Source organism: Streptomyces sp. NPDC026092 (assembly GCF_040638605.1).
GTDB lineage: Bacteria > Actinomycetota > Actinomycetes > Streptomycetales > Streptomycetaceae > Streptomyces.
Window position 1 is genome coordinate 56,620 of the sequence record NZ_JBEZYN010000021.1, and the last position, 55,700, is coordinate 112,319.

Below are 55,700 nucleotides of genomic sequence, written 5' to 3' on the forward strand. Positions count from 1 at the left end.
GTCGACCCGGCGGCCCCGAAGAAGGCCATCGGCGCGATGCGTGCCCAGGCGAACGGGCTTTCCGCCTCGGGCGGCACGGCGATCTACTCCAGCCTGGAGGAGGCGTACGAACACCTCGGAAAGGGCACGGGCGGCGACACCTTCACCTCCATCGTGCTGATGACGGACGGCGAGAACACCGACGGCGCACCGGCCGCCGCGTTCGACTCCTTCTACCGGGACCTCCCGCCCGCGCAGAAGCGGACGCCGGTCTTCCCGATCGTCTTCGGGGACTCCGACCGGGCCGCTCTCGACCACATCGCGAGCCTCACCGGCGGCCGGCTCTTCGACGCCACCAAGGGTTCGCTGGACGGCGCCTTCGAGGAGATCCGTGGCTACCAGTAATCCGGTCGTGCGGTACCTGGAGTCCCGCAAGAACCTCACCGGCTGCGCCTGCGGCATCGCGGGCCTCGCCCTCTCCTTCACCGGGGCGGCGGGCTCGCTCTGGCCGCTGATCGTGGTGGCGCTGTATGCGGCGGGGGCGCTGATCGCCCCGCCCGAGCGGACGCCGCCCCCGCCGTTCCCGGACGCGGAGGAACAACTCGACTCCCTGCGCTCGGACTTCGCGACCCTGCGCGCCTACCTGGCCGAGGTCGAGCTGCCGCAGGCCGCGGCCGGCCGTCTCGCCGACCTGGACACCCTCTTCGAGGCGCTCCTCGAACCGGGCTGGGTCAGCGACCCGGAGCACCTGCACATGCTGGCGCGCGCGGTGCGCCAGGACATCCCGGAGGCGGTGGACACCTTCGTACGGACGCGCTGGTGGCACCGGGTCACGCCGGGTTCCGAGCCGCCCGAGTCCCACCTCGAACGGCAGCTGGACGCGCTCCACGAGGAGGCGGGCCGGATCGCGGCGGCCCTCCAGGACGCGGAGGCGATCCGGCAGGAGGCGCACACCCGCTACCTGGAGGAACGCGGCAAGTCCTGACCTGACAGGACAGGGTGTGCGGTCGGGGAAAGATCCACACCGGACCTTCACGATGAGTTACGTTTTGGCCATGACCACGGATCACCCTTCCGCCCCTCGCTCCGCCTCCCGCCGCACGGTGCTCACCGCGTTCGCCGCCGCGGCCACGGCGGGCACCCCGCTCCTGGCCCAACTGACCGCCGCCGCGCCCGCACACGCGGCGACGGCAGCGGCAGCGGCGGAGATCGAGTACCCCTCGAACACCGCCCTGTACCGCGAGTTCGCCGGCCAGGAAGGCACCATCTTCAGCCGCCGCTACCGCCGCCACGAGCAGTTCGACACCTCGATGACCACCGTCGCCCCGGTCCGGCGCACCGCGATCCTCGCGCTGCACGGCGGTGGCATCGAGATCGGCACGAGCGAACTCTGCCTGGGCATCGCCGGATACAGCCCCGGCGCCCCGGCCGGCGCCGCGGTCCTGCCGACCGTGCACGACTACTGGATGTTCGAGGGCCTGCTCTCCTCCGGCAACAAGGACCTGCACGTCACCTCGAAGAACTGCGACGACCACGTCGCCCTCGCCACAGCGGCGAGCCACCTCAACGTCCTCAGCCTGCACGGCTGTACGTTCGACCAGCTGGGGCTGCCCACCGGCACCTACCCGCCGACCGGCGACCGCCGCGTCGCCGTCGTCGGCGGCCTGAACAAGGCCTTCCGTACCGAGCTGGTGAAGGAGCTGAACGCGGCGGGCTTCCCGGCGATCGACTCCCTCGCCCCCACGTGGGCGCCGCTGCTCACGGAGTTCAACGGCGACCACACGGCGAACCCCTGCAACAAGACGATGCTCGGCATGGGCGCACAGCTGGAGCTGACGACCGAGCTGCGCAAGAGCCTGTTCGACGACCCGGACAGCCGGGGCGGCCGCGGGTCGTCCTGGAACGGCGAGTTCGTGAAGTTCCGCGACGCCTGCCGCCGCGCGATCGCGACGGTCGAGGCCGGCCAGCCCGTCCTGTAGCGGGACATGCACCGGCCCCCGGAGCCGTGAGGGGGCTCCGGGGGCCGGTGTGCATCGTGACGAGCCGTTCGTGACCCCACTGGTCAGGGCGGCGTTTCGGGGCGACCCGTCACGAGTCTCTGGTCGTACCTCAGCGGGTACGGGGCTCAGCCCAGGCGCTCGACCAGCGCGCGGTACTCGTCCCACAGCTCCTTCGGCGTGTGGTCGCCGAAGGTGTTCAGGTGCTCGGGGACCAGAGCGGCCTCCTCGCGCCAGACGTCACGGTCGACCTTGAGCAGGAACTCCAGGTCCTCCGCCGGCAGGTCCAGGCCCTCGGTGTCGAGCGCCTCGGCGGTCGGCAGGATGCCGATCGGGGTCTCGACGCCCTCGGCCTTGCCCTCCAGGCGCTCCACGATCCACTTCAGGACGCGGCTGTTCTCGCCGAAGCCGGGCCAGACGAACTTGCCGGCCTCGTTCTTGCGGAACCAGTTGACGTAGTAGATCTTCGGGAGCTTCGCGGCGTCCGCATTCGCGCCGACCTTGATCCAGTGCGCCATGTAGTCGCCCATGTTGTAGCCGCAGAACGGCAGCATGGCGAACGGGTCGCGGCGCAGCTCGCCGACCTTGCCCTCGGCGGCGGCGGTCTTCTCGGAGGCGACGTTCGCGCCGAGGAAGACACCGTGCTGCCAGTTGAAGGACTCGGTGACCAGCGGGACCGCGGAGGCGCGGCGGCCGCCGAACAGGATCGCCGAGATCGGCACGCCCTTCGGGTCCTCCCACTCCGGCGCGATGGTCGGGCACTGGCCGGCCGGGACGGTGAAGCGGGCGTTCGGGTGGGCGGCCGGGGTCTCGGACTCCGGCGTCCAGTCGTTGCCCTTCCAGTCGGTGAGGTGCTTGGGCAGCTCCTCGGTCATGCCCTCCCACCAGACGTCGCCGTCGTCGGTCAGCGCGACGTTGGTGAAGACGGAGTTGCCCCACAGGGTCTTCATGGCGTTGGCGTTGGTGTGCTCGCCGGTGCCGGGCGCGACGCCGAAGAAGCCGGCCTCGGGGTTGATCGCGTAGAGGCGGCCGTCCTCGCCGAAGCGCATCCAGGCGATGTCGTCGCCGATGGTCTCGACCGTCCAGCCGGAGATCGTGGGCTCCAGCATGGCGAGGTTGGTCTTGCCACAGGCGGACGGGAAGGCGGCGGCGACGTACTTGGCCTCGCCCTGCGGCGGGGTCAGCTTCAGGACGAGCATGTGCTCGGCGAGCCAGCCCTCGTCACGCGCCATGACGGAGGCGATGCGCAGCGCGTAGCACTTCTTTCCGAGCAGGGCGTTGCCGCCGTAGCCGGAGCCGTACGACCAGATCTCGCGGGTCTCGGGGAAGTGCGAGATGTACTTGGTGGAGTTGCAGGGCCACGGCACGTCCTCCTGGCCCTCTTCCAGGGGGGCGCCGAGGGTGTGGACGGCCTTGACGAAGAAGCCGTCGGTGCCGAGCTCGTCCAGGACGGCCTGTCCCATGCGGGTCATGGTGCGCATGGAGGCGGCGACGTACGCGGAGTCGGTGATCTCGACGCCGATCGCGGAGAGCGGCGAGCCGACGGGGCCCATGCAGAAGGGCACGACGTACATGGTGCGGCCCTTCATCGAGCCGCGGAAGATCCCCTCCTCGCCCGCGAAGATCTCCTTCATCTCCGCCGGGGCCTTCCAGTGATTGGTCGGGCCCGCGTCCTCTTCCTTCTCGGAGCAGATGAAGGTCCGGTCCTCGACGCGCGCGACGTCGGACGGGTCGGAGGCGGCGTAGTACGAGTTCGGGCGGAGCGTCGGGTCGAGCTTCTTGAAGGTGCCCTTGGCGACGAGCTCCTCGCACAGGCGCTCGTACTCGGCCTCGGATCCGTCGCACCAGACGATGCTGTCCGGCTGCGTGATCCCGGCGATCTCGTTCACCCAGGCGACCAGTTCCTGGTGCCGGGTGGGGACTGCGGTGGTGGGAGCCGCGTTGTCGCGCGCCACGATTGCTCCTTGATGAGGGGTTTTAGTTGTCTGCCCCGTGGGGGCTGCGACCCGGATGCGTCGTAGCTGCTCATCCGGTGCCGACCACACTCATTTGATCATCCGACGCATACGCCCATATGTCCAGAGGGCCGCACACGTGAGCATCGCCACTCATATTTGGGACCTACGGGAGCGTAGGTAGCATCGCCTCATGACTTCTGCCGCGCCGGACGTGCCGGACGTGACCCGTATCGATTCCACCCCGTCCCACCCGGCGCACGCGCTGAAGCCACGGCTGAGGGGCTGGCTGCACGCCGGCATGTTCCCGGCGGTGATCATCGCGGGCCTCACCCTCGTCGCCCTCTCCGACTCGCCCCGCGCCCGGATCGCCTGCGGTGTGTACGTCCTCACCGCCTGCCTGCTCTTCGGCATCAGCGCGCTCTACCACCGGGGCAACTGGGGCCCGCGCGGCGAGGCCGTCCTGCGGCGCCTCGACCACGCCAACATCTTCCTGATCATCGCGGGCACCTACACCCCACTGACCCTGCTGCTCCTGCCCGACTCGACCGGCCGCCCCCTGATGTGGGCGGTCTGGGGCGCCGCGGCGGCGGGCATCGCCTTCCGGGTCTTCTGGGTCGGCGCCCCTCGCTGGCTGTACACGCCCTGCTACATCGCCATGGGCTGGGCGGCCGTCTTCTTCCTGCCCGACTTCATGCGGGCCGGCGGCATCGCGGTCCTCGTCCTGGTCATCGTCGGCGGACTGCTCTACAGCGCGGGCGGGGTCATCTACGGCATCAAGCGCCCGAACCCGTCCCCGCGCTGGTTCGGCTTCCACGAGGTCTTCCACACCCTGACCCTGGCGGCCTTCATCGTCCACTACGTGGGCATCTCCCTGGTCGCCTACAACGCCTAGGGGGTGCCCTCACCCCACCCCAACGCGCCCCTGACGACCTCCCCCGACTCCGGATTGTCCGCGCACCCCCACACTCCGTGGGGGCAGTAGTCCGTGAACGTCTGGTAGACGGGCCGGTGCCGGGCGAACCAGTCGAGCATCCCGCGCACGTACGCCGGGTTGTCCCCATTACGGAACAGCCCCCACTCCGGATACGAGACGGGCTTGCCGTGCGCCGCCGCGAACCGCACATGGTGCGCGAGCCCGAACTCCTCCGTCACCTGCTCCTCGAAGCCGAGCCCCTCGGGCTGGTCGTAGGCGTCGAGCCCGATGATGTCGACGTACGCGTCCCCGGGGTAGCAGCGCGGCCACTCCACCGCGTCCCGCCCCCGGCTCGCTGTGAAGTCGAAGCGGAACCGCTGCCCCGGCACCGCCCGCAGCACCCCCACGACCCGCTTCCAGTACGCCTTCCAGGCCTCGGGGTCAGGACCGCAGCGATGGCTGTAGGTGGTGCCGTTCATCTCCCAGCCGAGCACCAGGACCGCGTCGGGAAGCCGGTGCGCGACGAGCCGCTCCCCCAGCGTCCGGAAGTGGGCGTCGTACGCGCCCGCCGCCCCGCGCCGCAGACCCGCCCGGACCTCCGCGTCCGGCAGCCCCGCCTCGCTGCGGTCGAGCAGCGGCACGTTCAGGACGAAGAGCCGCCCCGGCCCCTCCTCCTTCCACCGCGCCCACGGTTCGAAGAGCTCCGCGTGGCCCTCGATGTTGGACCACCGGTCGCCCGGGAGGTACGTGTGCCCGACGGTCAGCGACCCGCCGCCGAGCCAGCGCTGCACCTCGGCGATCCGCGCGACCCCGTCCGCGTCAGAGCCGGTGAAGAACCCGGAGGGAACCTTCAACCGCTCCGGTACGACCCCGGGCTCGGCACCCGGCCCGGCCTCCGGCACCGGCCCGGGCGGCGCGATCCGCCCGGAGGGCAGGACGACGAGCGCGAGAACGGCCGCGAGCAGCACGGTCAGTGCGGCCCGCGGCCAGGAGAAGAGGGTCACGTCAGCTGGTCCAGAAGTCCCACCAGCGCGTCAGGATCAACATGCCGATGATCCCGATGTGCAGCACCGGCAGGGCGAAGGTGAACTCCTCGAAGAACCCCTTCACGGCCGCCGGCGCCGGCAGCACGCCCGTACGGACGTTGTGCGAGGTCACGTACCAGAACATGACGAGGGTGGCGACCCAGGCGAGACAGCACCAGAGGCAGAGCGCGTTGATCTCGTACAGCGACTGGTACATCAGCCAGGTGCAGAACCCGACGCCGAACAGCATCCCGGCGTTGAGCCCGAGCCAGAACCAGCCGCGGTAGCGCGCCCCGGCGAGCACCCCGGCCCCGATCGCGACGACCATCGCGTACGTCACGAGACCGAGCATCGGGTTCGGGAAGCCGAAGACCGCCGCCTGCTCGCTCTTCATGATGTTGCCGCAGGACACGACCGGGTTGAGGCTGCAGCCCGGCTGGAAGTTCGGGTCCTCCAGGAGCTTGAACTTGTCGAGCGTGATCACCCAGCCGGCCAGCACCCCGGCCGCCCCGGTGATCATCAGGAGCACACCGAGCGCCCGGCTCGCGCCGACCGTCCCGTCCGTCTCCGGCGAGACGTCCTGACGCTGACCCGGCACTCCGCCCCGTACGTTCACCGTAGCCATGCCGCCACCCCCTTCTCCTAGGTTCTCGGCTCAGCCCTGCAGGCTCCGCACCGGCAGCAGGACGTGCGCGGCGGCCGCCACGACCTGGTCGTCGGTGACGAAGGACTTCAGCTTCTCCTCGGTGATGGCCTCACCGGGCACGGCCTCCGGCCAGGGGCGCACGGAGACGATCAGGTAGGCGTGCCCGTTCTCCTTGACGGCCGCCTCCCACTCCGCGGGCACCGGGCACTGCGCCTTCATGAACGGCAGCGTGAGCACGGCCCGCCGCGCCTCGACGAGCAGATGGGCACCGGTCCCGCGCTCCTGCGAGGCATCGACGACCCGGTCCCCGACCGGGAGGCCCATGTCCTTCAGGGCGGCCCGCATCGCGTCCTGGCCGGCCTCGGGGCCGTCACTGCCGTCCCCGAGCGAATACACCATCAGAAAGGGGGTGACGGGCGTGTCGGCGGTGGGACCGATGGTCCACGGAACGACGGTGAGCGTCCCCAGCGGATTGTCGGTGCGCGCCACGGAAACGACATGAGGAGTGGTCATGCAACGGGATGCTAGTGGCCCAACGCCCACCATCCCGCGCCGAATTCACTCGATCGGCCGACATTCCACCCGCCGGCATTTCGCTCGGAACAAAGTCGGGATTCCATCGTTGTGCCCTGAGGGCATTCTCCGACCACTTGGAGATCATTCATGATCGTCCCGCGCCGTGTCGCACTGCGGTCCCTCTTCACCGTGGCCGTGGCCGCCTTCACCGGCGGCACCCTGGCCCGCATCGCCACGACCCCGAACGAGCGCCGGTCCCGCGCAGCGTCGAAGGACTCGTTCGACTCGTTCGACTCGTTCGACTCGTTCGACGAGATGTACCGAGGCCGGCACATCCGGGGTCTGGCCGGACCCTCCGGCGAACCGCTCGTCCTCGTCGACGGCCGGCCGCTCCATGTGATGCGCCGCGCCGACGGCAGCTGCCTCACCCCCATCGACCACTACGAGTCCCATGCGACACCGCTGGCGGCCACCCGCGCGGCCGTGGACGAGCTGGGCTCCGCCCCGCTGACCCGCTACGCCGCCGCCCACGGCGTCCATCCGGGAGGGAGCCCGCGTGGCCTACACACGTAAGAACCAGCGCGATCTGACGAGCGCCGAGCGGAAGCGGTTCGTCTCCGCCGTCCTGGAGCTCAAGCGCACCGGGGAGTACGACGAGTTCGTCCGTACGCACATCGACTACTACGTCGCCGACGGCGACGACAAGCTGCGCGTCGCCCACATGACGCCGAGCTTCCTGCCCTGGCACCGCAAGTTCCTGCTGGAGTTCGAGCGCGCGCTGCGCCGGATCGACGCGAGCGTCACCGTCCCGTACTGGGACTGGACCCGGGACAACACCCCGGCCGCGTCCCTGTGGAGCGAGGACTTCCTGGGCGGCAACGGGCGGCGGGACGACCTCCAGGTGACGACCGGCCCCTTCGCGTACGCGGGCGGACGCTGGACGGTCAAGCACAACATGACCGAAGGCAAGTTCCTGACCAGGGACTTCGGCCGCCCCCAGGACCCGATCACGCTGCCGACGAAGGCGCAGCTGGACGTGGTGATGCGGGAGACGGTCTACGACGTCGAGCCCTGGAACTCCACGAGCCGGTCGGGGTTCCGCAACGCGCTGGAGGGCTGGGCCCCGGGCCGGGGCAACGACCGGTTCCGGATCCACAACCGGGTGCACCGCTGGGTCGGCGGCCTGATGCTCGGCGGCGCCTCCGTCAACGATCCGGTCTTCTGGCTCCACCACTCCTTCGTCGACCTGCTCTGGTCCCACTGGCAGGAGCGCAACCCCCGGGCCGGCTACCTCCCGAAGGAGCCGCCGCAGCTGGGCGAGTCGCAGTACCGCAGGATCGCGGCCCGCGACGAGAAGATGGGGCCCTGGGGCGTCACGCCCGCCTCGATGCTCGACCACAGCGCGATCTACCGCTACGCATGACGCGAACGTCCCCCCGGCCGTCGGGCCGGGGGGACGTCAGGACCTGCGGGGCGGGAGATCAGGCGCCGTAGCCGCCGTCGCGGTGGTTGTCGCCACCGTCGACGTTCGCGCAGCTGTTGCCGAACGCCGGGTTGATCAGACCGATGACCGTGACGGTGTTGCCGCACAGGTTGACCGGGATGTGGACCGGAACCTGGACGGCGTTGCCCGAGGCGACGCCGGGCGAGTGGGCGGCGATGCCCTGGGCGCCCGAGTCGGCGACGGCCAGGCCGGCTCCGCTGAGGGCAACGGCACCCGTGCCGGCGAGAACAGCGGCAGCCTTCGCGATGCGAGACATCAAGAACTCCTTGGACGTGGAAAGACAACCGCGAGAATCACGGCCGACATTTCCGTTCAACGCCGAAAGGGCGCACGGGTCACGGCCTTTGGGCCGGACGGTACGAATGGGCAAGGGAAGGCCCGCAGAACCGGTGGGCCGCCCGCCGTCGGATACGACGGAACGGGCCCGGGGAACTGCGGGCCACGGCCATGCGACCAGCCTTCAGTTGTAACGAACAACGACCCCTCGGGTGGCGGGGAAGAATCGTGCCTTCACCCGCCGGGTCATTGGTCGTACAAACGAACGCGGTCAGGCCGTCGGCTGCGCCAGACCCAACTGCGAGCCCAGCGCTCCGCGCAGTGCCGGGGCGACGACCCCGACCTCCGGCACGGCGAGGTCCGGCAGCCCGAGCCGGTCACCGCGCGGCGGAACGACCGGGTTGCCGACCGTGGCACCCGGCGTGGCGCCCACCATCTCCGAACGCGGGGTGGCGAACAGGGCCTCGCCCGGCTCGCTCCCCTCGATGACCTCGGGGAGCGGGGCGGCGAGGACGGTCTCCGGGAGCGTGCTGGTGAACGGCACGCGCGGCAGGCTGACGTCCGGCAGCAGCCCGGACTGCCCCTCCTGGAAACCGGTCGGGCCTCCCGGGATCGGCAGGGGGACCCCGGTGGCCACCGTGGGGGCGTCCATCGGGATCACCGGCTCCAGACCCTGGAGCGGGACGACGACCGGCGCGTCGGCGGCGACGGCCGGGGAGGCCATGGCTGCGGAGGCGAGAGCGGTCATGAGGATTCCCATGCCGGCGTGAGAGCGCAGATTCATGGCTGCGTAGGCCCTTCAGAGCAGGTGTCGACGGTACTGAGGAACTGCGTCCTGAGAACGAGCCCGACGGAGGGAACGTCGCGAAATTCGCCTGTGTGCAGCAACGCGGAAGGCCCCCACCGGTGAGGGCGGGGACCTTCGTTGACGTTCCGTCAGCACTCCGTACGGTCAGCCCTGCCGCCGCCCGGCACGGACGATGCGACCGCCCCGCAGATGGAGGACGGTTCCCCCGACGAGCAACGCGGCACTGACGGCCCCCGCCCCCATGGCCGAGACGTCACTCCCGGTGTCGGGCAACTGCGGCTTGTCGGGCGTCGTCGGCTCGCCGGGACCCCCGGGGTGCTGAGGGGTGTCGGGGGTGTCGGGGTTCTGCGGGTGATCGGGGGTGTCGGGCGTGTCCGGGTTCCCGGGGGTGTCGGGGTTCCCGGGGTGATCCGGAGTCCCCGGAGTGTCCGGGTTCCCGGGGGTGTCCGGCTTCCCGGGCGTGTCCGGGTTGTTCGGGGTCTCCGGAGGCTTCGGGTGATCCGGGTTGCCAGGCGTGTCCGGAGTCCCGGGCTGGTCCGGGTTGTTCGGGGTCTCCGGGGGCTTGGGGTGATCCGGATGATCCGGGTTCCCCGGGGTCTCCGGAGGCTTGGGGTGATCCGGGTTGTTCGGCATCTCCGGGTGATCCGGGTTCCCCGGAGTGTCCGGCGTCCCGGGGGTATCCGGGTTCCCAGGGTGATCCGGGTGGTCCGGGTTGCTGGGGTTCTCCGGGTGATCGGGGCTATCCGGGTTCCCGGGGTGCTCCGGGTTCCCGGGGTGCTCCGGGTTGCCAGGGTGCTCCGGGTGGTCCGGGTTTCCCGGAGACTCCGGGGGCTTGGGGGTTTCCCCGTCGGGACCTTCGGGGGTGTCCCCGTAGCCGCCGGGGTCGTCGGCGTCGCCGTTGGCCGTGGTGGTGCAGGCGTCGGCGAGCGCCGCCTGCGCCGCCGCGGTCAACTGCCTCGCGTCGTGGCCGCACAGGCTCGCCGGAAGGGGGACCTGAAGGTGCCGGCCCACGCTCGGCTCAAGGGAATCGCCCGCGGCGCCCGGGGAGTTCGCCGCCATGGCCACGCCGCCGGTCAGCGACAGGATGCCCGTCGTGGCCGCGGCGGTGAACAGCTTCCGGCTGATGATGGATCGCATACCGCTCTTCCTCTGGAGAAGGAGACCGGCGGGGGATCCCCCTCGCTCCGACCGGCCTGTCCGCGCACTCGGTGCGTCAGTCACACAGGGACTGGTTACGGAACGTCAGGCTCGGGAACCGGGCCGACCTTCCGTGGGGGGTCGGCGCGAGCCTATGGAGCGGCACACTTCGGGGGCCGGGACCACACGGCGGCCGATCTGAAAATCATTCGATCAGCCGATCACGGTGGGTACCGACACACGCCCGGGCGCCGGGCGGAGCGAGGGGTCTGTCCAGGAGGGTCGGGACCGCTGGCGCGGTCCGCCGTTCTAGGGAAGTGCGCGGTGGGACGGTTCTGCTGAGAGTGCGTCAGCCACCGACGGGGAGGCCACCGAGGAGCGGCGCCTTCTGGGTCGTCTCGTTGAGCTGGTTCGCGGTGTCTCCCACCGTCTTGACCACGGAGCCGTCCGTGGTGCTGCTCAGCGCGTCCGTCTTCAGGCCCTCGCTGGCGAGGGTCGAGAGGCCACCGGTCAGGCCGGCGGGGGCCATCGCCTCGGCGGCCATGGCGGGCGCGGCGGCACCCAGGGCCATCACAGAACCGGCGACGATCGCGGCGACCTTGGTGGGCTTCATGAAATCGAGTCCTTCCTCATTGACGTCTCCGTGCAAGCAAGTCGCTTGCCGTACAGGCCTCTTGGCCGATTCCTGTACGTGGTTGTGTCTTCTGTAACGAGAGGTGCGCGCCCCGGAAACTCCGGGAGGAAGGATTTCTGCCCACTGCACTCGAATGACTGGACGCGGTCCTATTTCCGGACCGGACGGGGTCGACGCGGCCCCGGACGGCCGAACGCCGTGCCGTCCGGCGGGAAGCCGGGCGGCACGGCGTGGGTGGTGCGACCGGTGGCTACCCGGCGGGCAGCACCGGCGGCGTCACCGGCAGCTCGACGGGCGGGTCGACCGGGAGCTCGGGCACCTCGATCGGGAGCGCCGGCAGCGCCGGCAGGCCGGCGAGGTCGGGCGCGGGGAGCCCGGTGCCGAGGACCGTGGCGACGACCAGGTTGACCAGCGAGGTCAGGGTCGCGGTGACCTGCGGGACGACACCGGTGGCGTCGCCCGAGGTGACCGCGGCGAGCAGACCGGCGACGGCCTTCTCGATGGTCGCGAGGGCGTCGGCCACGATGTCGACCGGCGCGGCCTTCGCGGCACCCGCGGCGAGCGGCAGAGCCGGAGCCTGGACGCCCGGGGCCACCGCGGCCGGGGCCGCCGCAGCCGGGGCCTGGACCGCGGGAGCCGCCACGGTCGGCGCCTCGACCGCCGGCGCCGGGACGGTGCCCTTCGCGGCGTCGATGGCCGCCGTGATCTTGGCCTTGAGGGCCTCGGCGTCGGCGGCCGGGAGCTGGCCGTCGTCGGCGGCGAGGACGGCCGCGAGGAGCTCCGTGACCGGGGCGGTCACCGAACTCATGTCGCCCAGCGCCTTGGTCTGGGCGAGCAGGGCCGCCGCGTCCGGCAGGGGTGCCCGCGCGGCCGGGGCCGTGATGCGGGACGGGCGGTGGTCGTCGGCGAGGGCGGGTCCCGCCGTACCGAGAGTGATGGCGGCGGATATCGCCAGGGCCGTGAGGCGGCTGAGAGCCAGGGGACGCATGTGTGTTCCTTTTCCTTATGCGTCGGACAACAACACGACCACCGTGTCCTGCGCTCATAGCGCTCTGCAACGGGAGGACTACGGAGCGCCACCCCCTCCGTTCGGGTGAATCCACTGCGCTGACCTGGTCCTCCGAGGGGCGTACGCCGTTGCACCGGGCGGCGTACGAGGGTGCGTCCGAATGATGTAGAAGGCCGGCGCGCCGCCCCGGAAGGAGCGGCGCGCCGGCCTCGGAAGGACCACGATCCGGTGTGCGAGATCAGGCGTTGACGCAGGTGTTGCCGAAGGCCGGGTTCAGGGCGCCGATGACGCTGACGGTGTTGCCGCAGAGGTTGATCGGCACGTGCACCGGAACCTGGACCAGGTTGCCGGACAGGACGCCCGGGGACTTCACGGCCGCGCCCTCGGCGCCGGCGTCGGCAGTGGCGACACCGGCGGCACCCGCGACGGACGCGGCGACACCCACGGACAGGACTACAGCCTTCGCGATACGGGACATGGAGAAGCGCTCCTCGATTGTTGACAGACGGTTGAGACGGCACGGACGGTTTCGCCCGGCTCCTTCAACAACGCCCCGGCAATTCATCGGTTGCTCTCCCGAACGGGTGACGTTCAACCGATCTTTGGGCCATCGGAGGGTCATTCGAGCGTGTGGCCGAGAAATGGCGCAACACGCTCAACGAGGAAACTGCCGACGGGGTACGGGAGTTAGCGTTTCCGAGCATCTAATGCTTACTATCGCCCGGCGTCGGGGTTATAACGTTCCCGAACGTTGCTTCCGGTCCCGCCGCGCGTTGACGCTTTACGCGCGGTCGATATCTTCCTCGCCCCCGGTCTTCACGGGTGTTCCCTTGCTTCTCTCATCTAAGCGGAGAACCTCTATGCGGAATTCAGCGGTTCATGCTGTGCGCCGCGGCCTGTTGTGCGCCCTGTCGTGTGCGGCCCTGTCCGCCGCGCTGCCGGCCGTCGCCGCGCCCCAGCCCAAGGAAGCCCCCCGCGTCCCGTTCGCCCAGCGCTACCAGGCGGTCCAGCACGGGGGGATCGTCCGCGCCGCCAACACCTCGGCCACGGCCGCCAAGGACGCCACGAGCACGGCCACGCGCAACGACGCCTTCGCCATCGGGTACGTCGACGTGGACAGCGACCCCAACACGTACAACTCCAGTCGCGCCGAACTCCGGGTCCCCGAGGGCTCCCGGGTCAGCTACGCCCGGCTCTACTGGGGCGGGAACCTGAAGGTCGGCGAGCAGAAGCCGCACAAGGACAACGGCCGGGTCCTGATCGCCGAGCCGGGGGGCCAGTACAAGGCGGTCCTCGCCGACTCCACGATCGGCCACCGCACGGCGGACGGCGCCGACGCCTTCCAGGCCTCCGCCGACGTCACCGAACTCGTCCGTTCGGCCGAGGCCGGGATGTGGACGGTGGCCCAGGTGAACGTGGCCATGGGCCGTTCGGCGGTCGGCGGATGGGGTGGCTGGACGCTGGTCGTCGCGTACGAGAACGCGGCCGAACCGCTGCGCCGACTGGCTCTCTGGGACGGTTTCGAAACGATCGGTCCGAAGACCGGCGCACTGCGCGTCGGACTTGCGGAATCGGCTGTTCCGAAGGGTGCTTCGGGACAACTCGGGGTGGTCGCCTATGACGGTGACAGGGGCACTTCCGGGGATTACCTCGCCGTGGAAACGAGCCGGTCGAAGAGTGTCCTGCTCGCGGATTCCGCCAATTCCGCCGACGACGTGATGAACTCCAGCATCACCGATTTCGGAACCGGTCGGATCGAACGACTTCCGGCTCATCAGAACACCCTGGGGTACGACTCCGACGTCTTCGATCTGGGGGGAGCGCTGCGCCATGGAGCCGACCGATTCCACGTCCGCTTCGGCGCCCGCAAGGACACCGTCTGGCTCGGCGCGCTCTTCCTCCAGGCGGACGTCCGACGCTGACGTGCTGCCCTTCTCCGTTCTGCACGCGGTCCAGCCGGGTGACGGCGGGGTCGCGCGGGTCGTCGTCGACCTGGTCCGCGCCCAGCTCGGCGCGGGCCTTCGGGTCGCCGTCGCCTGCCCGCCGGGCACGGCGCTCGCCGAGGCCGTACGGGCCGAGGGCGCCGGGGTGTTCGACTGGCGGGCCGGGCGCGACCCGGGGCCCGGTCTGGTCCGGGAGACCCGCGACCTCGCTGCGGTGATCCGTACGGTCCGTCCCGCACTGGTCCACGCGCACAGCGCCAAGGCCGGCCTGTGCGCCCGACTCGCCCTGCGCGGGCGGGTTCCGACGGTGTATCAGCCGCACGCCTGGTCCTTCGAGGCGGTCGACGGCACGGTCGGCGCGCTCGCCCGACGCTGGGAGGTGTGGGCGGCGCGCTGGACCCACCGGATCGTCTGCGTCAGCGAGGCGGAGCGCCGTACCGGCGAGACGGCCGGGGTCCGGGCTCCGTGGTCGGTCGTCCACAACGGGGTCGACGTGGCGCGGTTCGCCCCGGACGGTCCCGCGGAGGCGGGGACGGACACCGGACCCACCGTCGTCTGTGTGGGGCGGCTCTGCCGGCAGAAGGGGCAGGACGTCCTGCTCGCCGCCTGGCCCGCCGTCCTCGAGCAGGTGCCCACCGCCCGGCTCGTGCTGGTCGGCGACGGGCCCGACGGGGAGCGGCTGCGGGCCGCTCCTCCGCCGTCCGTGAGTTTCACCGGCAATGTCGACGACACCGCGCCCTGGTACCGGGCGGCCGATCTCGTCGTGCTGCCGTCCCGTTGGGAGGGCATGGCGCTCGCGCCCCTGGAGGCGATGGCGAGCGGCCGGCCCGTCGTGGTCAGCGATGTCGACGGGGCCAGGGAGAGCCTCCCGCCCGGCCACGAACCGCTGTGCCTGGTCCCGCCCGAGGACCCGGCCGCCCTCGCCACTGCCGTCGGCCGCCTGCTCGGCCGGCCGGAGCAGCGGCGGACCCTGGGCCGCGAGGCCCATGAGCACGTACTCAGCAGATTCGATGTGCGGCGCACCGGCGCGGCCGTCGCGGACGTGTACCGCGAGCTGGCCGGAGTGCGGTGCACCGAGCACAGAGAGCCGATTTCGCCGTGACTACGGAAAGCACCAGCGTTCCTCCTTCATCGGGCCCGTGGCCCTCGGCGAGCCGGGGCAAGCTCCCCGGGCTCGCCTCCCTCGCGCCGCAGCGCGCCGGTTCCGACCGGCTCGCGCTGCCGCCGCGCCGCCCCGCGCCGCTGCGGTTCGCCGCCGTACCGCTGATCGCGGCGGACGGTCTTGCCGTGCTGCTCGCCGTCGGGCTGCTGCCCGAACCGCAGCGCGGACTCCCGCTGTTCCTGCTGGTCGCCGTGTGCGTGCTGGTCCTGGACGCGCGGGCGGGGCTGCACCGGCCGGGCGGTGCCCGGGCCGCCGTACTGGACGAACTGCCCGCGCTCGCCGCGCGGGCCGGGGTCGCCTGGTGCCTGACGGCGGCCGCGGTCGCCGCGGTCGCCCCCGACCGTGCCATCGGCCCCGGCGCGCTCTGCACGGCGTACGCGACGCAACTGGTCGCCGTCTGCGGGGCCCGTGCCGCGGTGCACGCCCTTCGGCGGCGTACGGCCCGGGCGCATCCGCGCTCGGCGCTTGTCGTCGGCGCGCCGGCGGCCGCCCGCGGGTTCTCGGCGGCGCTCGCGCAGCACCCGGAGTACGGCATCCGTCCGGTCGGGATCGTCGGTGCGCGCGCGGACGGGGAGCCGGGGCTTCCGGTCCTCTCCTCGACCGAGGAGATCCACCGGGCGGTCATCCAGAACACGGTGCGCGACGCGGTCTTCCTGACCGACGACACGAGCCTGGTGACGCTGTTCCAGCACTACGGCTGCACGACCTGGCGGGTGGGCGGCGAGGGCCGCGACGGGGCGATGAGCGACCACCTGTGGGGGTACGCCTGCCGCCGCGTGGTGCCGCTGGGCGAGCGGCCGGGGCTGACCGCGAAGCGCGCGCTCGACGTGGTCCTGGCCGGTCCTGCGCTCGCGCTGGCCCTGCCGGTGCTGCTGCTGTGCGCGCTGGCGGTCCGGCTCTCCGACGGGCCGGGGGTGCTGTTCCGGCAGGAGCGGGTGGGGCAGAACGGACGGCTGTTCACGCTGCTGAAGTTCCGTACGCTGCGCCCGGCCGACGAGACCGAGTCGGCGACCCGGTGGAGCGTCGCCAACGACGGGCGGATGAGCGCGGTCGGCGGCTTCCTGCGGAAGTCCTCGCTCGACGAGCTGCCGCAGCTGTGGAACGTGCTGCGCGGCGACATGAGCCTGGTCGGTCCGCGACCCGAACGGCCGTACTTCGTGGCCCAGTTCAGCCGGATCCACGCCGGATACGCGGACCGGCACCGGATGCCGGTCGGGCTGACCGGTCTGGCGCAGGTGCACGGGCTGCGCGGCGACACGTCCATCGAGGACCGCTGCCGTTTCGACAACCACTACATCGACCACTGGTCGCTCTGGCAGGACGTCCGGATTCTGCTGCGTACCGCGGCGGGCCTGGTCCGGCCGACGGGGAGCTGATGATGACGACGGCGGTGGCCGCGACGGCCGGGGTTCTGCCGGGAGCGGCCGGGACCGACGTACGGGAGTGGGCGCGCCGGGCCGGCGCGCTCTCCCCGGTCCTCGCGGTGATCGCGCTGCTGCTCGTCCCCGGCGGGGGCGGCGCGGAGGGCGGTACGGGCGGGACGGGGACGATCGCGGACGCGGCGTCGGGACTGCTCGTGCTCGTCTGCCTGGTGCGCGTGATGCGTTCCGGGGCGCGGCCGCTCAGCCGCGCGGCGGCGGTGGTGCTCGGGCTGCCGGTGCTCGGGATCTGCCTGGCGGCGATCACCTCGGGCGACCCGGCGGCGAGCCTGCCGGGCGTGGCGCGGTACGTGCAGATCTTCGTGCTCGTGCCGGCGGCGGTGCTGCTGATGATCCGCGACCGCAAGGACTTCGCGCTGGTCGCGTGGGCGCTGGTCGGCCTGGCGCTGCTGCAGGGCGCGGTCGGGGTCGTCCAGTACCTGACCGGGACGGGCGCTTCGTACCAGGGCGAGGACATCCGCGCGGTCGGGACCTTCGGCCCGACGGACGTGATGGGGATGGCGACGGTCGTCTCGTACGGGCTCGTCATCGTCACCGGGATCGCGCTGGGGAGCGGGCGGGGGCGAGCGCGGACCGCCGCCCTGGTCTGCGCCGGGCTGCTCTTCCTGCCCCTGGTCCTCTCCTTCAGCCGGGGCGCGTGGATCGCGACGGTGCTCGCGATCGCGATCCAGCTGGTGCTCTCGGGCCTTCGGCGGGCCGGACGGGTGGCGCTCGTCGTGGGCGCGCTCGGGGTGGTCCTGGTGGGCGGGCTCGGGGTGGGTTCGGCGATGGTGAAGGAGCGGGTCGCCAGCATCACGCAGGTGGCGGGCGCGCCGGACCAGTCGGTGACGGACCGGTACACGATGTGGGCGGCGGCCGGCCGGATGTGGGAGTCGGATCCGCTGACCGGGGTGGGTCTGAAGGGCTTCCCCGCGTACCGCGACTCGCACGCCTCGCTCGCGCTGTCCTCGGGCAGCGACACGGCGGGGGCGGGCGCGGCGTTCCGCAAGCAGCCCCTGCTCTCCCCGCACAACATGTACCTCCTCGTGCTGAGCGAGCAGGGCCTCCTCGGGCTTCTCGCGCTCGCGGGGAGCTGGTTCGCACTGCTCGTGGGCGCGGTGCGGCGGATGGGCCTGGTCGCGATCGGGCTGCTGTCGTGGCAGCTCATCGACTTCTTCTACGCGGACATCGGCGGCCCCTCGACGGTCCTGATGTCGGTCGTGCTCGGCCTGGCGGCCTGGTGGTCGCTGGCGGAGGTGAAACGTGCGTGACCCGTGGGGCGGTGAGACCGAGTCCACGGACCGGGTGCCGCCTCCGGAGACCCCCGGGGAGCCCGGGACGCCCGTGTGGGCGGACCCGTGGGCCCCGGGCGTCCGGCGCTGGGCGGGCACGACGGCCCACGTCCCTCCCGTCCCGTACGCCGCTCCGGCCCAGGCCACCGAGGCCGGCGCCCCCTCGGAGGCCGGCCTGCCGCCCGCTCTGACGTACCCCGACGACTGGCGGCCGCGCGCGCGGCGGGGCGACGTCCCCGGGCGGGGCGGCCCGGGTGGCCGCGCCCCCGTCCCCACCCCCGCGCCCAAGCAGGCACCCGCCCGGGGCCGGCACGGTGCGCCGAAGGCCGCCGGGGGCGGCGGGTTCCTGCGGCGGGCCGCCGCCGTGACCGCGGGGCTCACGGCCGCCGGGGCCCTCCTGGGACTCGTACGGGACCAGAGCCTCGCGCACTACTTCGGCGCCGGGGCCGAGACCGACGCGTTCCTGGTCGCCTGGACCGTGCCCGAGTTCGCGTCGACGCTGCTCATCGAGGACGCGATGGCGCTCATCCTCGTGCCCGCGTTCAGCCGCGCCCTGACCCGCAGGAGCGGCGCCGTCCGCGCCCTCGTACGCGCCACGCTGCCGCGGCTCGTGCTCGCCATGTCCGCGCTCGCCGGGGTCCTGATCCTCGCCGCGCCGCTGCTCGTCTCCGCGCTCGCGCCCGGCCTGCCCGACCCGAGCCTCGCCGTCGACTGCACCCGGCTCACCGCGACCTGCGTGCTGACCTTCGCGCTCGCCGGGTACTGCTCCGCCGCGCTGCGCGCCCACGGCTCGTTCCTGCCCCCGGCCGCCATCTACGTCGCGTACAACATCGGGATCATCGGCACGATCGTGGTGCTCCGTGAACCCTTCGGCGTACGGGCGGCGGCGGCCGGGGTCGCCGTCGGCGGCGCGCTGATGGTGGCGGTCCAGGCTCCGTACCTGATCCGGGAGTTGCGCGGCAGGCCGGGCGTTCCGCAGGGCGAGCGGTCCGGCGGCGACGGCCGTCTCCTGGTCCTCGGGCTGATCGCCCCCGTCATCGCCTTCACGGTCTGCCGCCAGTCGCAGATCCTCATCGAGCGCTTCCTGGCCTCGCCGCTCCCCTCGGGCTCCATCTCGCATCTGAACTACGCGCAGAAGGTCGCGCAGATGCCGATGATCCTGTCGCTGATGCTGTGCACGGTCTCCTTCCCCGTCGTCGCGCGCGCCATGGCGGCGGGCGACACGGGCGGCGCCAGGCGCCGCGTCGAGCGCGACCTGCTGCTCGCCGCGGTCGTCGTCCTGATCGGCACCTCGATCGTCATCGCGGCCGCCCCGCAGATCGTCGAAGTCCTCTTCCAGCGCGGCGCCTTCGACCGCGGCGACACCGACGCGACCGCCGCCGTGATGCGCGTCTACGCCCTCGGGCTGCTCGGCCAGACCACGGTCGGCACCCTGGTCCGCTGCTACTTCTCCGCCGCCCGCCCCCTCTGGTACCCGGCCGCCGCCATGGCCGCCGGACTCGCCCTGACCGCCGTCGCCGGGGTCCTCGGCGCCGGATGGTGGGGCGCCGTCGGCATCGCCGCCGCCAACGCCCTCGGGATCACCCTGACCGCCGTCCTCATGCTGCGCGGCGCGCACCGCCAGGCCATCCCGGTCCGGGTCCGCTACCTCGGCGAGGGGCTGCTGCGGCTCGCGACCGCCGCCGCCTGGGCCACCGGCGCCGGCTGGCTCTGCTCGGTCCTGATCACCCCCGCGCTGCTCGCCCTCACCGTCGCGAGCGCGGTCTGCGTCGGCGTCTTCCTGCTCTTCATCGCCTGCGCCGCCCATGCGCCCGACATCCCACCCCTCACCCGCACCGCATCCCGAAGGCTCGCCCATGCCCGCTGCCACGGCGCCCCCCACCGCCGCGATCCGTCGACTGCTGCCGAAGCCGCCCCCGTGGGTGGTGATGTACCACTCGATCGCCGACACCACGGATGACCCGTACCGGGTGACGGTCTCCCCCGTACGGTTCGCGCGGCAGCTGCACTGGCTGCGCGACCGGGGGCTGCGCGGGGTCTCCGTCCGCGAGCTGCTCGCCGCGCGCGCCGCGGGCCGCGCGAAGGGTCTTGTGGGCCTCACCTTCGACGACGGGTACGCCGACTTCGTCGAATCGGCGCTGCCGCTGCTGCGCCGCCACGACTTCACCGCCACCGTGTACGTCCTGCCCGGCCGGATCGGCGGCGAGAACGCCTGGGACGGCGAGGGCCCGCGCAAGCCGCTGCTCTCGGAGGACGGCATTCTGCGGGTCGCCGAGGCCGGCATGGAGATCGGTTCGCACGGCCTGCGGCACGTCTCGCTGCCCACCCTGGACGCGGCGACCCTCGCCCGGGAGACCGCGCGCAGCCGGGAGCTCCTGGAGGAGATCACGGGCGCGCCGGTGGACGGCTTCTGCTACCCGTACGGGGACGTCGACGCCCGCGCGGTCAGGGCCGTACGGAAGGCCGGGTACCGCTACGGCTGCGCCATCGACCCCGGCCCGCTGACCTGCGCGCACGCGCTGCCCCGCGTCCACATCGGCGAGGACGACACCCCCTGGCGGCTGACCGTCAAGCGGCTGCTGCACCCGCTGCGCCGCCGCCACCCGGACGACCTCGGGCTCGCCGCCCTCCAGGAGACGTCATGAAGGTCCTGCACATCATCACCGGCCTCGGGATCGGCGGCGCCGAGCAGCAGCTGCGGCTGATGCTGCGTCACCTGCCGGTGCGCAGCGAGGTCGTCACGCTCACCAACCCGGGACCGGTCGCCCGCGGCCTCGCGTCCGACGGGGTCCCGGTCACGCACCTCGGCATGGCCGGCAACCGGGACCTGGGCGCGCTGCCCCGGCTGGCGGGGATCGTCCGCAGGGGCGGGTACGACCTCGTCCACACGCACCTGTACCGGGCGTGCGTGTACGGCAGGCTCGCGGCCCGCCTCGGCGGGGTCCGTACGGTCCTGGCGACCGAGCACTCCCTCGGCGACACGCAGATCGAGGGCCGTCCGCTCTCCGCGGGCACCCGCGCGCTGTACCTGGCGAGCGAGCGGCTCGGCACGACGACGGTCGCCGTCTCGCCGAGCGTGGCCCGCCGGCTGGCCGACTGGGGCGTGCCGGGCCCCCGGATCGAGGTGGTGCCCAACGGCATCGACCGGGCGCGCTTCGCCTTCGACGAGACCGCGCGCCGCCTGACCCGGAAGCAGCTCGACCTGCCGGAGGACGCGTTCGTCGTCGGCGGGGTCGGCCGCCTCGCGCCCGGCAAGCGCTTCGACCGTCTCGTGGCGGCGGTGGCGGCGGTTCCGGAGGCTCGGCTGCTGCTCGTCGGGGAGGGCCCCGAACGCGAGCGGCTGCTCGCCGCGGCCCGTGAGGCCGGGGCCGCCGACCGGGTGCTGCTGACCGGCGCCTGCGAGGACCCGCCGCCCGCGGACTCCGCCGGGCCCGACCTGCCGTCGCTGCTCGCGGCGATGGACGTCTTCGTCTCCACCTCCCCCGACGAGACCTTCGGGCTCGCGGTCGTCGAAGCCCTCGCCGCCGGTCTTCCGGCGCTGTACGTGGCCTGCCCGGCCATCGACGACCTGGCGCCCGACGAGGCCCCGGGGGCCCGGCGCGTCGGCCGGTCCGTACCCGAACTCGTCTCCGCGCTGCGCGGCATCCGCGACGCCCGGCTCGCCCGGCTGCCGCAGCCCGCCGCCGCGCGCCGCTACGACATCGCGCACAGCGCACAGCAGTTGCTGTCCCTCTACGAACAGGCCGTCCACGGCACCCCTCCCCTCGCGAAGTGAGTCCACCGATGTCTCCCAAGTCCCCGATGAGCCCCCCGAGTCCCCGCCGCGCCCGGCTCACCGCCGCCGCCCGGCGCATCCCCCGCCGCCTCCTCGTGCTGCCCGCGTCCGTCCTGATCGGCGCGGCCCTCGGCGGGGGCTACGGGGTCGTGAAGACCCCGCAGTACGCGGCCACGAGCTACGTGATCGTGGTCCCCGGCGAGAAGTCCGACCCGGCCGCCGCGCTCGGCTTCGCCCAGGCGTACGGGCGGGTCGCCACCGACATCGCGGTGACCGGCGACGCGCAGGTGTGGGCGGGCGTCCCGGCCGCGACCCTGCGCCAGAGCGTGCAGGCGGCGACCTCCCCCGACGCGCCGATGATCTCGATCACCGCGCGGTCGACCACCCCCGCCAAGGCCGTCTCGATGGCGGACGGTGTGGCCCGCGCCCTGGTCCTCAACAGCACGCACGTCTCGGGGAGCACGGGCGTGAAGGTGGTGCAGTTCTCCCGCGCCACCAAGCCGGTGGCGCCCGTCTCGCCCTCGGCCACGCTCTCCGCGCTCGTCGGCGGCTGCGCGGGCGGTCTCCTGGGCGGCCTGGCGCTCCTCGTACGGCCGCAGCGCGCGGCACGCGCGGAGGCCCGGCACTCCCGGCAGACCACGGCCGCCGTGCCCGGGCCGACGGTCGCCAAGGAGCAGCCGGAACCGGAGACGGTGTGACGGGGGCCGGGGTTTCGGGGAGAGGCGTGAGAGGCGAGGTCTGCGCGGACGGCGCGGAGTTCGGCCGGCTCGCCGAACGCTGGGCGTCGCTGTACGCCCGCTGTTCGACGGCCACCCCGTTCCAGTCGCACTCCTGGCTGCACTCCTGGTGGGTGTCGTACGGCACCCCGGGCGCGCTGCGCGTGGTGCTCGTACGGCGGCAGGACGGCGAACTGGTCGCGGCGGCGCCCCTGATGCGCGCCCCGGGCCCGCTCCCGGTCCTCACCCAGCTCGGCGGCGCGATCACCGACTTCACGGACGTCCTGCTCGACGACGCGTGCCCGGAGGCGGCCCCCGCGCTCGCACGGGCGATGGCCCGGGCGGCGCGCGGGGCGGTGATCGATCTGCGCGAGGTCCGGCCCGGCGCGGCGGCGGAGCAGGTCTTCGCCCGGTGGCGGGGGCCGCGCCGGCGGCTGCCCGACTCGCTCTGTCTGGAACTGCCCGCCGTACCGATGGACGCCCTGCTCGAGCGGATTCCGTCGAGCAAGGCCCAGCGGGTGCGGGCGAAGCTGCGGAAGCTGGACGCGCTCGGGATCGACGAGCGGATCGTGCCGGGGGACGAGGTGCCGGACGCCCTCGACCGGCTCCTGAAGCTGCATCAGCTGCAGTGGCAGGGCCGGGGCGTGACCGTCGAGCACACCAGCGACCGGTTCGCCCAGCATCTCGCGCGGGCCGTACGGCCCATGGTCGAGCGCGGGGACGCGCGGGTGACGGAGTTCCGGCTCGGCGGGGACGTCGTCGCGGCGGACCTGACCCTGATGTCGCCGCGGCTCGCGGGCGGCTATCTGTACGGCGCGGATCCCGTGCTGCGCGAGCGGAAGGTCGACGTGGCGACGATGCTGCTGCGGCACGGCGCCCGGGAGACCAGCGCGAGCGGGCGGGCGACGCTGAGCATGCTGCGGGGCACCGAACCGTACAAGCAGCACTGGCGGCCGGAGACCGTCCCCAACCAGCGGCTGATGCTGGCGGGGAACGGTACGGCTCCGCTGCTGTGGCTGCGCGCGGGCGCGGCGGACGGCAGGCGCTGGGCGGCCCGGCAGGCGCGGGAGCGGGCCTGGGTCGGGCGGGCGCTCGGGCGGCTGCCGGGACCGCTCCGAGGCCGGCTCCCGGGACGGGCCGACGGCGGCGGGGGATGATCTCCTCCGCCGCCGTCGGGGGTGGGCGTCAGAAGGGCCAGTCGTCGCTGTCCAGGAGGTCCTCCCAGGCGTCGTTGACCTCGGCTTCGACCTCGTCCTTCCAGTTCATCTCGACCTTGGGGACGCAGACCTTGCCACCGGTCCAGCTCTCGACCCACGAACCGAGGTTCAGAGTCCAGCAGGTCTCCTCGGGCGCGGGCTGCGGCTTGGGCTCGGGCTTCGGTTCCGGCTTGGGCTCCGGCTTGGGCTCCGGCTTGGGCTCCGGCTTGGGCTCCGGCTTCGGCTCGGGCTTCGGTTCCGGCTTCGGTTCCGGCTTCGGCTCGGGCTTTGGCTCCGGCTTCGGTTCCGGCTTGGGCTCCGGCTTCGGCTCCGGCTTCGGCTCGGGCTTCGGCTCCGGCTTCGGCTCCGGCTTGGGCTCCGGCTTGGGCTCGGGCTTCGGCTCCGGCTTCGGCTCGGGCTTCGGCTCCGGCTTGGGTACGGGGTTGGTCGGGACCTCGGGCTCCGTCGGGATCCCCGGCAGCTCGGGCTCCGTCGGGATCCCCGGCAGCTCGGGCTCCGTCGGGACCTCGGGTACTCCGGGCACCTCCGGAACCTCAGGCACCTCGGGAAGCCCCGGCTCCTCAGGTACCTCAGGTACCTCGGGAAGCTCCGGCTCCTCCGGGATCTCCGGGATCTCCGGAATCTCCGGCTCCTCCGGCTCCGCGCCCGACAGCATGTCGCGGAAGACCTGCGAGGAGCGCGGGTTGGCGTCGCACTGCCAAACGCCGTGCGGACAGTAGTCCGTGATCGTGTGGTAGAGCGGCTGGTGCTCGTCCATCCATTCGAGCATCCGCCGCATGTACTCGGGATTGTCGCCGTTCCGGAAAAGACCCCATTCCGGGTACGAGATCTCCTTGCCGTGCTCGGCCGCGAAATCCACCTGCTTCTGCAGCCCGTACGGCTCGCTCACGTGCTGGTCGAAACTCGACCCCGACGGCTGGTCGTACGAGTCCATCCCGATGATGTCGACCACGTCGTCACCGGGGTAGCACTGCGTCCACGGAATGGCGTCCGTGCCCCGGCTCGGATTGAAGTCGAAACGGAACTTCTGGCCCGGTACGGAACGCATCGCGGTGACGATCCGCGTCCAGTACTTCTTCCAGGCCGTGGGATCCGGCGCGCACCGGTGGGTGTACGTCGTCCCGTTCATCTCCCAGCCGAGGACGATGACGGTGTCGGTGGCCTTCAGCAAGACGAGCCGCTCGGCCAGCTTCTTGAAGTGGTGGTCGTAGTACCCCGCGGCGCCGAGCTGGAGCTGCCGGCGGACCTCGTAGTCGGAGACCCCGGCCTCGTTCCGCTCCAGCATCGGTACGTTCAGCACGAACAGCCGGTCAGCCTGCTGGTTCCGCCACTTCGCCCAGGCGTCCAGGAAGCCCGGAGGGCTCTCGATGTTCGACCAGAGGTCGCCGGGGAGGTAGGTGTGGCCGACCCGGAGCTCCCGGCCGCCGAGCCAGCGCTCCAGCTGACCGATCCGGTTGACGCCGAACGGCCCCGATTCGAGGAACGCGCCCAGGGCGGTGGAGAGAGTCGGTTCGGGGTCCCGTGTCGTTACGGATTCGGCGGCGTGGGCCGGAGAGGACAGCACGACGGAACCTGAGGCGAGGAGACCTGCGGTGAACACCCCCAGCCACACACTCGATGTCTTCCGCTTCCTGTTTGCCATGGCCGCTCCTTCGCGCACTACATCATTTGATGGTCCATCAGTCCGATACTCAGAAAGTATTCCTAATAAGCCGACCGTGAACTCCGCCCCGATCTGATCAGTAGTCCATTGGTGTATTTCATCGCCCAGTTGGGGCACCCGAGACGAAGGAAAGCCGTGCCGAGTTTTGACACCCGCGTCCCCGCAGTCCTCGTGCGACTCGACCGGAACCCCTTTCATCACGGCACGCTCGGCGCGGCGCGCTCCCTGGGCAGAGCCGGAGTCCCGGTCCACGCGGTCCTGGAATCGCCCACCACCCCCGCCGCCCGCTCCCGCTACGTCCGGACCGTCCACACCCGCCCCGCGCCGCTCTCCCCGTCCGCCCTCCCCGCCGCCCTGGCCGACCTCCTGCTCCGGCTCTCCGCCGACCTGGCGAGCCCCGCGCTCCTGGTCCCCCTCGACGACCTCGGCGCCCTCGCCCTGGCGGAGCACCGCGCGGAGTTGACGGACCGCTACCTCCTGCCCGACCAGTCGGCGGACCGGCTGGCCCGGGTCGCCGACAAGGCCGAGCTCGCCGAGACCTGCCGCGCCCTGTCGCTGCCGCACCCGCCGACCGAACTCCCGGAGAGCGCCGACGAGGCAGCCGCCATGGCCTGGGCGCTCGGCCTGCCCGTGGTCGCCAAGTGGAGCCGCCCCTGGCTGCTCCCGCCCGGCAGCGGCCTGCGCTCCACCTCGATCGTGCGGTCGCTGACCGAGGTCCGGGCGCTGTACGCCCGTACGCCCGAGGCCGGCAGCCGGCTGCTGCTCCAAGGCCTGCTGCCGCCGGGACGCGACCTGGACTGGTTCTTCCACGGGTACGCCGACTCCGCCGGGCGCGTCGCCGCCGGGGCTGCCGGGCGCAAGGAGCGGTCGTGGCCGGAGGGTGCGGGGCTCACGGCGGTCGGCCGCTGGACGGCGAACCCGGTGGTCGAGCGGATGGCCGGCGAGCTGCTGGCCGCGCTCGGCTACCGGGGCGTGTTCGACCTGGACTTCCGGCTCGACCGGGCGACCGGCACGTACCACCTGCTCGACTTCAACCCCAGGCCCGGCGCCCAGTTCCGGCTCTTCGCCGACCCCGACGGGCTCGACGTCGTCCGGGCGATGCACCTGGACCTGACGGGCCGTACGGTCCCGGCGCACTCGCCCTCGTACGGCCGCAGGTTCGTCGTCGAGAACTACGCGGCGCTGTCCGTGCTCACCTCGCCCGGCCGACGGCGCACGGACGAGCCGCGAGGACGGACGGAGACGGCCTGGTTCGCCGCCGACGATCTCGCGCCCGCGCTCGCGATGGCCGGGACCTGGCTCCTGCACGTCCTGCGCAAGGGCCTGGTGACGCTCCGTCGCCTGCTCTCCCCGGGCCACCCACGGAGGGTGGCGGCCGTGCCGTCGCCGCCGACGGCCCGTACCGCCTCCGACCGTATGACCCGACGATGACAACGGAAGGCACCATGTACGACCTGGTGATTGTGGGAGCCGGACCCTACGGGCTCTCGGTTGCCGCCCACGCGGCGGCCCACGGCCTGAACCTGCGGACCTTCGGCCGCCCGATGGAGTCCTGGCACGCCATGCCCTCGGGCATGTTCCTGAAGTCCGAGCCCTGGGCCTCGCATCTCTCCGACCCGCGCGGCGCGTACGGACTCGACGCCTACGCGGCCTCCCGAGGCATCCGCGCCGAACACGGCGTCCCGCTCCCGGTCGGCTTCTTCGCCGACTACGGCGACTGGTTCGCCCGCCAGACGGTCCCGGCGCTCGACGAGCGCTTGATCGCCTCGGTCGCCCCGCACCCCAACGGCTTCGAGGTGGTCACGGAGGACGGCGAGTCGCTCCGTACGCGGACGGTGGCCCTCGCCGTCGGCGTCCTGCCGTTCATGGAGATCCCCGGCCCCCTGCGCGGTCTGCCGCGCGCGTACGTCACCCACAGCAGCCACCACGGCGAGCTCGACGGCTTCGCGGGGCGGGACGTCACCGTCGTCGGCGCCGGTCAGGCGGCCCTGGAGACGGCGGCGATCCTCACCGAACAGGGCGCCCACGCCCGGATCCTGGCCCGCTCGGACCGGCTGAACTGGAACACCCTGCCGCCGGCCCTCGACCGCGGCCTCTGGCAGTCGCTGCGCGCCCCGCACACGGGCCTCGGCTGCGGCTGGCACAACCGCCTGTACGCGGACACCCCCGGGCTCTTCCGGCGGCTGCCCGCGCACACCCGTGAGCGGATCTTCGACTCGGCCCTCGGCCCGGCGGGCGCGTGGTGGCTGCGCGAACGGTTCGCGGCCGTGGGCGACGTACGCCTCGGCACGCACATCGTCGCCGCGGAGCCGACCGCCGACGAGCGGCTGCGGCTCGAGGTGTCCGGGCCCGCGGGGCCGGCCGTCCTGACCACCGACCACGTCATCGCGGCGACCGGGTTCACCCCGAGTCTGGACCGGGCCGGGGTGCTCTCCCCCGCGCTCCGGGGCTCGCTGCGCACGGTGGGCGCGGGCGGGGCGCCGGAGGTCGGGGCGCTCTTCGAGTCGTCGCGGCCGGGCCTGTTCCTGGCCGGGCTGCTGACGGCGCCTTCGTACGGGCCGTCGATGCGGTTCGTGTTCGGTGCGGGCTACACGGCCGGGCGGCTTGTGCGCGGGGTGCGGCAGCGGCTGCGGCTGCGGTCCACGGCCCGTGGCGCGGTGGCCCGTCCTCGTACGGGCGAGGAGCGGACGCCGGCCGCGCGGGCATGACGAAGGGCCGGCCCCCGGAACGTCGCAGGACGTTCCGGGGGCCGGCCCTGAGCGTGCGTCAGGCGTTGACGCAGGTGTTGAAGGCAGCCGGGTTCAGGATGCCGATCACGTTCACGGAGTTGCCGCAGACGTTGATCGGGACGTGGACCGGAACCTGGACGACGTTGCCCGAGAGGACACCCGGCGAACCGATGGCCGCACCGTACGCGTCGGCGTCCGCCATCGCGGGGGCGGCCGCACCCAGGGCCATGAACAGTCCGGCGACGACGACCGCGGCCTTCTTGCACTTCATTTTCTTAGGTCCTTTCCGCGGCGGACGGAATTTCACGGATTTCGTGAATCGCCGGAGCATTGGAGCCCCCGACCTCCACCGCACACATCACAACGACCATGCCCCGGAAAGGAAACCGGCTTATCGCCACCGGAGCGGTATTCACTCCATTGAGCCCACCGCACCTGGGGCGTCGGAGCGATCGGACGCGTCAGCGCGGCCAGACGGGCATCGCGACCAGCCGCTCCCACTCGCGGTCCGGCATGCCGGGGACGGTGCGCCCGGCCAGCGCCCACTGCTGCACGAGCGAGGAATAGACGGGGAAGGGTCCCCTGTCGACAGGTGGCGGTTCCGCCACATAACGGCTCTTCGGAATGAAGGCCATCCGCTCCCATTTCCCGGGATCGGCTGCCATCTTCCCTCCCCTCCACGGCGGTTCCCGCATCATTACACAGTGCCCGCAGGAGAGTGATTCGACCGAACCATGTCGCGTCGCGAACCTGTGTGCGACGGAGACCGCTTTACGGTGCGGGTTCACCTGTTCCCGAACCTCGGTGGTGAGCACATATGACCGTAGTCAGATCCTCCCGCACGCGCCGGATCGCGCTCGCCTCGGCGGTGTTCGTCGTCCTCGGATCGGGGGCGCTCGCGGGCGCCGCCCCGGCCCTCCCGTCCCCGCCCGACGGGCTCAACATCCTGGTGGTCGGGGTGGACAGCCGGGCGGGGCTCACCGCCGACGAGTTGAAGCGGTTCAGGGCCGGCGGCAGGGGCTGCGACTGCAGCGACGTGATGATGCTGGTGCACGTCTCCGCCGCCGACGATCGGGTCAGCGTGGTCAGCCTGCCCCGTGACTCGCTCTCCTCCCTGCCCGAGGAACACGTCGACCAGCGGACGGGCAAGGTGCACGCGCCGCACCTGGTGAAGATCAACGCGGCTCACACGGAAGGCGGACCCGCGTTCACGATCGAGGCCGTCGAGCGGATGACGGCCACGCCCGTCCACCGCTATCTGGAGATCGACTTCCGGCACTTCATCGACGGCGTGGACCGCGTCGAGGACGGCGTGCCGATCTGCACGGCGGAACCGCTCAAGGACCCGGTCACGGGGATCGACCTCGCCCCGGGCACGAAGCGGGTCCGGGGCGGCGAGGCGCTGCAGTACGTACGGTCGCGGCGGGACGGGAACATGGACTTCGGGCGGATCAAGAAGCAGCAGAAGTTCGTCCTCAACATGTGGCGGACGCTGCGGAGCGACCTGCCCCACGACCCGGTCCGGCTGTGGCGGATCGCCTCCACCCTGCGGTCCGCGCCGGAGGCCGAACGCTCCCTCTCCGTACCGGAGATGGTCGGGCTCGCCTTCCGGCTGCGGAACCTGGAGCCGGCCGACCTGGAGTTCGCGACCGTACCGATCACCCGCTTCAACCCCACCATCGGGGGCGTCGGGTCCTCCATCTCCTGGGACAAGGAGCAGGCGGCGGAGGTCTTCGAGGCACTGCGCTCCGACCGGCCGCTGCCCGAGGCCCGCCCGACGTCGACGAGCACGATCCCCAAGGGCCTGGGCGACTACCGGCCGACCGGAGGCAGTTCCCTCGTCTGCGACTAGCCGGAGAGCGAGCGGGCCAGGACGGCCGGGTCCGTCGTCGGCGCGTCGCAGGTGAAGTGGCGGCAGACGTAGGCGGCCGCGCCGCCGTTCACCAGCGGGCGGTCCTTGAGCAGCGGGAACTCCTCGCTGTCCGGGGCGCCGAAGGCGACGACCGCGCCGGGCGCCGGGCCGAGCAGCGCGGTCCGGTGCAGCGCCCGGGCCGGGCCGTCGTCGCCGGGGCCGCCGACCACCGCGATCTCGCGCGGCCCGTCGAGCAGGGCCTCCGCCGTGGCGAGCCCCCAGCCGATGAACCGGGGCGCGCGCGGACCGAGCGCCTTGACCACGCCGAGGGCGCCCTCGGCGGCGGTGCGGTGCGCCTCGGAGCCGGTGTGCGCGGCGTACGAGAGGAGGGCGCCGGCGGCGGCCGTCCAGCCGGACGGGGTCGCGTTGTCCGTGGGGTCCTGGGGGCGGCGGATCAGGGTCTCGGCGTCGTGGGCGGTGTCGTAGAGCGCGCCGCCCTCGGCGACGAACTGGTCGAGCACGATGTCGAGGAGGAAGCCCGCGAACTCCAGCCAGACGCCCTCGCCGGTCACCCCGGCGAGCGCGAGGAAGCCCTCGGCGACATCGGCGTAGTCCTCCAGGACCGCCGCGTTCGCCCCGGTCTTGCCGTCCTTGGAGGTACGGGAGAGCCGCGCGCCCTCGCCCATGTGGAGCCGTACCAGCAGGTCGGCGGCCTCGGTGGCGCGTTCGACGAGGTCGGGCCGGTCGAAGAAGGCGCCGGTCTCGGCGAGCGCGGCGATCGCGAGGCCGTTCCAGGCGGCGACGATCTTGTCGTCCCGGCCGGGGCGCTCGCGCGCGTCGCGGGCGGCGAGCAGCCGCTCCTTGATCGAGGCGATCCGGTCGGCGTCGGCGACCCCGGCGTCCTGCGGGAGTTGGAGGACGGAGGCGCCCTCCTCGAAGGTGCCCTCGACCGTCACCCCGAAGTACCGCGCCGCGTACGCGCCGTCCTCCTCGCCGAGCACGGCGTCCAACTGCGCCGGCGTCCAGACGTAGAACGCGCCCTCGACGTGCTTGCCGGCGCCGTCGTCACTGTCGGCGTCGAGCGCGGAGGCCAAACCGCCCTCGGGGGTGCGCAGTTCGCGGACCATGAAGTCGGCCGTCTCCAGCGCGACCCGGCGTGCCAGGTCGCTGCCGGTGGCCCGCCACAGGTGCGCGTACAGACGGCACAGCAGGGCGTTGTCGTAGAGCATCTTCTCGAAGTGCGGGACGACCCACTCGCGGTCCACGGCATAGCGGGCGAAGCCGCCGCCGAGCTGGTCGTAGATCCCGCCCCTGGCCATCGCCTCGCAGGTGTCGGACGCCATCTGCAGCGCGCCCTCCGCTCCCGTACGGGCGTGGTGGCGGAGCAGGAACTCCAGCGCCATCGACGGCGGGAACTTGGGCGCCCCGCCGAAGCCGCCGCTGCGGCTGTCGTACTCGCGGACCAGGCCGAGCAGCGCCTGGGCCAGCTCCTCCTCGCCGGGCACGCCGTCGCCACCATAGGCGAGGGAGCGGGCGGAGAGGTCCTTGACGATCTTCCCGGCGACCTCGCCGACCTCGTCACGGCGCTCGGTCCAGGCCCGGGCCACCCCGTCGAGGACGTCACCGAAGGAGGGCATGCCGTGCCGGGCCTCGGGCGGGAAGTACGTACCGAAGTAGAAGGGCTCCGCGTCCGGGGTGAGGAAGACGGTCATCGGCCAGCCGCCCTGCCCGGTCGCCGCCTGCACGGCCTCCATGTACACGGCGTCGACGTCGGGCCGCTCCTCGCGGTCGACCTTGACGGCGACGAAGTGCTCGTTGACCTGGGCGGCGGTCGTCTCGTCCTCGAAGGACTCGTGGGCCATGACGTGGCACCAGTGACAGCTGCTGTAGCCGACGCTGAGCAGCACCGGGACGTCGCGGCGGCGGGCCTCCTCGAAGGCCTCGGCCGACCACGGCCACCAGTCGACCGGGTTGTCGGCGTGCTGGAGGAGATAGGGGGACGTCTCATGGGCCAGTCTGTTCGGCATGCCCCCATCCTCGCGCACACGGCGAGGCCCCGGTCGTACGCCACGGGTGGCGGCGGCAGAACGGGGCAGGGATGGTGGTACGCGAAGCGGCCCCGTTCCTCGCAGGTCGAATGCGAGGAACGGGGCCGCCTCAACGGCGCGGTCGGACTCAGCCGCCGACGTTCCCGTTCTGGGAGAGGACCTCGCCCAGGATGTGCGAGAGGGCGTTGTCGCCGTTCTGCTGCACCGCGTTCTGGTTGCAGGTCTGGTTCGAGACCGGGTTGCCCAGAACGTCCTGGACGGCGACCGGAACGGCGATGACGCCGATCGGGACCTGCGCCTGGAGCTTCTGGACGTCGAAGCAGTGCAGGACGCCACCGTTGACGAGACCGAAGTTCGGGCTCATGTAGCCGCCGGTGGAGTTGGAGCCGATCGACTGCTTCGACGTGTTGCCGATGATGTTGGCGCTGCCGCCGTCGTTGCCGGCCGCGGACGCGGCGGTCGCCGTCACACCGACGACCGAAGCCGCAACTGCCGCCGTAGCAAGAACCTTCTTGATCACGAGTCTTCCTTCTTGAGCTCGAGGGCCCTGGAACGCTCCGTTAGCCGAAGCACGCTGATCAACTGCCCGAAATCGGATTGGTTCCGGGGGGTCACCCGGACGCGGTATTCGGCTGATGAACGCCATCGGACGCCGTGTCGAGGGCCAGGCGTTCGGGAGGCGGGACGGCCCGCTCCCTCGCGCCGACGCGCGTCACGCAGGACACTTGGGGCCGGAAAGCGGAAGCTCTCGGAGGGGGACGCACATGCGGGACAGCCACCGGGCCGACGCCGAGCGGCTGTTGGCACGCGCCGTGGAGGAGGAGGTGCGGCGCTCCGGGGGCCGCTCCGACGCCACGGCCCTGCTGGCACGCGGCCGGGCCGCGCTGGACACCATGGCGGCGAGTGCGGGCGAGGAGTACGCGGCCTATCTACGGGCCCTGGAAGAGGCGGAGGCCGGGCAGCGGTCCCTGGGGGATCGATTCAGCAGAGCCGCGGTGGGAACGCCCGTGCTGGTCACGGCCGTCGCGGCGGTCGCCGCCTTCGGCGCGGACCTGGCGCTCGGCACCGCCACCGGGACGGCGCTCGGCGCCGGGGCCGCGGTCGCGGTGGCGGGTGCGGCGGCGACCGTCCTGAAGGTGACCGCGGGGCACTGGCCGGCCGCCCACCGCAGGGCGGGCGCGCTCGGCCAGCCGGGCGGCCCCGAGCAGCTGCGGCTGCAGTGGCTGACGGCGCTCGACGTACGGGGCGTGCGGCCGTTCCTCGACCAGCAGCGGGTGCTGCTGGCGACGGCCCAGCAGCCCGCGCAGAAGGTGGTGTCGCAGCTGCGGGGCTCCGACCGCAGCGCCGCGGCCCGTAGACGTACCGTCCTGGAGCAGTCCTTCGGCCATCTGCCGGACCCGGGCGGGCCGTTCGCGGGGCGGCGGACCGAGCTGGCGCAGATCACGCAGTGGGTGCAGGCGGGCCGGGCCTCGACCCGGACGCGGCCGACGGTCGTGATGCTCCACGGGGAGCAGGGCGCGGGCCGTACGACGCTCGCGGTGCGGGCGGCGCACGCGCTGCGGGACCAGTTCCGCGGGGCGTGCGTGGTGGACCTGCGGGGCGGGACGCCCGGCGAGAAGCCGCTGTCGACCCGGGAGGCGCTGCTGCATCTGCTGAACCGGCTCGGCGCGCCGCGTGAGCAGCTGCTGTTCCGCGAACGGTCGTCCGCGGATCAACAGGTTCGCAGGCTGGGCGAGTTGTACCACCAGCATCTGACCGGGCTGGCGGTGACGGTGATCCTGGACGACGCGGTGGAGGCGGAGCAGGTCCGGGTGCTGCTGCCGGAGCGCTCGGACAGTCTGGTCCTGGTGACCTGCCGGGAGCCGCTGGACCTGGGCGCGGACGTGCCGGCGTCGGTGCACGCGCTGCCGGTGGCGGCGCTGGACGCGGCGGGCGCGGAGGAGCTGCTGCGGGAGGCGGCCCAGGCACCGGATCCGGGGCCGTACGACGCCGAGGCGTTCGGGGAGGTCCGGGAGCTGTGCGGCGGGCTGCCGCTGGCACTGCGGGTCGCGGGTTCCTCGCTGGGCCGGCGGTCGATGGGCGAGCTCGCGCGGTCGCTCGCCGGCCGCGGGAGCGGGGATCCCGTCGAACGGGCCCTTTCCGTGCGGTACTTCACCGATCTCGACGAGGACGGGCGGCGGCTGTTGCGGCGGCTCGCGCTCGCCGGGCGGGCCTCGCTGGGGGCCGCCGCGGCCGGGGCGCTGCTCGGCGCGAGCGGGCAGGAGGGGGCGCGGCTGCTCGCGGAGCTGGCCCGGGCGGGGCTCCTGGACCATGTGCGCGGGGAGCGGTACCGGCTGCACGACGCGGTGCGCGGGTTCGCGGCGGTCCGGCTGGCGGACGAGGAGGACGCGGCGGCGATCGCGGCGGCGCAGGAGCGGCTGATCCAGAGCTACGCGGAGCTCGCGGACGCGGTGATCCGGATGGTCGACGGCAAGATGTCGACACGCGTCAACCGCGCCGCCCGCTTCGACGGGCACGGCTTCGGCTCGCTGGACGCGGCGCTGCGCTGGCTGGACGACGAGTCGAGCTTCATCACCGCCGCGCTGCGGCACGCGGAGGGCGTCGACCAGCAGGCGGTCCTGAACCTGCTCGGCGCGCTCTGCGACTACTGCCTGCTGCGCGGCGACCTCTACCGGCTCGGCGAGATCAACGAGCTCACGGACGCGGTCGGGCAGGGGCTGCTGTCCCGGTCGGTGCAGTGGCGGACCGGTATCGCCGCCCGGCAGCTCGGCGAGCTCGACAAGGCGCGCACCACGCTGACCTCGGTGGTCTCGCTCTACCAGGAGGCGCACCAGGACGCGGGGGCGGCGCTCGCGCTCTGCTCGCTCGGGATCACCCTGCACCACCAGGGCAACCTCGCGGAGGCCTCGGCGAAGCTGCGGGAGGCCCTGGTGCTCCAGGAGCCGGCGTCGCTCGCGGCCGACCGGGGCTGGACGATGCACGCCCTCGCGGCGGTCGAGCGGGACCGGGCGAACCTGGCGGAGGCGCTTGCGCTGCTGGGCGGGGCCCTGGAGCTGCACCGGGAGAACGAGTCCCTGCACGGCGAGGCCTGGGCGCACTTCCAGCTCGGCCAGGTCTGTCTGCGGATGGGCGACGTGGAGCGGGCCGACACCGAGCTGCGGACGGCCCTTGACCTGTACGGGCGGACCCGGGACGGGCGCGGCGAGGCGTGGGCGCTGACCCAGCTGGCCCGGGGCCGGCTCGTCGAGGGCGAGATCGCGCCCGCGGTCGACGGGCTGCGCCGGGCGCTCGCCCGCCACCGCGAGCAGGAGGACGCCCGGGGCGAGGCCTGGACGCTGTACTACCTGGGGCACGCCCTGGAGGAGCGCGGGGACCTGGATCAGGCGGTACGGGAGCTGGAGCGGGCGCGCACGATGTTCTCGCGGATGCGGGACGTGTACGGGCTCGCGTGCGCCCGGCACCACTCGGGGCGGGTCACGCGGGACCAGCGGGCGGCCCAGACCGGCAATCTGCGCAACTCCGGCTTCGCCCGGCAGCTCCTGGTGGACGCGCGGGCGGACTTCCACCGCATCGGGGTGGCCCACGGCGAGGCGTGGACGTGCCTGGAGCTGGCGATCGTGGACGCGGGGAACGGGAAGACCGCGCAGGCCCTGGAGCTGTGCGGGGAGGCGGAGCGGCTGTTCCTGTCGTACGGCGACCGGCGGGGCGCCGACTGGGCCCGCTTCCTGCGCTGCACGCTGCTCCCGTACGCCTCGCCGGGCGGGGTGGAGGTGGGCACGGCGGTGGCCCAGGAGGAGCTGGCCGTACTGATCCAGGACCGGCACGCGCCCCGGGACGGCAAGGTGGAGGACTGCGCGGAGGCGTACGCGCTGGTCCTGGAGCGGGGCGTGCAGCTGGAGTCGGGCTGGCAGGCCTGGCAGCTGGGCATGGTCCCGAACCGGCACGCGCGCGAGGTGATGGGGGTGCCGGTGGGGGTGGCCTGAGGCCCAAGATCGAGGTCGCCGAGGTACGGGCCCCGGGATCGCCGAGGTGCGGGCTCCCTCTGGGAGGAGCCCGCACCTACGGCCGTCGTGCTACTCGCGCGGGGCGGCCTTGGCGGCGGCGGGGGCCGCCTTCGGCTCCGGGGTCTCCTCGAAGGAGACCTTGCCCATGTGGCGGTTCATCGACTTCATCAGCATCCAGACGGCGACCGCCATCACGGCGAAGACGACGAAGCCGAGGACGCCGGGGGTCACCTTGTTCTTGTCCAGCTCTTCGGCGGCGAAGGGGACAAGCTGGGTCAGTGCCAGGTGTGCGCTCATGTCAGGCATTGTCGCGGATGCCCGCGAAGAGGTCGTCCTCGGGGAGGGAGGTGGGCACCAGCGACTTGCTGAGCTCGTACTCCTCCGTCGGCCAGACCTCCTTCTGGATCTCCATCGGCACCCGGAACCAGCCGCCGTCCGGGTCGATCTGCGTACGGTGCGCGATCAGGGCCTTGTCGCGGATCTCGAAGAAGTCCGCGCACGGGACGTGCGTGGTCAGGATCCGCTCCGTGCGCTCGAACTCGTCCCAGCGCTTCAGCCAGTCGCCGTACGGGGACTCCATGCCCCGGTCGAGGAGCGCCCGGTGCAGGGCCTCGGTGCGGGGGCGGTTGAAGCCCTGGTTGTAGTAGACCTTCTGCGGCTGGTACGCCGGGCCGAACTCGGCCTCCGGGTACTTCTCGGTGTCGGCCGCGCCGTCGAAGGCCACCATCGTGATCTTGTGGGTCATGATGTGGTCGGGGTGCGGGTACCCGCCGTTCTCGTCGTAGGTCGTGATGACCTGCGGACGGAAGGCGCGGATCTTGCGGACCAGGGCCCCGGCCGCCGTGTCGACGTCCTCCAGGGCGAAGCAGCCCTCGGGGAGCGGGGGCAGCGGGTCGCCCTCCGGCAGGCCGGAGTCGACGAAGCCCAGCCACTCCTGCTCGACGCCCAGGATCTCCCGGGCCTCGTCCATCTCCTTGCGGCGCACCTCGTGGATGTTCGCCTCGATGTAGGCGTCGCCCTGGAGCTTGGGGTTGAGGACGGAGCCACGCTCGCCGCCCGTGCACGTGACCACGAGCACGTCCACCCCCTCGGACACGTACTTGGCCATGGTCGCCGCGCCCTTGCTCGACTCGTCGTCGGGGTGGGCGTGAACGGCCATCAGTCGCAGCTGCTCAGTCAAGACTCGATCCTCTGTGATTCGTCGCTGAGGGAGGTCTCTATAGTGACGGAAAACGGGGGTAGGAAAATTCCCACCCCCGCTGCGAGAGGAACGATCATGAGTGCGGTGCGAGAGCAGCTGCCCGAGGGGCGCTACGGGCGCTCCGCGGACGAGCGCGCCGACCGCAAACTCAAGATCGCCGGTGCCGTTCTCGGCGTGCTGTTCCTCGGGCTCATGGGCTGGTTCGGCTGGCACTACGTGGTCGAGAGCAGGATCAGCGCCGAGATGATCAAGTTCGACGTGGTGAGCGACACCGAGGTGCAGGTGCACCTGGAGGTGCGCAAGGACGTCGACGCGCAGGGCGTCTGCACGCTGCGTTCCCGTTCCGAGGACGGGGCCGAGGTGGGACGCAAGGACGTCCGCTTCGACCAGGCCGAGGGGCGCATCGACACCGTGGTGACCGTCCGGACGACCGCGCGGGCCACCAGCGCCGAGCTCGTCGGGTGTAGCGCGCCGTAGCGGTGGGTAGGGACCGGGTGGCGTGTCGAACCCCGGTTCACCCGCTGACCAGGCGTGACGCCATCTTGATGGTTTATGTCCTCCCCCTTTCTGCCACTAATTGTTAGGCTCGTGGTTTCGCCCGCCCGGGAAGGAAATCCTTCTGGGTAGGGCGATGCTTTGTATTCCCAGTACCTACGAGGAGCACCCGTGACCCAGACCAGCGACAACGTCACCTGGCTCACCCAGGAGGCGTACAACCAGCTCAAGGCCGAGCTGGAGTACCTGTCTGGTCCCGCGCGAACCGAGATCGCCGCCAAGATCGCCGCGGCGCGCGAGGAGGGCGACCTGCGCGAGAACGGCGGGTACCACGCGGCCAAGGAGGAGCAGGGCAAGCAGGAGCTCCGGGTCCGCCAGCTGACCCAGCTCCTGGAGCACGCCAAGGTCGGCGAGGCCCAGGCCGACGAGGGCGTCGTCGCCCCCGGCATGGTCGTGACGATCGCCTTCGACGGCGACGAGGACGACACGATGACCTTCCTGCTGGCCTCGCGCGAGTACGCCAGCGGCGACATCGAGACGTACTCCCCGCAGTCCCCGCTCGGCGTGGGCGTGAACGGCAAGAAGGCCGGCGAGGACGCCGAGTACGAACTGCCGAACGGCAACAAGGCCGCGGTGAAGATCCTCAGCGCCAAGCCGTACACCGGCTGAGCCCGCTCGCAGTGACGAGGGCCGGACCCCTTCGGGGGTCCGGCCCTTCGCTGTGCATGCACATGTAATGATGCGGGCTGACGTCATGTGCTGACGTCGTGTCACGTCGCGTCACAAGGGGGAGATGAGACGTGCTGGGACCGCTGCGTGAGGGCACGCCACGGCAGATCGGACCGTACGAGGTGCTGGCCCGGCTCGGGGCCGGCGGCATGGGAGAGGTCTTCCTGGGCCGGGCGGACCACGGGGGCACCTTCGTCGCCGTGAAGACCGTACGGCGGGACGTGGCGGCCGAGCCCGCCTTCCGGGACCGCTTCCGCCGCGAGATCAAGGTCGCCGGGCTGGTGCGGAGCACGTACGCGGCCGCGCCGGAGGGCGGGGACGCGGACGCCGAGGTGCCGTGGCTGGCGACCGCGTACGTCCCCGGGCCGAGCCTGTCGCAGGCCGTGCGGCGGGGCGGCGCGCTGCCGGTGGCGACGGTACGGGAGCTGGGCGCCGGGATCGCCCGCGCGCTCGCGGACCTGCACAGCGCCGGAGTCCTGCACCGCGACCTCAAGCCGGGCAACGTGATGCTCTCCGTGGACAGCCCGCGCCTGATCGACTTCGGCATCGCCCGCAGCACCGGTGCCACGACCATGACCGCGACCGGGATGATGGTCGGCACCCCGGCCTTCATGTCGCCCGAGCACGTCCTGGGCGCGCGGCACGTCACGGGGGCCTCGGACGTCTTCTGCCTGGGCTCCCTGCTCTGCTACGCGGCGACCGGCGAGGACCCCTTCGGGGACGGCCCGCTGGCGGCCGTCCTGTACCGCGTCTCCCAGGCGGAGGCGGACCTGGGCCGCGTCCCGGACGAGCTCCGCCCGGTGGTGGAGCGCTGCCTGCGCCTCGCCCCCGCGGAGCGCCCGACGCCGGAGGAGCTGGTGGCCCTGCTGGGCGGGGAGCGCCGTCCGGCGTGGCCGGAGGGCGTACGGGACCACATCGGCGAGTACGGCCGGGAACTGGCCCAGCTGGTGGCGTCGGGCGGACCGCTGCTGGAGGTCCCGGCGGCGGGTCCGGTGGCGGCGCCGGGTCTTGACGAGCTGCCGACGATGGGGCCGGGGGCGGCGCCTGGGCCTGCTCCTTCGGGGAAGCGGCGGCGCCGGGGGGTGATCGCGGGGGTGGTGGCGCTCGCGGTGCTCGGTGCGGGCGTGGGCGCGTACCTGCTGTGGCCGGAGGCGGAGCGGAAGGCCCCGCCGGCGAAGGCGGCTCCGCCGCCCGCGACCGCGCCGGCCGTGGCGAAGGTCGCCGGTGTCGACGACCGGGGCCTGGCCGACGCCTCCGGGGTCGTCCCGCAGAACCCGGCGCAGCGGCCGGCCGGCTGGAAGCCGTGGCAGGCCAAGCTGACGGCCCCGGCGTTCGGCTGCTCGGCCGGGGAGTCCGTGGTGGTGTGCCGGACGGTGGACGGGCGGTACGAGGCGCTGGATCCGGCGAGCGGGGAGCGGCTGTGGGAGGCGGACCTCGTACCGGACCCGCGGAACAACACCAGCTACGTCGGACCCACCGGTGGGATCTTCATCGCGGGTGCGACCGCGCGACCCGCTGTCCACGACTCCGCCGTGGTCCTCACCTCCGGCGACAAGCTCCAGGTGCGGGAGGCACGGAGCGGGAAGGTCCGCTGGGAGAAGAAGGCCTGGGGCTCGCAGGACGCCGACAGTCGACCCCTCGTGGGCGACGGCGTGGTCTTCGCCACGACCCGTTCCACGACGGAGGAGGACACGGGCAGGCTCCAGGTCTTCCTGAGCGCCTTCTCCCTGGCCGACGGCCGTCAGCTGTGGACCAAGGCCCTGACCAACGCGTTCCTCTCCCGCGCGGAGTACCGCGCCTTCGACGCCGTGGCCTTCGCCCAGGGGCGGGTGTACGCGGTCAGCGACGCCGGAATCGTGGCGTACGAAGCGAAGAGCGGCGACCTGCTCGGGCAGGTCGCCAAGGAGGCCGAGGGCTGCATGACCGTGAAGGTCCTCGGTCCCGCGGCGTACTGCACCGAACGCGTGATCGACCCCGTGGACAGGTCGGAGCGGACGGTGCTGCACGTCATGGACGCGGCCACCCTCGCGCCCAGGGCCGCGCTGCCCGCGCCGGTCGCGGCGCTGGACGCGGCGGCCATGGACTCCCGGACGGTCGTCGCCACCGGCGACAAGGGCGTGTCGGTCCATGACGCGAAGACGGGGTCGCGGCTCGGTCAGTACCCGACCAAGGCCGCCCCGGCGGGGCTGGAGCAGGCGCTGTCGGCGCCCCTGCTCGCCGGCGACCAGGTCGTGTACGCCGACTACACCTCGCTCTACACCGTGCGGATCGGCAAGGACGGCAAGCCCTCCGCGCTGGACGTGCGGCCGGTCCCGGGGGCACCGGGGCCGCGCGCGAAGAAGGACGAGCTGGACTTCGCCGAGAGGATCCGGTCACCCGAAGTGCTCGTCATCGGCGGGATCGCCCACATCGCCTACGACCAGGGCGTCGTCGCCTCCGTCGAGCTTCCCAAGTGACGTACGGGACCCTCCACGTGACGTACTGAAAGGACGTGTTCGTGCTGGAAGCACTGCCCTCCGGGCAGCCGCCGCGCCTCGTCGGCCCCTACCGGCTGCTCGCCAGGCTGGGCGCGGGTGGCATGGGCGAGGTCCATCTGGCGTGCCGCGCGGACGAGCCGACGGCCGATCCGTACCGGATGGTCGCCGTGAAGACCGTCCGGGAGGACCTGGAGGTCGACGGCGACTTCCGGACCCGGTTCCGGCGCGAGATCACGGCCGCGCGGGCCGTGAGCAGCCCGTACGCCGCGCTGCTCGTCGACGCGGACGCCGACGCGACCGTGCCGTGGCTGGCGACCGAGTACGTCCCCGGCCCCTCGCTCGCCGAGGCCGTCACCCGGGCCGGGGCGCTGCCCGTCGCGGCGGTACGGGCGCTGGGCGCGGCGCTCGCGCGGGCGCTGGACTCGGTGCACCGGGCACAGGTGCTCCACCGGGACCTGAAGCCCGCGAACGTGCTGCTCGGGGCCTCCGGGCCCAAGCTCATCGACTTCGGCATCGCGCAGGCCTTCGAGGCGACCGCGCTCACCTCGACGGGGCTCGTGGTGGGCTCGCCGGGGTTCATGGCGCCGGAGCACCTGGTCGGGAGCCGGGCGGTCGTGCCCGCGTCGGACGTCTTCTGCCTGGGCGCGGTGCTCGCGTTCGCGGCGAGCGGGCGCGGGCCGTTCCACGACGAGGAGTTGGCGTCGGTCATCTTCCGGATCAGCCGGGCGGACGCCGAACTGTCGGGCGCACCGGAGGAGTTGCGACCGGTCCTGGAGCAATGTCTGCGGCTCGACCCGGCGGAGCGTCCGACGGCGGCGGAGCTGGTGGAGCTGCTGGGCGCGGAGGTGCCGACGGCGTTCCCGTGGCCGGGCGGAGTGCTGTCGCTGCTCGCGGAGTACGGGGACTCGGCGCGGCGGATCGGTGAGGCGGCGGGGTCGGGCGCGGGGGTGGCGGACCTGCCGACGATCGGCCCTGTGGTCCCGTACTCCCCCACGGTCGCGGGTCGACGGCCCGCGGCCGCCGAGCCGTCGGAGCCGCGGCGCCGTCCGTGGGGGCGGATCGCGGCGGGAGCGGTGGCCGTGGCGGTCCTCGCGACCGCGGGGGTCGTGGTGCTCAACCGGGAGGGCGGGTCCGGCGGGCAGGGCGGCTCGGCCGGGGCCACGCCGAGCGGCGGCGCGAGTTCGGGAAGTCGCACGCCGACGCCGAGTGCCGGGCCCGTGGCGCTCGACCATGTGATCCAGCCGTACGGGGGCGAGGGTCACGCGGGCGACTTCGGCAAGGACGGCTCCGACCACAGGGCCCGGCCGAAGGGCTGGTCCCCATGGGCCGTCCAGGTTCCGGCGGCCGTCGGCCCCTGCTCGCTCGGCCCCGAGGTCCTGGTCTGCTCGGGCGACGGCGGCTCCGCGGTCGCCCTGCGCGCCGCCGACGGCACGAAGCTCTGGACGAAGCCGTCGAGGGGCGCGGAGTTGCAGACGGGCTCCCAGTACCCGGCGGTCGTCGGGGACGTGGCCTGGGTGACCGCGCACGACGGGGTTGTCGGGTACCGGCTGAGCGACGGCAAGGAGGTGGCGCGGCAGCCCGCGCCCGGGGGTGTGTACGCGGTCAAGGGGACGGATCTGCGCGGCGACGTCCTGTACACGACGTACGTCGACAGCACGGACATGGAGAAGCCGGGCGGGTTGGTGACGGCGGTCGGCCTTGCGGGCGGCAAGCCGAAGGAACGGTGGCGGACGCCCATCTCCGTCTTCCCCGAGTCGCCGGTCGTGGCGGGCGGGCAGGTGTACGTCACCGGGAACGGCACCGTGCGGGCGCTGGACGCCGGGACGGGGAAGGAGACGGCACGGGCCCGGGAGCTCGACAGCTGCTTCCACGTCGTCGTCCGCGCGGGCCGCGTCCTGTGTCCGCCGTCGGGGCGAGGCGGCGTCGACGTGCTCGACGCCCGGACCCTGCGGCGGGAGCGGACCATCGGGCAGGGGATGCAGGTGACGGTCCCGCCCGCGGTGAACTCGGCGGGGGTGGTGGCGCTGATCGACGGCGAACGGCTCGCCACGTACGACCTGAAAACGGGGACGGAGCGGTGGAGTCGGCAGGTCGAGGACGGCGGATCGTCGATCGCGTTCGCCGGCGACCGGGTGCTGTCCGTGTCGAAGCAATCGGTCACGTCGCTTCCCGTGACCGACCCCCCGGCCACCCTCCGCGGCGCGGACAGGAGGAGCTTCGAGGCACCCGAGGGGTCGGGCGCCGTCGAGGGCGGGGACTTCGCCTCCGGCGCCGTCGTCGCCGGCGGGGCCGTCTTCATCTCCCTCGCCAGTGGGGTCGTCGTCTCGGGGTACGCGCCCTGAGGTCCTGAGACGGCGAGGGCCGGAGGGGCCGCCCCTCCGGCCCTCGCCGTCGACGATCGGTGTCCTCAGCCCTCCGCGCGGCGGTACTTGCGGACCGAGAGGGTGCGGAAGATGGCGACGATCAGGATCGAGTAGATGAGCGACGCCCACACCGGGTACTGCATCGGCCACGCGTCCGACGGTGAGACGCCCGGGTCGCCGAAGAGTTTGCGGCAGGCCTGGACGGTGGCGCTGAAGGGGTTCCACTCCGCGATCGGTTGGAGCCAGCCGGGGAGCTTGCTGGAGTCCACGAAGGCGTTGGAGATGAAGGTGACCGGGAAGAGCCAGATCAGGCCGCCGGACGTGGCCGCTTCCGGGGTGCGGACGGAGAGGCCGATGAGGGCGCCGATCCAGGTGAAGGCGTAGCCGAGGAGGAGCAGCAGGCCGAAGCCGGCCATGACCTTGGCGAAGGTGGTCGGCTCCGCGTAGCCGGGGCGCCAGCCGATGATGAGCGCGACGATCGCGAGGACCAGCAGGGTCAGCGCGGTCTGCACGAGGTCGGCGAGGGTACGGCCGGTGAGGACCGCGCCCCGGGCCATCGGCAGCGAACGGAAGCGGTCGATGAGGCCCTTGTGCATGTCGTCCGCGATGCCCGCGCCCGCGCCGGCCGTCGCGAAGGTGACGGTCTGCGCGAAGATGCCGGCCATCAGGAAGTTCTTGTAGACGTCCGGGTCGGTGCTGTTGCCGATCTGCATGGAGCCGCCGAAGACGTACGTGAAGAGGATCACGAACATCACCGGCTGGATGAGCCCGAAGAGGATCATCTCCGGGATCCTGGTCATCCGGATCAGGTTCCGCTGGGCGATGACCAGGGAGTCGTTCAGGGTGCTCATCGCGTCCCCTCCTTGTGGGCCGGCCTGCGGTCCTGGACGCCGCCGCCCGAGGGGCCGCCGCTCTCCCCGTTCTCGCCGTTGCCCTCGTTCAGTTCGGCCGCGTGGCCGGTCAGCGAGATGAAGACGTCGTCGAGGGTGGGGCGGCGCAGACCGATGTCGTCGATCTCGACGCCGACCGCGTCCAGGTCGCGGATGACCTCGGCGAGCAGCTTGGCGCCACCGGTGACCGGGACGGTCAGCTTGCGCGTGTGCTCCTCGACGGAGACCTCGGAGTGGCCGATCCCCGCCAGGCCGTAGCGCGCGAGGACGTCCTTGGCGCCCGGGATCATCCCCGGCTCGTGGACGACGACCTCGACGCGCTCGCCGCCCGTCTGGGCCTTGAGCTGGTCCGACGTACCCCGCGCGATGACCTTGCCGCGGTCGATGACGCAGATGTCGTGGGCCAGGTGGTCCGCCTCTTCCAGGTACTGGGTGGTGAGGAGGAGGGTCGTACCGCCGGCGACGAGCTCCTGGATGACCTCCCAGAGCGCCTGCCGGTTGCGGGGGTCGAGGCCCGTCGTCGGCTCGTCCATGAACATCACGGGCGGGGAGACGACGAGCGCGGCGGCGAGGTCCAGGCGGCGGCGCATACCGCCGGAGTACGTCTTGGCCGTGCGGTCGGCCGCGTCGGCGAGGTTGAAGCGTTCGAGCAGTTCGCCCGCCCTGACCTTCGCCTGCTTGGCGTTCAACTGGTAGAGCCTGCCGACCATCTGGAGGTTCTCACGGCCGGTCAGATACTCGTCGACGGCCGCGAACTGGCCGGACAGGCCGATCGAGCGGCGGACCTCGTTGGGGTGCTTGAGCACGTCGATTCCGGCGACCTCGGCCCGTCCGCTGTCGGGCTGGAGTAGCGTCGTCAGCACGCGTACGGCGGTCGTCTTCCCCGCGCCGTTCGGGCCGAGCAGGCCCAGGACCGTGCCCTCCGGTACATCGAGGTCCACGCCGTCCAGAGCTCGTACGTCGCCGAAGGTCTTCACCAGACCTTCGGCGTAGATCGCGCCTGGCATGTGGGTTCTCCCAGGGGATTTGGGCGTTTTCCACCCAAGTTTAGGTTTGAAGGGCGGGAGCCGCCCAACAGTTTTGTGACGGAGGCCACACCCTATCGCGATACATCGCGATATCACAAGACCTGGGGAACACGAAATCGACCGGAAGCCAGGAGGCCCCGGTGGGCCCGAAGGCCCCAAGGGCCCCTACGACAGCACCACGTAGCCCGCGTCCCGCAGCGCCGCCTCCACCTCACGGCAGTGCTCCGGGCCCTTCGTCTCCAGCTGCAGCTCCACCTCAGCCTCCGTCAGACCGAGCTGCGGATCGGTGCGCACATGGCTGACGTCGAGGACGTTCGCGTCGACCACCGTCAGCACCGCGAGCAGCGTCGCGAGCGCGCCCGGCCGATCCGTCACCCGCAGCCGCAGGCTCAGATAGCGGCCGCCCGCCGCCATGCCGTGCCGCAGGATCCGCTGCATCAGGAGCGGGTCCACGTTCCCGCCCGACAGGACCGCCACCACCGGCCCCCGGAACGCCTTCGGGTCGCTCAGCAGCGCCGCCACCGGGCTCGCCCCGGCCGGCTCGACCACCAGCTTGGCCCGCTCCAGGCAGAGCAGCAGTGCCGTGGAGAGCGCGTCCTCGGAGACCGTACGGATCTCGTCCACGTACTCCCGCACCAACTCGAACGGCACGTCGCCCGGGCGCCCCACCTTGATCCCGTCCGCCATCGTCACCGGTGACTCGATCGCCACCGGGTGCCCTGCGGCGAGCGACGGCGGATAGGCGGCCGCACCCTCCGCCTGCACACCGATCACGCGCACATCGGGGCGAACGGACTTCACCGCGAGCCCGATCCCGGCGACCAGCCCGCCACCGCCCACGCCGACCAGGATCGTGCGGACTTCCGGGCACTGTTCCAGGATCTCCAGGCCCACCGTGCCCTGCCCCGCGATGATGTCCGGGTGGTCGAAGGGGTGGATGAAGACCGCGCCGGTCTCCGCCGCGTACTCCTCCGCCGCCGCGAGCGTCTCGTCCACGACATGGCCGTGCAGCCGCACCTCGGCCCCGTACTCCCGCGTCGCCGCGACCTTGGGCAGCGGGGCGCCGACCGGCATGAACACCGTCGAGTGCACCCCGAGGAGCGCGGAGGCGAGCGCGACTCCCTGCGCGTGGTTCCCGGCCGACGCGGCGACCACGCCGGCCGCCCGCTGCTCCGGCCGCAGCCCCGCGATCCGTACGTACGCTCCGCGCAGCTTGAACGAACCGGTCCGCTGGAGGTTCTCGCACTTGAGGTGCACCGGCGCCCCGACCAGCGACGACAGGTACCGGCTGCCCTCCATCGCCGTCACCCTGGCCACCCCGGACAACATCTTCTGCGCTCCGCGGACATCGTCGAGGATCAGCGGGTGCAAGGGGTCTGGCCTACGGAAGCTCATGACAGCAAGTCTCGCAGCTCACGGGCCCCGTGGCCGCCCGGAGAACGTGCATCCCCACCGGTTTGCGCAGCGCAGGTACGGACCCCCGTGGGTCCGCGTACTCTGTCCCCCACCAACCGACCACCGCACGAGAGAGCCCCCACAGCCATGCCCACATCTCAGGACATGACGACTGAGCTTGACCCCGGTCTCCTCGATGCCCTCCAGCACCAGGTGGCCGTCTTCGCTCGCCGGGCCGAACAGACCCGCCTCGGCGGCACCGGGCAGCTCCGCAACTCGATGGACCGCGCCGCCTACCTGCTCCTGAACCGGCTCGACCAGGAAGGCCCGATGGGCGTCAAGGCGCTCGCGGCCGGCATGGGCATCGACTCGTCGACCGTCACCCGCCAGGTCGCCCCGCTCGTCGACACCGGCCTGGTCAAGCGCACCTCGCACCCGGAGGACGGGCGCGCGGTCGTGCTCCAGCTCTCCCCGCGCGGCCTGGCCCGCCTGGAGGAGGTCCGCGCCTCGCGCCGCGAGCTGATGGCGCAGGTGACGGAGGGCTGGACGGCGGCGGAACGCGAGTCCTTCTGCACCCTGCTCACCCGCTTCAACTCGGCGCTCTCCGCCCGCCAGTCGGGCCTCCCGCCCGCCACCACGTCCTGACGGACCTCTTGACCCGGGCCGTCCCCTGTCCTCATATGAGGACGTGCGAGATCGGCAGGACGCGCGGACGGGCGAACCCCTCTTCCGCACCCGGCAGTTCGAGGCGTTCGTAGCGGGGGCGGCGGGGCGGCTGCTGCATGCCGCGACGCTGCTCACGGCCGAGACCCGGTCCCGCAACCCGCACGCCCAGGCGCTGTTGACCGCCTCCCTCGCCCACACCTACGCCCAGTGGGACCGGCTGCGCGGGGAGGACCCGTACGACCGCACCCGCGCCGACCTCGCCGCCCGCTTCGCCCGCACCGCCTGGCGCCACCACCGCGGCCGGGGCGGCATCCTCGCCGCGCTCACCCCGCAGGAACGCCTCGTCCTCGTGCTGCGGCTGTACGAGGGCGTGGCAGAGGAGCAGACCGCGGCTCTGCTCGGCCTTCCCGAGGACCGGGTACGGGCCGTCTGCGCCCGCTCCGTGTCCGCCCTGCGGGACCGGCGGCGCGGGGGGCCCGGGAGGCTCGCCTCGTGAGCCGGTACGAGGACAGGGAGGACGAGGTGCGGCGGATGCTGGACGCCCCGCATCCGCAGGTCCCCGCGGACCTGGCCGCCCGGGCCGTCGAGCGCGGGAACCGGCTGCTGCACCGCGACCGTGCGCTGCGCAGGGCCCTGTGGGCGCTGCTTGTCGCGGCCGTGCTCGTGTTCGTGGTCTGGGCGTCGGTCGTCGAGCCCTGGCAGGGTCCGGCGGAGACGACGCCACCGCTCGAAGGCTGGTGACGGCGGTCCTAGGCTGGAGGAAGAGCGACAGGCTAAGGAGGCCGTCATGACCAGGAAAGTCGCCGACTGCCGCAAGGAACCCAGCGTGATGGGATGCACCCTCACCATCACCGGTGAGGAAGAGGAAGTCGTCCGGGCCGCGACCGAGCACGCGATCTCCGTGCACGGCCACACCGACAGCCCCGAGCTGCGCGCCATGGTGCGCGAATCGCTCGACGACGAGAAGGTCGCCGCCTGACCGGGCGCCCCGAGGCAGGGGCCCCGAGGCAGGGCCCGGTCAGGCCGCGGCAGACGTCCTAGCCCAGCGCCTGGCGCAGGTCCGCCAGCAGGTCCTCGACGTTCTCGATGCCCACCGAGAGCCGGACCAGGTCCGCCGGTACCTCGAGGGCGGAACCGGCCACGCTCGCGTGCGTCATCCGGCCCGGGTGCTCGATCAGCGATTCGACACCGCCCAGGGACTCGCCCAGGGTGAAGAGCTTCGCGCGGTTGCAGACCGCGACCGCCGCCTCTTCGCCGCCGGCGACCCGGAAGGAGATCATCCCGCCGAAGGCCTTCATCTGCTTGGCCGCGATCTCGTGTCCCGGGTGCTCCGGCAGACCCGGGTACAGGACCTGGGTGACCTTCGGGTGCTGGGTCAGCATCTCCGCGACCTTCCCGGCGTTCTCGCTGTGCCGGTCCATCCGTACCGCCAGCGTCTTGATGCCGCGCAGCACGATCCACGAGTCGAACGGTCCGGCGACCGCGCCCATCGCGTTCTGGTGGTACGCCAGCTCCTCGCCGAGCGCCTCGTCGGCGGTCACGAGCGCGCCGCCCACGACGTCCGAGTGGCCGCCCATGTACTTCGTCAGCGAGTGGACGACGACGTCCGCGCCGAGCGCGAGCGGCTGCTGGAGGTAGGGCGAGGCGAAGGTGTTGTCGACGACCAGCTTCGCGCCGGCCGCGCGGGCCACGGCCGCGACCGCGGGGATGTCGGTGATGCCGAGGAGCGGGTTCGACGGGGTCTCGACCCAGATCGCCTTCGTACGGTCGTTGACGGCGCCGCGCACCGACTCGACGTCCGAGGTGTCCGCGACGGAGAAGTCGACGCCCCAGCGCTGGACGACCTTGGCGAAGAGCCGGAAGGTGCCGCCGTAGGCGTCGTTCGGGATCACCACGTGGTCGCCGGGCGCGAGCAGCGTCCGCAGCAGGCAGTCCTCGGCCGCGAGGCCGGAGGCGAAGGCCAGACCGCGGCGGCCGCCCTCCAGGGCCGCGAGGTTCTCCTCGAGCGCGGTGCGCGTGGGGTTGGCGCTCCGGCTGTACTCGTAACCGCCGCGCAGCCCGCCCACGCCGTCCTGCTTGTACGTGGACACCTGGTAGATCGGCGGGACGACCGCGCCGGTCAGCGGGTCGGCGGTGTTGCCCGCGTGGATCGCGCGGGTCTCGAAGCTCTGGTGGATGTGCTCGTCGCTCATGAGTCAGGAGCGTAGTCCCGAGGGCGGGGGCCCGCCGCCCATCGTCTCGGGGAGTGTCCTGGACAATGGACACATGGAGATTCTCTGGTTCCTGATGGTCGCCACGCTGCTGGTCCTGCTCGTGTCCACGTTCCTGCGGCGCCGCAGGTCCGGTGTCGGCATCCGTCAGGTCGCGCCCGGCTCGCCGGACGCCGCCGATCCCGAGGCGTACGGCTTCCTGCGCCAGGAGGAGCAGGACGTCCGGATGCCGGGGCCCGACCGGGACCTGCTCGACGTGCTCGACGTGGTCCAGGCGACCCAGGAGTGGCGGGCGGCCTCGCAGCTGCTCGCCGGTACGGAGAAGGAGGGCGAGGTCCGCTGGCAGCGCGTGCAGGCGTTCGCGGGCGCGGCCTCCCTGGAACTCCAGCAGAAGCCCGGCGTCGGCGGGGCCTGGCTGCGCGCCTGGCGGGCGGAGAACCCCAAGGACGCGGGCGGGGCGGCGGTGCACGCGGAGTTCCTGGTCCAGCAGGCGTGGCGGTCGTCCTCGACCGGCACGGACGAGTTCCGGATCATCCTCGAAGAGGCGAAGAAGGCGAGCGAGGAGGCGGCGCTGCTCGCCCCCGGCGACCCCGTCCCGTACATCACGCAGCTCGCCGTCGCCCGCGGACTCGGCTACAGCCACGAGGAGTTCGACCAGGTCTGGGCGAAGATCATCGACCGGGCGCCGCAGCACATGGGCGCGCACCTGGCGGCGCTGCACTACTGGTGCGAGAAGTGGCACGGCTCGCGCGAGGACGCCGACCGCTTCGCGACGGCCGCCGCCGCGCGCGCCCCGCAGGGCTCGCTGCTCGCCGCGCTGCCGCTGTTCGCGGTCTACGAGCACCTGCCCGAAGTCGTGCTCGTCCAGGACTTCTTCCGGACCGCGGTGGTGCGCAAGGCGATGGAGGGCGCGCTGTACGCGGTCCACTCGGCGCGCTCCGACGATCCGATGCTGGCCCACGTCCGGCACCTGCTCGTCCTCTTCCTGGTCCGCGCGGAGCGCTGGTCGGAGGCGATGAACCAGCTGGTCCACGTCGACGGCCACATCGGCGCCCTCCCGTGGACCCTGAACGGCGACCCGGCGGCGGAGTACACGGTGTACCGGAACCTGGCGGTGGCCGGCTACGAGGCCAACGGCGGCAGCCCGGCGACGCTGCCCCACTAGGGCCTGTCCGGCCCTGATCCGCCGGACAGGCCCTAGACGCCCGCACGTCACGTCACTCTTCGACGGCCCGCTTCCCCTGGGAAGCGGGCCGTTTCGCGTGCTCCCCCCACCGCGCCCATCACGTCGCCGCCCCGCCGATCACTGCTCTTCGGCCACCGTGCATACTCATCCGGTTCCGCAGCACCGTGCGGACCTCACCACCCGTCATATCCCTGGGGGGGATCGCAATCTGATGGGCCCCTATCTGCGCGCCTTCCGCGCGCTCGTTCTACTCGCCGGTTTCTATCTGCTCGGCCTCGTCCTGCTCGCCGTCCTCGGCGTCCTGGACTACCTCGCGTTCGAGTTCCTCGCAGGCGCGCTCGCCGGGAAGATCCTGATCGTGTCGGTGGTCCTCGCCGTCCCGATCGTGCGCGGCATGTTCATGCTCCGCACGCCCGCTCCGGAGCCGCCCGTCGGCATCCGCGTCACGGAGGCCCAGGAGCCGCGGCTCTGGCGGACCGTCCGTGAACTCGCCGAACAGGTCGGCACCCGTGCCCCGGACGAGATCCTCCTCGTCGACGAGGTCAACGCCGCCGTCGGCGAGGAGGCCAAGCTCCTCGGTCTGCGCGGCGGAAAGCGCACCCTGCTGCTCGGTCTGCCGCTGATGTCGGGTCTGGACGAGCGCCGACTGCGCGGTGTGCTCGGCCACGAGCTGGGCCACTACAGCAACTCCGACACCCGGCTGTCCCCGCTCATCCGCCGCGGACACCTCCAGCTGACGCGCACCATCGAGCACTTCGAGGAGCGCGCGGCGAGCAAGGTGTCCAAGGAGCGCGCCAAGCAGGAGAAGGCCTCCGAGCGACGCGTCACCAAGGGCAAGAAGGCCAAGGAGATCGACACCTCCGGCTCGGGTGTCACGTACAGGGCGATGGCGAAGATCTACACCGCCTACGCGAAGTTCTACCTGCGCGCCACCCGCTCCATCGGGCGCCGCCAGGAGCTGGCCGCCGACCTCGCCGCCGCGCGGATCGTCGGCCGGGACGCCTACGCCTCCGCGCTGCGCGAGGTCAACGTGCTCGCGCCCGCCTACGACTTCTACCTCCGCTGCTACGCCGTCATCGGCACCGGCGCCGGCCTCATGCCCCGCGAGGGCGAGTTCTTCGGCGGCTTCCGGCACCTGCTGCCCGCACGCGCCGAGGAGTTCGACGAGCTGCGCGAGGACCTGCCCACCGAGCAGGACCCGTACGACTCCCACCCGCCGCTCGCCGACCGGGTCGCCCGGATCGAGGCGCTGCCGGCGGACGGGACCGACGCGCAGGGTGCGGACCGCCCGTCCCTGGAGCTGCTCTCCGACCCGGCCGGCGCGTTCGCCGCGCTTGAGCGGGTCGTGCTCACCCCGGAGGCGCTGGCGCTGACCCGGGTGGACTGGGAGGAGCTCGTCCACCGGAGCATGGCCCGGATGATCGAGGAGAGCGCCGAAGGCATCCGGCGGACCGTGGCCGCCGAGACCGGCGGCTCCCCCGAGACCGCGCTGCCCGCGCTGCTCGACGCCGTCCAGGCGGACCCTGCGGTGCTGTGGCGGATCGCCGACCGCTTCCCGAAGTCCGAGGAGGCGGCCGCGGCGACCGGCCGGGCGGCCCGCGAGTTCGCCCGCCCGGTGGTCCGGCGGGTGCTGAACCAGCTGGTCTCCGTCGAGCTGACGGCCCGCGGCACCACCCGCTGGGCGCTGTCCTGGTCCGACTCCGCCTACCTCCGCTACCCCGAGGACGGCTTCGAGGACCGGCTCACGCTGGCCCTGGACGCCGCCGTCGCCGACCGCCCCGACACCGAACCGCTGCGAAAGCTGGTGCTTGCCTCGTGATCATCTTCCTTGCGGTGCTCGGCGCACTGCTGCTGTTCGTCGTCGGCTACGTGCTGCGCGGCGTGTACTACATCCGCAAGGCCAAGGCGCTGGAGGCCGAGGTCGCGGAGCTGGACGCCTCGCGCGAGGCGGACGAGGCCGAGGCCGCGCGGGCGGTCGTCGCGCGGGGCTTCGTACCGGGCGACGAGCTGAACATCGAGCTGGCCGCGCCGCCGACGGCCGAGCGGACCGCCGCCGTGGCCGCGGTCGAGGCGGGCGACTGGGCGGCCGGGGCCGCCTGGATCGAGGCCACCGGCCAGAACTGGGACGAGCGCTGGGAGCGGATCCGGGCGCTCGCCGAACTCGCCGCCGAGGACGACGCCTGGCTCCTCGAATGGCAGGCCGCCAAGCCCGGCGACCCGGTCGCCGCGCAGGTCCACGCGGACGCGTCGGTGCTCGTCGCGTGGAACGTCCGCGGGGACAAGCGGGCGAGCCACACCACGCGGGAGCAGTTCCGGGTCTTCCACCAGCTGCTCGCCAAGGCGCAGGAGGCCGCGCACGAGGCGGCCCGTCTCGCCGACCCCGCCGACCCGCTCCCGTACATGATCGAGCAGCCGATGGCGATGGGCCTGGGCTACTCGCACGAGCGGTACGAGGAGCTCTGGGCGGAGATCACCAAGCGGACCACGACCTCGCTGGGCCCGCACACCGGCGCCCTGCAGTACTGGTGCGCCAAGTGGAGCGGCTCGCACGAGAAGGCGGAGGCGTTCGCCCTGGCCGCCGCCGCCAAGGGCGCGCCGGGCCAGCTGCTGTCGATGCTGCCGCTGTACGCGTACTTCGAGCAGGAGCAGCACGAGAGCGACATCGACCCGGACGTCTGGCTCAAGGAGCCGAAGATCGTGGCGGCGGTGGACGCGGCCCTGGCCGACGTCGCCGCGGCGGCGCCCGACGACCCGCGGACGGTACGGGTCCGGCACCTGCTGGCGTGGTTCCTGTACTGGCAGGACCGGTACGAGGAGGCGGTGGAGCAGTTCCGGCTGATCGACGGCTGGATCGGCCACGCGCCGTGGACGTACTCGGGCGATCCGCGGGACCGGTACCTGAACGTGCGTGACTACGCGGTCCGCCAGGTGCACGCCACCGACTGAGCGGGCTGAGCCCGCTGGGCGCGACGGGGGCCGGGAGGGGAATCCCGCCCGGCCCCCGGGCGTTGTGCGTAACGCCCACCGTCGAGGAGATGCCGCATGTTCCTGTCACGCACCCCCGTCCTCCCCACGCCCGAGCAGGCGCTGAAGGGCCGTCCCGAGCCCGAGTTCTCGGTGCCCGAGCGCCACACGGTCCTGGGCAACGCGCTGCTCGGCCCCTACCCCGAGGGGTTCGAGGTCGCCGACTTCGCCCTCGGCTGTTTCTGGGGCGCCGAGCGCAAGTTCTGGCAGACCGAGGGCGTCTGGACGACCCTGGTCGGCTACCAGGGCGGCCTCACGGAGAACCCGGTGTACGAGGAGGTCTGCTCGGGCCTCACCGGCCACACCGAGGTCGTCCGGGTCGTCTTCGACCCCGCGCAGGTGTCGTACGAGCGGCTGCTCAAGCTCTTCTGGGAGTCCCACGACCCGACCCAGGGCTTCCGCCAGGGCAACGACGTCGGCACCCAGTACCGCTCGGCCGTCTACACCCACTCCCCCGCCCAGGCCGAGACCGCGGAGGCCTCCCGCGCCGCGTACCAGCAGGTCCTGACCGGCTCCGGCTACGGCACGATCACCACCGAGGTCCTCCCGGTCGAGGGCCGCACGTTCTACCCGGCCGAGGGCTACCACCAGCAGTACCTGGACAAGAACCCGGCCGGCTACTGCGGCATCGGCGGCACGGGCGTCTCCTGCCCGATCGGCGTCGCGAAGGCCGAGTAGCCGGGTAGGCCCCTGGAGGCCCCCCGGAACAGCACACGTGCCCGGAAGGTGCCCGCACGGCACTTCCGGGCACACGTGCGCGTGGGCGACCGGTGCCAGAAAAAGAGCGCGCCGGTCGGGAGCCCCCTGGCTACACTCGATCGCATGGGTTCGTACTACTTCTTTCTCTGATTTCGGCCGTGGACACGGTCCGACCCGCTGATCCGGCGCCTCCCGGGCGCGGCAGTGGTGGTCCCGGTGTCCCCTCGACCGGCCCGAACGAACCCATCACCCCCAGGGGAAGATCCCATGCGCGACCGCGCCCAGTTGACCGTCCATGACGTCTCCAAGTCCTACGGGACCCGCTCCGTCCTCGAACAGATCTCGTTCACCGTGCGCCCCGGTGAGCGGGCCGCCGTCATCGGGGAGAACGGGTCCGGCAAGTCCACGCTGCTGCGGCTGCTCGCCGGGGCGGAAGGCCCCGACAGCGGGCGGGTGACCGTCCGGTTCCCCGGGGGTGTCGCGCGGCTCGCCCAGACGCTCGCCGAGACCTTCGGCGTCGGCCCCGAGCACACCGTGTGCGACACGATCGACGCGGCTCTCGCCGAACTCCGCGCGATGGAGCGGGAGATGCGGGCCGCCGAGGAATCGCTCGGGTCGGCGACCGCCGAGGAACTCGCCGCGTACGGCGAGCTGGTCGCCCGCTACGAGGAGCGGGGCGGGTACCAGGCCGACGCACTCGTCGACGCCGCCCTGCACGGCCTCGGGCTCGGGCACGTCCCGTACGAGCGGACCGTCGGCACGCTCTCCGGGGGCGAGCAGTCGCGGCTCGCCCTCGCCTGCGTCCTCGCCTCCGGCGCCGAACTGCTGCTGCTCGACGAGCCGACGAACCATCTCGACCGGGCCGCCGCCGGCTGGCTGGAGGAGCGGCTGCGCACCCACCGGGGCACGGTCGTCGCGGTCACCCACGACCGGGCGTTCCTGGAGGGCATGGCGACGACCGTCCTGGAGGTCGACCGGGACACGCGGTCCGTGAGCCGGTACGGGGACGGCTGGTCCGGCTACCGGGCGGCGAAGGCCGCCGCCCGCCGCCGCTGGGCGCAGGAGTACGAGGAGTGGCGGGAGGAGCTGGCCCGTACGGAGGAGCTGGTGGCGGCG

General features: G+C 72.5%; 52 protein-coding genes and 1 pseudogene (2 of these 53 only partly in view). 32 read left to right on the forward strand and 21 right to left on the reverse strand.

All coding sequences use genetic code 11. The features are described 5' to 3' along the window. The 3 genes from AB0F56_RS28900 to AB0F56_RS28910 form a co-directional block, all read left to right on the forward strand. Window positions 1–384, forward strand: partial view of a VWA domain-containing protein gene (locus tag AB0F56_RS28900; protein WP_362014692.1) — the final stretch only. Its footprint begins 1,251 nt before the window's first position; the window shows 384 of its 1,635 coding nt (coding positions 1,252–1,635); the start codon falls outside the window, past its left edge; it ends in the stop codon at window positions 382–384. Beyond that, entirely contained in the window at window positions 371–964 is a 594-nt protein-coding gene (locus AB0F56_RS28905; RefSeq protein WP_362014694.1) for a hypothetical protein, read from the forward strand. Before AB0F56_RS28900 ends, AB0F56_RS28905 begins: the two co-directional genes overlap by 14 nt. A 70-nt stretch (window positions 965–1,034) precedes the next feature. Further along, on the forward strand, window positions 1,035–1,958 hold the full coding sequence (locus AB0F56_RS28910) for a poly-gamma-glutamate hydrolase family protein (RefSeq protein WP_362014695.1): 924 nt from the start codon (window positions 1,035–1,037) through the stop codon (window positions 1,956–1,958). 146 nt (window positions 1,959–2,104) lie between these two features. Here the strand turns inward: AB0F56_RS28910 and AB0F56_RS28915 are convergent, their stop codons facing one another. Next, window positions 2,105–3,931, reverse strand: a complete 1,827-nt coding sequence (locus AB0F56_RS28915; RefSeq protein ID WP_362014696.1) for a phosphoenolpyruvate carboxykinase (GTP) — start codon at window positions 3,929–3,931, stop codon at window positions 2,105–2,107. 193 nt (window positions 3,932–4,124) lie between these two features. Here AB0F56_RS28915 and AB0F56_RS28920 point away from each other — a divergent pair, with 193 nt between their 5' ends. Beyond that, a complete protein-coding gene (locus AB0F56_RS28920) occupies window positions 4,125–4,826 on the forward strand; it encodes a hemolysin III family protein (protein ID WP_362014697.1) in 702 nt (233 codons plus the stop codon). On the opposite strand, the gene AB0F56_RS28925 is transcribed toward AB0F56_RS28920, so the two are convergent. From AB0F56_RS28925 to AB0F56_RS28935, 3 genes are read right to left on the reverse strand one after another with little or no spacing between them, the layout of a single operon-like run. Further along, window positions 4,823–5,851, reverse strand: coding sequence for a glycosyl hydrolase (locus tag AB0F56_RS28925; protein ID WP_362014699.1), 1,029 nt, complete (start codon window positions 5,849–5,851; stop codon window positions 4,823–4,825). The genes AB0F56_RS28920 and AB0F56_RS28925 overlap by 4 nt on opposite strands. Before the next feature lies 1 nt (window position 5,852). Then, window positions 5,853–6,497, reverse strand: a complete 645-nt coding sequence (locus AB0F56_RS28930) for a vitamin K epoxide reductase family protein (RefSeq protein ID WP_362014701.1) — start codon at window positions 6,495–6,497, stop codon at window positions 5,853–5,855. 30 nt (window positions 6,498–6,527) lie between these two features. Next, on the reverse strand, window positions 6,528–7,031 hold the full coding sequence (locus AB0F56_RS28935; RefSeq protein WP_362014703.1) for a DUF5949 family protein: 504 nt from the start codon (window positions 7,029–7,031) through the stop codon (window positions 6,528–6,530). Between the two features lie 150 nt (window positions 7,032–7,181). Between AB0F56_RS28935 and AB0F56_RS28940 the strand changes: the two genes are divergently transcribed. Together AB0F56_RS28940 and AB0F56_RS28945 are read left to right on the forward strand one after the other, a co-directional pair. Continuing rightward, the gene (locus tag AB0F56_RS28940) at window positions 7,182–7,607 is read left to right on the forward strand and encodes a tyrosinase family oxidase copper chaperone (RefSeq protein WP_362014705.1); all 426 of its coding nucleotides are present in this window, start codon (window positions 7,182–7,184) and stop codon (window positions 7,605–7,607) included. Further along, a complete protein-coding gene (locus tag AB0F56_RS28945) occupies window positions 7,591–8,457 on the forward strand; it encodes a tyrosinase family protein (RefSeq protein WP_362014707.1) in 867 nt (288 codons plus the stop codon). Before AB0F56_RS28940 ends, AB0F56_RS28945 begins: the two co-directional genes overlap by 17 nt. A gap of 58 nt (window positions 8,458–8,515) precedes the next feature. Here the strand turns inward: AB0F56_RS28945 and AB0F56_RS28950 are convergent, their stop codons facing one another. The 6 genes from AB0F56_RS28950 to AB0F56_RS28975 all read right to left on the reverse strand — a co-directional run bounded on the left by AB0F56_RS28950 (window position 8,516) and on the right by AB0F56_RS28975 (window position 12,880). Further along, a complete protein-coding gene (locus AB0F56_RS28950) occupies window positions 8,516–8,794 on the reverse strand; it encodes a chaplin (RefSeq protein ID WP_362014709.1) in 279 nt (92 codons plus the stop codon). Between the two features lie 291 nt (window positions 8,795–9,085). Next, window positions 9,086–9,562: a hypothetical protein gene (locus AB0F56_RS28955; protein ID WP_362014710.1), complete on the reverse strand. Its 477-nt coding sequence runs from the start codon at window positions 9,560–9,562 to the stop codon at window positions 9,086–9,088. A 204-nt stretch (window positions 9,563–9,766) separates the two neighbouring features. Continuing rightward, entirely contained in the window at window positions 9,767–10,759 is a 993-nt protein-coding gene (locus tag AB0F56_RS28960; RefSeq protein WP_362014711.1) for a hypothetical protein, read from the reverse strand. A 349-nt stretch (window positions 10,760–11,108) separates the two neighbouring features. Next, entirely contained in the window at window positions 11,109–11,372 is a 264-nt protein-coding gene (locus tag AB0F56_RS28965; RefSeq protein WP_362014712.1) for a hypothetical protein, read from the reverse strand. Window positions 11,373–11,643: 271 nt separating this feature from the next. After that, entirely contained in the window at window positions 11,644–12,381 is a 738-nt protein-coding gene (locus AB0F56_RS28970) for a hypothetical protein (protein WP_362014714.1), read from the reverse strand. Window positions 12,382–12,640: 259 nt separating this feature from the next. Further along, the gene (locus AB0F56_RS28975; protein WP_362014715.1) at window positions 12,641–12,880 is read right to left on the reverse strand and encodes a chaplin; all 240 of its coding nucleotides are present in this window, start codon (window positions 12,878–12,880) and stop codon (window positions 12,641–12,643) included. 382 nt (window positions 12,881–13,262) lie between these two features. Between AB0F56_RS28975 and AB0F56_RS28980 the strand changes: the two genes are divergently transcribed. From AB0F56_RS28980 to AB0F56_RS29020, 9 genes are read left to right on the forward strand one after another with little or no spacing between them, the layout of a single operon-like run. Further along, window positions 13,263–14,324, forward strand: a complete 1,062-nt coding sequence (locus tag AB0F56_RS28980) for a DUF3344 domain-containing protein (protein WP_362014716.1) — start codon at window positions 13,263–13,265, stop codon at window positions 14,322–14,324. 1 nt (window position 14,325) lies between these two features. Next, window positions 14,326–15,447, forward strand: coding sequence for a glycosyltransferase (locus AB0F56_RS28985; RefSeq protein WP_362014717.1), 1,122 nt, complete (start codon window positions 14,326–14,328; stop codon window positions 15,445–15,447). After that, window positions 15,444–16,883 carry a sugar transferase gene (locus tag AB0F56_RS28990; RefSeq protein WP_362014718.1) on the forward strand — a complete coding sequence of 480 codons (1,440 nt, stop codon included), beginning with the start codon at window positions 15,444–15,446 and terminating at the stop codon, window positions 16,881–16,883. The genes AB0F56_RS28985 and AB0F56_RS28990 overlap by 4 nt, the downstream gene beginning before the upstream one ends. A 2-nt stretch (window positions 16,884–16,885) precedes the next feature. Beyond that, the gene (locus tag AB0F56_RS28995) at window positions 16,886–18,196 is read left to right on the forward strand and encodes an O-antigen ligase family protein (protein WP_362014720.1); all 1,311 of its coding nucleotides are present in this window, start codon (window positions 16,886–16,888) and stop codon (window positions 18,194–18,196) included. Beyond that, entirely contained in the window at window positions 18,189–20,177 is a 1,989-nt protein-coding gene (locus AB0F56_RS29000; RefSeq protein ID WP_362014722.1) for a lipid II flippase MurJ, read from the forward strand. The genes AB0F56_RS28995 and AB0F56_RS29000 overlap by 8 nt, the downstream gene beginning before the upstream one ends. Continuing rightward, window positions 20,074–20,862, forward strand: a complete 789-nt coding sequence (locus AB0F56_RS29005; protein ID WP_362014724.1) for a polysaccharide deacetylase family protein — start codon at window positions 20,074–20,076, stop codon at window positions 20,860–20,862. The genes AB0F56_RS29000 and AB0F56_RS29005 overlap by 104 nt, the downstream gene beginning before the upstream one ends. Continuing rightward, window positions 20,859–21,992 carry a glycosyltransferase gene (locus AB0F56_RS29010; protein ID WP_362014726.1) on the forward strand — a complete coding sequence of 378 codons (1,134 nt, stop codon included), beginning with the start codon at window positions 20,859–20,861 and terminating at the stop codon, window positions 21,990–21,992. Before AB0F56_RS29005 ends, AB0F56_RS29010 begins: the two co-directional genes overlap by 4 nt. 26 nt (window positions 21,993–22,018) lie before the next feature. Then, a complete protein-coding gene (locus tag AB0F56_RS29015; RefSeq protein WP_362014728.1) occupies window positions 22,019–22,690 on the forward strand; it encodes a lipopolysaccharide biosynthesis protein in 672 nt (223 codons plus the stop codon). 26 nt (window positions 22,691–22,716) lie between these two features. Further along, a complete protein-coding gene (locus tag AB0F56_RS29020; RefSeq protein ID WP_362014730.1) occupies window positions 22,717–23,865 on the forward strand; it encodes a GNAT family N-acetyltransferase in 1,149 nt (382 codons plus the stop codon). Window positions 23,866–24,574: 709 nt separating this feature from the next. Here the strand turns inward: AB0F56_RS29020 and AB0F56_RS29025 are convergent. Then, window positions 24,575–25,525, reverse strand: a pseudogene (locus tag AB0F56_RS29025) (glycosyl hydrolase); the annotation flags it as partial. Window positions 25,526–25,723: 198 nt separating this feature from the next. On the opposite strand from AB0F56_RS29025, the gene AB0F56_RS29030 reads away from it, so the two are divergent. Continuing rightward, entirely contained in the window at window positions 25,724–27,019 is a 1,296-nt protein-coding gene (locus AB0F56_RS29030; protein ID WP_362014731.1) for an ATP-grasp domain-containing protein, read from the forward strand. Between the two features lie 14 nt (window positions 27,020–27,033). Next, window positions 27,034–28,296, forward strand: coding sequence for an FAD-dependent oxidoreductase (locus AB0F56_RS29035; protein ID WP_362014801.1), 1,263 nt, complete (start codon window positions 27,034–27,036; stop codon window positions 28,294–28,296). A 58-nt stretch (window positions 28,297–28,354) separates the two neighbouring features. On the opposite strand, the gene AB0F56_RS29040 is transcribed toward AB0F56_RS29035, so the two are convergent. Then, window positions 28,355–28,588, reverse strand: coding sequence for a chaplin (locus tag AB0F56_RS29040; RefSeq protein ID WP_362014733.1), 234 nt, complete (start codon window positions 28,586–28,588; stop codon window positions 28,355–28,357). Between the two features lie 190 nt (window positions 28,589–28,778). Continuing rightward, window positions 28,779–28,982 carry a hypothetical protein gene (locus tag AB0F56_RS29045; RefSeq protein WP_362014734.1) on the reverse strand — a complete coding sequence of 68 codons (204 nt, stop codon included), beginning with the start codon at window positions 28,980–28,982 and terminating at the stop codon, window positions 28,779–28,781. A 152-nt stretch (window positions 28,983–29,134) separates the two neighbouring features. On the opposite strand from AB0F56_RS29045, the gene AB0F56_RS29050 reads away from it, so the two are divergent. Beyond that, entirely contained in the window at window positions 29,135–30,169 is a 1,035-nt protein-coding gene (locus AB0F56_RS29050; protein WP_362014736.1) for an LCP family protein, read from the forward strand. Here AB0F56_RS29050 and AB0F56_RS29055 read toward each other — a convergent pair. Both AB0F56_RS29055 and AB0F56_RS29060 read right to left on the reverse strand, forming a co-directional pair. Beyond that, on the reverse strand, window positions 30,166–32,196 hold the full coding sequence (locus AB0F56_RS29055; protein ID WP_362014738.1) for a thioredoxin domain-containing protein: 2,031 nt from the start codon (window positions 32,194–32,196) through the stop codon (window positions 30,166–30,168). The two genes, AB0F56_RS29050 and AB0F56_RS29055, sit on opposite strands and share 4 nt — an antisense overlap. A gap of 148 nt (window positions 32,197–32,344) precedes the next feature. Beyond that, the gene (locus AB0F56_RS29060) at window positions 32,345–32,737 is read right to left on the reverse strand and encodes a rodlin (protein WP_361668022.1); all 393 of its coding nucleotides are present in this window, start codon (window positions 32,735–32,737) and stop codon (window positions 32,345–32,347) included. 244 nt (window positions 32,738–32,981) lie between these two features. Between AB0F56_RS29060 and AB0F56_RS29065 the strand changes: the two genes are divergently transcribed. Then, window positions 32,982–36,200, forward strand: a complete 3,219-nt coding sequence (locus tag AB0F56_RS29065; protein ID WP_362014740.1) for a tetratricopeptide repeat protein — start codon at window positions 32,982–32,984, stop codon at window positions 36,198–36,200. Window positions 36,201–36,290: 90 nt separating this feature from the next. Here AB0F56_RS29065 and AB0F56_RS29070 read toward each other — a convergent pair whose 3' ends face one another. Together AB0F56_RS29070 and mca are read right to left on the reverse strand one after the other, a co-directional pair. Then, complete coding sequence (locus AB0F56_RS29070; protein WP_362014741.1) at window positions 36,291–36,527, reverse strand: hypothetical protein; 237 nt, start codon at window positions 36,525–36,527, stop codon at window positions 36,291–36,293. Then, window positions 36,520–37,401 carry a mycothiol conjugate amidase Mca gene (mca, locus tag AB0F56_RS29075; protein ID WP_362014743.1) on the reverse strand — a complete coding sequence of 294 codons (882 nt, stop codon included), beginning with the start codon at window positions 37,399–37,401 and terminating at the stop codon, window positions 36,520–36,522. Before mca ends, AB0F56_RS29070 begins: the two co-directional genes overlap by 8 nt. Window positions 37,402–37,497: 96 nt before the next feature. Between mca and AB0F56_RS29080 the strand changes: the two genes are divergently transcribed. From AB0F56_RS29080 to AB0F56_RS29095, 4 genes are all read left to right on the forward strand, one after another. Beyond that, window positions 37,498–37,899, forward strand: a complete 402-nt coding sequence (locus AB0F56_RS29080; protein ID WP_362014744.1) for a DUF4307 domain-containing protein — start codon at window positions 37,498–37,500, stop codon at window positions 37,897–37,899. A 189-nt stretch (window positions 37,900–38,088) separates the two neighbouring features. Then, on the forward strand, window positions 38,089–38,586 hold the full coding sequence (gene greA / locus AB0F56_RS29085) for a transcription elongation factor GreA (RefSeq protein ID WP_362014746.1): 498 nt from the start codon (window positions 38,089–38,091) through the stop codon (window positions 38,584–38,586). Window positions 38,587–38,717: 131 nt separating this feature from the next. After that, window positions 38,718–41,102, forward strand: a complete 2,385-nt coding sequence (locus tag AB0F56_RS29090; protein ID WP_362014747.1) for a PQQ-binding-like beta-propeller repeat protein — start codon at window positions 38,718–38,720, stop codon at window positions 41,100–41,102. Window positions 41,103–41,143: 41 nt separating this feature from the next. Then, complete coding sequence (locus tag AB0F56_RS29095) at window positions 41,144–43,465, forward strand: protein kinase (RefSeq protein ID WP_362014748.1); 2,322 nt, start codon at window positions 41,144–41,146, stop codon at window positions 43,463–43,465. Window positions 43,466–43,530: 65 nt separating this feature from the next. Here AB0F56_RS29095 and AB0F56_RS29100 read toward each other — a convergent pair whose 3' ends face one another. From AB0F56_RS29100 to ilvA, 3 genes are all read right to left on the reverse strand, one after another. Further along, window positions 43,531–44,337, reverse strand: a complete 807-nt coding sequence (locus tag AB0F56_RS29100) for an ABC transporter permease (RefSeq protein ID WP_362014749.1) — start codon at window positions 44,335–44,337, stop codon at window positions 43,531–43,533. Next, on the reverse strand, window positions 44,334–45,383 hold the full coding sequence (locus AB0F56_RS29105) for an ATP-binding cassette domain-containing protein (protein WP_362014751.1): 1,050 nt from the start codon (window positions 45,381–45,383) through the stop codon (window positions 44,334–44,336). The genes AB0F56_RS29100 and AB0F56_RS29105 overlap by 4 nt, the downstream gene beginning before the upstream one ends. 186 nt (window positions 45,384–45,569) lie before the next feature. Beyond that, window positions 45,570–46,799, reverse strand: a complete 1,230-nt coding sequence (gene ilvA / locus AB0F56_RS29110) for a threonine ammonia-lyase (protein ID WP_362014752.1) — start codon at window positions 46,797–46,799, stop codon at window positions 45,570–45,572. A gap of 147 nt (window positions 46,800–46,946) precedes the next feature. Between ilvA and AB0F56_RS29115 the strand changes: the two genes are divergently transcribed. The 4 genes from AB0F56_RS29115 to AB0F56_RS29130 are packed head-to-tail and all read left to right on the forward strand — an operon-like array spanning window position 46,947 to window position 48,444. Beyond that, a complete protein-coding gene (locus AB0F56_RS29115) occupies window positions 46,947–47,444 on the forward strand; it encodes a MarR family transcriptional regulator (RefSeq protein ID WP_362014754.1) in 498 nt (165 codons plus the stop codon). Window positions 47,445–47,487: 43 nt separating this feature from the next. After that, complete coding sequence (locus AB0F56_RS29120) at window positions 47,488–47,961, forward strand: sigma factor-like helix-turn-helix DNA-binding protein (RefSeq protein ID WP_362014755.1); 474 nt, start codon at window positions 47,488–47,490, stop codon at window positions 47,959–47,961. Further along, a complete protein-coding gene (locus AB0F56_RS29125; protein ID WP_362014756.1) occupies window positions 47,958–48,206 on the forward strand; it encodes a hypothetical protein in 249 nt (82 codons plus the stop codon). The genes AB0F56_RS29120 and AB0F56_RS29125 overlap by 4 nt, the downstream gene beginning before the upstream one ends. A 46-nt stretch (window positions 48,207–48,252) precedes the next feature. Beyond that, the gene (locus AB0F56_RS29130) at window positions 48,253–48,444 is read left to right on the forward strand and encodes a DUF1059 domain-containing protein (RefSeq protein ID WP_362014758.1); all 192 of its coding nucleotides are present in this window, start codon (window positions 48,253–48,255) and stop codon (window positions 48,442–48,444) included. Between the two features lie 58 nt (window positions 48,445–48,502). Here the strand turns inward: AB0F56_RS29130 and AB0F56_RS29135 are convergent, their stop codons facing one another. Beyond that, window positions 48,503–49,657: a cystathionine gamma-synthase gene (locus AB0F56_RS29135; protein ID WP_362014759.1), complete on the reverse strand. Its 1,155-nt coding sequence runs from the start codon at window positions 49,655–49,657 to the stop codon at window positions 48,503–48,505. 73 nt (window positions 49,658–49,730) lie between these two features. Between AB0F56_RS29135 and AB0F56_RS29140 the strand changes: the two genes are divergently transcribed. The 5 genes from AB0F56_RS29140 to abc-f all read left to right on the forward strand — a co-directional run. Next, complete coding sequence (locus AB0F56_RS29140; protein WP_362014761.1) at window positions 49,731–50,840, forward strand: hypothetical protein; 1,110 nt, start codon at window positions 49,731–49,733, stop codon at window positions 50,838–50,840. 232 nt (window positions 50,841–51,072) lie between these two features. Then, window positions 51,073–52,680, forward strand: coding sequence for a M48 family metallopeptidase (locus AB0F56_RS29145; protein WP_362014762.1), 1,608 nt, complete (start codon window positions 51,073–51,075; stop codon window positions 52,678–52,680). After that, entirely contained in the window at window positions 52,677–53,807 is a 1,131-nt protein-coding gene (locus AB0F56_RS29150; RefSeq protein ID WP_362014764.1) for a hypothetical protein, read from the forward strand. The genes AB0F56_RS29145 and AB0F56_RS29150 overlap by 4 nt, the downstream gene beginning before the upstream one ends. Before the next feature lie 96 nt (window positions 53,808–53,903). Next, window positions 53,904–54,563, forward strand: a complete 660-nt coding sequence (msrA, locus tag AB0F56_RS29155; RefSeq protein ID WP_362014766.1) for a peptide-methionine (S)-S-oxide reductase MsrA — start codon at window positions 53,904–53,906, stop codon at window positions 54,561–54,563. Between the two features lie 288 nt (window positions 54,564–54,851). After that, window positions 54,852–55,700, forward strand: the 5' portion of a protein-coding gene (gene abc-f / locus AB0F56_RS29160) for a ribosomal protection-like ABC-F family protein (RefSeq protein ID WP_362014767.1). It continues 783 nt past the right edge of the window; the window shows 849 of its 1,632 coding nt (coding positions 1–849); its start codon is at window positions 54,852–54,854; the stop codon falls past the right edge of the window.

What these genes read in the sequence shown, in the direction of transcription:
- AB0F56_RS28970 (WP_362014714.1), bottom strand. Translation starts at nt 12,381, where the DNA reads ATGCGTCCCCTGGCTCTCAGCCGCCTCACGGCCCTGGCGATATCCGCC.
- AB0F56_RS28935 (WP_362014703.1), bottom strand. Translation starts at nt 7,031, where the DNA reads ATGACCACTCCTCATGTCGTTTCCGTGGCGCGCACCGACAATCCGCTG.
- AB0F56_RS29045 (WP_362014734.1), bottom strand. Translation starts at nt 28,982, where the DNA reads ATGGCAGCCGATCCCGGGAAATGGGAGCGGATGGCCTTCATTCCGAAG.
- AB0F56_RS29145 (WP_362014762.1), top strand. Translation starts at nt 51,073, where the DNA reads ATGGGCCCCTATCTGCGCGCCTTCCGCGCGCTCGTTCTACTCGCCGGT.
- AB0F56_RS29140 (WP_362014761.1), top strand. Translation starts at nt 49,731, where the DNA reads ATGGAGATTCTCTGGTTCCTGATGGTCGCCACGCTGCTGGTCCTGCTC.
- AB0F56_RS29105 (WP_362014751.1), bottom strand. Translation starts at nt 45,383, where the DNA reads ATGCCAGGCGCGATCTACGCCGAAGGTCTGGTGAAGACCTTCGGCGAC.
- AB0F56_RS28960 (WP_362014711.1), bottom strand. Translation starts at nt 10,759, where the DNA reads ATGCGATCCATCATCAGCCGGAAGCTGTTCACCGCCGCGGCCACGACG.
- AB0F56_RS29055 (WP_362014738.1), bottom strand. Translation starts at nt 32,196, where the DNA reads ATGCCGAACAGACTGGCCCATGAGACGTCCCCCTATCTCCTCCAGCAC.
- AB0F56_RS28920 (WP_362014697.1), top strand. Translation starts at nt 4,125, where the DNA reads ATGACTTCTGCCGCGCCGGACGTGCCGGACGTGACCCGTATCGATTCC.
- AB0F56_RS29040 (WP_362014733.1), bottom strand. Translation starts at nt 28,588, where the DNA reads ATGAAGTGCAAGAAGGCCGCGGTCGTCGTCGCCGGACTGTTCATGGCC.
- AB0F56_RS29130 (WP_362014758.1), top strand. Translation starts at nt 48,253, where the DNA reads ATGACCAGGAAAGTCGCCGACTGCCGCAAGGAACCCAGCGTGATGGGA.
- AB0F56_RS29135 (WP_362014759.1), bottom strand. Translation starts at nt 49,657, where the DNA reads ATGAGCGACGAGCACATCCACCAGAGCTTCGAGACCCGCGCGATCCAC.
- ilvA (WP_362014752.1), bottom strand. Translation starts at nt 46,799, where the DNA reads ATGAGCTTCCGTAGGCCAGACCCCTTGCACCCGCTGATCCTCGACGAT.
- msrA (WP_362014766.1), top strand. Translation starts at nt 53,904, where the DNA reads ATGTTCCTGTCACGCACCCCCGTCCTCCCCACGCCCGAGCAGGCGCTG.
- AB0F56_RS29005 (WP_362014724.1), top strand. Translation starts at nt 20,074, where the DNA reads ATGCCCGCTGCCACGGCGCCCCCCACCGCCGCGATCCGTCGACTGCTG.
- AB0F56_RS29015 (WP_362014728.1), top strand. Translation starts at nt 22,019, where the DNA reads ATGAGCCCCCCGAGTCCCCGCCGCGCCCGGCTCACCGCCGCCGCCCGG.
- AB0F56_RS29115 (WP_362014754.1), top strand. Translation starts at nt 46,947, where the DNA reads ATGCCCACATCTCAGGACATGACGACTGAGCTTGACCCCGGTCTCCTC.
- AB0F56_RS29050 (WP_362014736.1), top strand. Translation starts at nt 29,135, where the DNA reads ATGACCGTAGTCAGATCCTCCCGCACGCGCCGGATCGCGCTCGCCTCG.
- AB0F56_RS28910 (WP_362014695.1), top strand. Translation starts at nt 1,035, where the DNA reads ATGACCACGGATCACCCTTCCGCCCCTCGCTCCGCCTCCCGCCGCACG.
- AB0F56_RS29080 (WP_362014744.1), top strand. Translation starts at nt 37,498, where the DNA reads ATGAGTGCGGTGCGAGAGCAGCTGCCCGAGGGGCGCTACGGGCGCTCC.
- AB0F56_RS29065 (WP_362014740.1), top strand. Translation starts at nt 32,982, where the DNA reads ATGCGGGACAGCCACCGGGCCGACGCCGAGCGGCTGTTGGCACGCGCC.
- AB0F56_RS29100 (WP_362014749.1), bottom strand. Translation starts at nt 44,337, where the DNA reads ATGAGCACCCTGAACGACTCCCTGGTCATCGCCCAGCGGAACCTGATC.
- AB0F56_RS28965 (WP_362014712.1), bottom strand. Translation starts at nt 11,372, where the DNA reads ATGAAGCCCACCAAGGTCGCCGCGATCGTCGCCGGTTCTGTGATGGCC.
- AB0F56_RS28950 (WP_362014709.1), bottom strand. Translation starts at nt 8,794, where the DNA reads ATGTCTCGCATCGCGAAGGCTGCCGCTGTTCTCGCCGGCACGGGTGCC.
- AB0F56_RS28940 (WP_362014705.1), top strand. Translation starts at nt 7,182, where the DNA reads ATGATCGTCCCGCGCCGTGTCGCACTGCGGTCCCTCTTCACCGTGGCC.
- AB0F56_RS29010 (WP_362014726.1), top strand. Translation starts at nt 20,859, where the DNA reads ATGAAGGTCCTGCACATCATCACCGGCCTCGGGATCGGCGGCGCCGAG.
- AB0F56_RS29070 (WP_362014741.1), bottom strand. Translation starts at nt 36,527, where the DNA reads ATGCCTGACATGAGCGCACACCTGGCACTGACCCAGCTTGTCCCCTTC.
- AB0F56_RS28955 (WP_362014710.1), bottom strand. Translation starts at nt 9,562, where the DNA reads ATGACCGCTCTCGCCTCCGCAGCCATGGCCTCCCCGGCCGTCGCCGCC.
- AB0F56_RS28930 (WP_362014701.1), bottom strand. Translation starts at nt 6,497, where the DNA reads ATGGCTACGGTGAACGTACGGGGCGGAGTGCCGGGTCAGCGTCAGGAC.
- AB0F56_RS29035 (WP_362014801.1), top strand. Translation starts at nt 27,034, where the DNA reads ATGTACGACCTGGTGATTGTGGGAGCCGGACCCTACGGGCTCTCGGTT.
- AB0F56_RS28975 (WP_362014715.1), bottom strand. Translation starts at nt 12,880, where the DNA reads ATGTCCCGTATCGCGAAGGCTGTAGTCCTGTCCGTGGGTGTCGCCGCG.
- AB0F56_RS28995 (WP_362014720.1), top strand. Translation starts at nt 16,886, where the DNA reads ATGACGACGGCGGTGGCCGCGACGGCCGGGGTTCTGCCGGGAGCGGCC.
- AB0F56_RS28980 (WP_362014716.1), top strand. Translation starts at nt 13,263, where the DNA reads ATGCGGAATTCAGCGGTTCATGCTGTGCGCCGCGGCCTGTTGTGCGCC.